Raw genomic sequence first — 57,671 nt, forward strand, 5'->3', positions numbered from 1 at the left:
AAAAGTAAAAATGGGTCAAGAAATTTTCATTTTAGCTACTTTGCCTGAGCAGTCTCAAAAAATTCCTCTTACGGGTAAGGTGATTTGGATATCGCACAAGCAGAGTGGATTTAAACCTCAAGGTTTTGCTATTCAATTAAGTGGAGATAAGGGAGTTTACTATAAAGCTGAGGCAGAAAGAGTTTTGGCTGGTAGTATGTCTCTAGATCGTCCAAGTTATACCATGTAATCAAATAGGATAGAAAAGTGTTTGTTGATACGCATTGCCATTTAACGATGTTAGATTTAACGCCTTATAACGGCGATCTGGACCTTGCGCTCGCAGCAGCGCGAGCAGAAGGTGTGTCTAAATTTATGGCAATATCCGTTGATCTTGATGACCACATTGCACTAGCAGAGATTGCAAAGAGACATGAAGACGTTGGTTATACAGTAGGTGTTCATCCTTGTGAAGATGCCGATACAATGGCTCGTGCCACGACCGAATACTTGATTGAATTGGCTCAGTCGAAAAAAGTATGGGCTCTGGGTGAAACTGGACTGGACTATTATCACAGTACAGATTTTGTTGAAGAGCAAAAGGCATGTTTTGCAAGACATATCCAAGCTTCGAAAATTGTAAAAAAACCAGTCGTCGTTCATACGCGTTCAGCAAAGCATGATACGGTAGATATTATTCGTGCTGAAAACTCCACTCATGGAATTTTGCATTGTTTTACCGAAGATTGGGAAACAGCAAAGGCTGTTCTGGATTGTGGTTATTACATTTCTTTTTCAGGTATTGTGTCATTTAAAAATGCACAAGACTTGCGTGATGTAGCCAAACAAGTGCCATTAGATCGGCTTTTAATTGAAACAGATAGCCCTTATTTAGCACCTGTTCCATACCGTGGAAAAACAAATGAACCAAAATATGTACCTTATGTAGCCAAAGCGCTCAGCGATGTATATGATAAATCGGTTGAGGAAATTGCAATGATCACCTCACAAAATTTTGAGAACTTGCTAAAAGCGATTTAAGTTATAGAAACTATATAAGAGAGTAATTGCGTGAAGATGGATCGTCAGGCTCAGTTCCGAGCAAGAGAAGTATTAATATTTCAGGTTGCGGAACAATTATTGCTAGAAAATGGCGAAGCCGGAATGACACTTGATGTCTTGGCTGCTGAGCTTGATTTAGCAAAAGGAACTTTGTACAAACACTTTCAAAGTAAAGATGAATTGTACATGCTGTTGATTATTCGTAATGAACGTATGTTACTCGAAATGATTCAAGATACTGAAAAGGCTTTTCCAGAACATTTGGCCTTTTTTATGCTGCATCATTTACACCACCCTGAACGGACAGTTTTATTTCATCAAATTGAGGAAAAACTTTCGATTACAGCTCAAGGTGTGCATCACCTTTTTAATGAGCTTTATCAAGTGCGTAAACAACGATTACGAATTATCATTCGCATGACAGATCACTATTTAGAATCGATTCAAAGCAATATGACAACTCGAGATTATCTGGCTTCTATTTGGTCGTTAACTCATGGTGCAGCAGCTATTCTCAACTCAAGTTTTTACCAACGCTATTTAGGTTCACGGGACACTTTAAGAGTGGCTTATATTGATCAGGCATTAGCCTTACCTAAACAAACTGTTGAACAATATGCTTAATAGGTCGATATGAAATCTCAATCACCGCCTAAATCACAAAAAGGTTTTACCCTCATTGAAGTGATGGTGGTGATTGTTATTATGACGATTATGACTTCTCTTGTTGTACTTAATATAGGTGGGGTTGACCAAAAGAAAGCGATGCAAGCAAGAGAGTTATTTTTGCTTGATGCACATAAAATTGGTAAAGAGTCACTTGATCAGTCTCGTGTTTTAGCTCTATCTACTATGAGTGAAACGGACGTTTCTCCATTTTCTTATGAGCTGTATGAATACCACGATCAGAGTAAATTACAGGTACAAGATTTAAAAAATCGTTGGCAGAAATACCCAGAATTTACTATGCGCCAATTGCCTAAACATGTATCGTTTACAGTACAACCTCTAGATGGTAAAACCTATTCAAAAGCTACCAATACAGATTTAATTGGCGGGCAGTCTCCGCAATTAATCTGGTTTGGAAATGGTGAAGCTAAAACAGTTAAAATACAGTTTTACTTTGAACAAAAACCAATTGGTTCAGAAATACAGATTGATCATTTGGGTAAAATAAATGAAATCTAAAGGCTTTACTCTATTAGAGGTAATGGTAGCTTTAGCAATTTTTGCGGTAGCTGCCGTCGCGTTAACTAAAGTGGCCATGCAATATACCCAATCTACCTCAAATGCAATTCTTAGAACAAAAGCTCAGTTCGTAGCAATGAATGAAGTTGCCTTAATGGAGATAAATCAAGAATGGCTTCAAGGTACTCAAAGTAAGCAAGTTACTTCTCAAGGTGAAACCTGGCAGATTGATAAATCTGCTGAATCTACAGTCAGCCCGAATGTTCAGAAAGTAGATTTGCAAATTAGCTTATATGATTCTGATAAAGGGAAAGTTCAAAATGGTATTACCCACTTGGTATTTTTTAATTATCCAATGAAAGCAAAATAATGATAAAAAATAAATATCTTCGCTCAATAAGTCCAGCTTGTCGTCTTGCTGCACGATCGGAGCAGACGATGAAGGGTTACTCCGAGCAAAGTTCTTCGTCTTGCGCTCAGACAAACCGTTGCTTTAAAGACTCTCACATTCGAAACACAGTTTCTCGTCTTGCTGTACGATCGAACAGTGCTCGATTAACTCGTGCCGCAGGATTTACTTTAGTTGAGCTTTTAGTCGCAATTGCAATTTTTGCTGTTCTATCTTTGTTGGGTTGGAAGATTTTTGATTATTTATTAAAAGTCCGTGATCGTAATGCACAACACGAAGTGCAGTTATTTGAATTACAAGATGCTTATCAACAAGTGTTACGTGATACGTTGCAAATTATACCTTTATCAGCTAATCAAGGCGGCCAATTACGTCCAGCCTTAGAACTTGATAATCAAGTTCTTCACTTTAGCAAGGCAGGTGTTACTGATCCTTTAAAACAAGGGTTATCACCTTTTGAGCGTATTGAATATCGATATGATCCTGATCAAAAAAAGCTTTATCGTCTTAAATATAGTAATTTAAATACTTCAAACAGAGAGCAACCATTATCAAGTACGCTGTTAAGCCAAGTTGAACAATTTCAAATTATGGTACTCACGCCTCAAGAAGTGACAAAGTGGCCAGAAATTAATATTGATCCCACAAAACCTGAAGAATTTAGAAAGTTGCCGAAAGGAATAAAAATACAACTCACAGTTGCCGGTGTAAGTTATGAGTGGATTTATAGCTTAAATCAAGGTGATTTATCGCTCTCCAATAAAGGAGTGGGATAGTGTTGCATTATAAAAAAAGCCAGCAAGGTGTTGCTTTGCTCACCATTCTAATTATGGTTGCTTTGGCTACAATTTTAGCTGCCTCTATTGCAAAGCATCAAACCAATACCATGGAAAATACTGGCTATTTGATACGTCAAAATCAGTCATTACTCTATGCAAAAAGTGCAGAGGCTTTTTTTTCTGAATTATTAATTCAGGATGCAAACAATGCTGGTGGCGTTGATCATTTAAAAGAAACATGGGCACAGCCGATGCCACCTTTTCCAATAGACGATGGAACAGTATCAGGGCGTTTACTGGATGAGTCAGGCAAATTTAACCTAAACAATTTGACGACGAATGAAGGTAAGGTAAACGAAGCTGCTAAAAATTGGTTTGAGCGACTACTTTTACGTGTAGGCTTGCCAGCAGAATTAAGTCAAGCAGTCATCGATTGGCAAGATCTAGATGACGAACCATCTGGGCCTATGGGTGCTGAAAGCAGTTATTATGAAGGTCTTGATCCTAGCTATTTAGCTTCAAATGCTAAATTTCATCGTATTGAAGAGCTAAAATTAGTAAGAGGGTTTGACGGTAAGAAATATGATTTAATTGCTCCTTATATTTCTGCATTACCTGAGAATACAAAAGTAAATATTAATACCGTCTCGCCATTAGTTTTGGCGAGTATTGATCCAAAATTAGATTTAGGGGCGGTAGAAAAAGAGCTTCAGATGCGCCAACAAAATTTAAAATTCTTTCAAAATGTTGATGAATTATGGCAATTGAATGCTTTTTCAACAGTCGATACTCAAAAGAGAACTGAAGTGAATAGCTTATTAGATGTAAAGTCGAGTTTTTTTCAAGCACAAATTGAGGTCGTGCTAAATAATCGGAAAAGACAATTTACAAGTGCACTAATGCGTAATGATAAGCAGGTTTATGTTTATTCTAGAAACATGTCACCATTTAACTGATTGAAAAATTTTAGTTTATTTGTTTTTATCATGTTGTTAAAAAGTCATATTTAGAAACTTCTCTGATGACTAAATAAAAAGAAGATAAATTTTCTATATATTTATCTTCAATATTTCTTCACAAGTCTTATCATACTTTTCGCTAATTGTTTCTAATTGAAAAGTGGTGCGAAGTTTTCGTCTTTTGCTTTATAATAATGTTCCTAGAAGGAATGATCGATTTGGCACATGTTAATTCGTAAGTTATTTAAGTTTGAAAATGCACATGTTGTACGAAACTGTACATCAGATCGTTGTAAGCGATCAATTCATGGACATAGCTATAAAGTCGAATTATTGCTTAAAGCTTCGAAATTAGATCATGGACAAATGGTTTATGATTTTGGGCTTCTAAAAGGGGTAATAAAAGATCTTATTGACAGCTTTGATCATGCAATCTGTTTTTGGGAAAAAGATGATTCTCAATACATTGATGCTTGTCAGACTTTTAGTGCTCGTTGGATTTCTTTACCTGTTTCACCTTCGGCTGAACAGTTTTCACGTATTTTCTTTTATCTAGCTCAGCAAGTTTTACAATCAACCATCACTCAAAATGGGGAAGGTGATGTTGAGGTTTATTCAGTTATTGTTCATGAGACTGATACTGGATATGCACAAAGCTTTATTGAAGATATTCAAAATGAACAAATGGGAATTTTAAGTCTCGATGGAATTGTTTTTTCAGAACAAATTCAGATAGAGTGGGCAAATCCTCAAATGTATGAAGACTTGAAAAATGGGATTAAATTTAATAATCCTCAAGTTGATTTACAAGTCGAAGTATAAGTCGAATTACTTACAGTATTTGTAGAATTGAAAATTGATCTAGGATGACATTAATGCAATTAACTGAGCAACAGCAAGATAAACTCAGTAAAGTTCAATTAGAAGAAAGCTGGAAAATATCTTTAGCACCTTTTTTGTTAAGCCCTCAAATGGATAATTTGCGCGATTTCTTATTTCAAGAGAAACAAGCACAAAAAATAATATATCCGCCGAGTAAGCAAATCTTTAGTGCTCTAAATACGACACCATTGGCTGATGTGAAGGTCGTTATTCTTGGACAAGATCCATATCATGGACCGAACCAAGCAAATGGATTAAGTTTCTCTGTTCAAAAAGGTATTGCATTACCACCATCTTTACGTAATATTTTTCATGAATTACATACAGATTTGGGTATTCCAGCTCCTCGTCATGGCGACTTAACGAAATGGGCTACACAAGGCGTGCTTTTACTGAACAGCGTGCTTACTGTCGAAGCTGGACAGCCAACCTCACATCAAAAGCAAGGTTGGGAAGCATTTACTGATGAAGTTATTGATGTCCTGAATGAGCAAAGAGAATATATAGTATTTATTTTGTGGGGTGCTTATGCACAGCGCAAAGGACAACGTATAAATAGAGATAAACACTTGGTTTTAACCGCCGCACATCCATCGCCCCTTGCTGCAAACAGAGGTGGTTTTTTTGGATGCAAAGTGTTCTCAAAAACAAATCAATATTTGAAACAACATGGCATTGAGCCCATAGACTGGCAATTGGACGCATGATGAACTCTCCCAATCTAAATAACTATCACCCGGACTTGGTGGTCGAAGAAGCAAAAAACGGCTGGCGTATAGTACGTTTGAATCGTCCTAAATCATTGCATGCTTTAGATGAATCAATCGTAACGGCATTATTACGGGTATTTGAAGATTTCCGTGATGATGAGAACGTTAAAGCAATTTGGTTAGATTCAACAACACCAAAAGCTTTTTGTGCAGGTGGTGATGTTAGAAAATTACGTCAACTTGTTATCAATCAAGAAGTAGACACAGCGAATAAGTTTTTCCAGCAAGAATATGCTTTAGATTTACTCTTACATAATTATGCTAAGCCTGTAGTTGTTTGGGGCGAAGGCTATGTTATGGGTGGGGGATTGGGCCTGTTTATGGCAGCTCCATTCCGTCTAGTAACTCCATATTCTCGTTTAGCAATGCCTGAAATTAATATTGGTTTATATCCAGATGTGGGGGCGAGCCGCTTCTTAGCAGATCGCGGCCCAATAGGCTTGTTTACTGGTTTAACTGGTTCAATCATGACAGCTGCTGGAGCATATAGCATTGGTTGGGCAACACATATTTGTGAAGCACAGCGTGATAATGTTTTGCAAAAAGTTTTAAATATTAATTGGGCTCATTATCCTGCTGGGGATTTCCGCGCAATTGATGATACTTTAAATAGTTTGCATCGTCCGGTTGCGGCAGGTCCATTACAAAACTCACTTGATGTGATTCATAGTGTTTGCCGTGGTTTTAATTTTGAACAAGATTATCAAGCTATTGTGAGCTTGCGTGATGCGAGCAGTGATTGGTTACGCCAAGCGAGTGAGAACTTACAGAAAGGATCTCCTAGTACTGCGGCAATCACTTGGTTGCTGTGGCAATGGGGTAAACAGATACATTCTTGGGATGAGGTTTTTGATCTTGAAGCTCAGATTTCTGAGTGGAAAATTCGTCATCCTGACTTTGTTGAAGGGGTTCGTGCACGGTTGGTTGATAAAGATTTATCACCAGAATGGAAACCATGTGAAGACTTAAGCTTAAGAGGCATATTAGCTGATTGTCCGCCAGTGACTTCAATAGATAGCTGGAATGCGTTACTTAGACAACACGGTGTGATCACCTAAATACATGACTGAATATAGTGATGAATATTGGATGCAGCTTGCTTACGAGCAAGCTGAATTAGCTGCACAACAGGGTGAAATTCCTGTCGGTGCGATTGTAGTAAGCCAAAATCGAGTGATTGGATCTGGCTATAATGCTCCAATTAGCTTGTTAGACCCAACTGCACATGCAGAAATTCAAGCTATACGTGCAGCATGCTTATCATTAAATAATTATCGATTACCTGACGATGCGACTTTATATGTCACTCTTGAGCCATGCACAATGTGTGTAGGTGCATTAGTACATGCAAGAATCAAACATGTGGTTTTTGGTACAACAGAACCTAAAGCAGGTTCATTGGTAAGTGCTCGTCAGTTACTACAAGATGGTTATTACAATCATCGATTTACCTTTCAACAAGGTTGTTTACAAGAAAAATGTGCCCAACAACTCAGTCATTTTTTTAAACAAAGACGCGAGCAAAAGAAACAAGAAAAACAACAGAAAACGTCCTTAAATGATTAAAAAGTAACACGAGCTTATGGCAAACTAACGCGATTTTACTGCCATGTTTTTTTTAATAAGGAATATTCAATGCGTAATGTAATTACCGTAAAAAAAGAATTTAATGCTCCTCTTAGTGATGTATTTAATTTGCTTTCTAAACACGCAACTTACAATACCGCTTTTGCACCATTACAAGTCGTACGTGTGAAAGACTCAGCAGATTCTAAAAGACCTGATGGTTTAGGTTCAGTTCGTCGTATGGGGTTTGGTCCAATCAAGCCAATTAAAGAAGAAATTACCTTGCTTGAAGAAAATAAAAGCATTGAATATAAATTAATAGACAATCCTTTGATTAAACACCATTTAGGTCGAATCGAGTTTTCTGAAATCACCCCATACATAACTTTAGTTACATATCGCATCGAGTTAACGGCAAAAGCTCCAGTGGTAAGTAAATTAATCCTTGCACAGCTAAAACTAGCCATTACACTAGGCTTTTCGAGATTAGCTAAAGCAGTTGCTTCTTAGTGAGAGTTCAATGACAGTTCAAATTATTACTATTGATGGTCCGAGTGGTTCGGGTAAAGGGACATTGGCGGCAAAACTTGCAGCATATTATCAATATCACTTACTCGATTCTGGTGCCTTATATCGTTTATTGGGGTTGTCATTACATAAACACGATTTATTAGAGAAATTAGACAGTCAACTCGACGAATGTATTCAATATGCACGTCAACTAGATATTAAATTTGAAACTTCCGCAGCAGGTATTCTAGTTTTTCTAGATGGCGAAGATGTATCTCAAACAATTCGTACAGAACGTGTGGGTGAATATGCATCGAAAGTTGCGGCAATTCCTGAACTTAGACAGGCATTATTTGAGAGACAAAGAGCTTTTGCACAAAAACCTGGCTTAGTTGCAGATGGCCGTGATATGGCTACAGCTATTTTTCCAGAAGCAAACGCAAAAATTTATCTGACTGCTTCGGCTGAGTCGCGTGCTGAGAGAAGAGTAAAACAGTTGCAGGGCATGGGCCTAGATGCTAAAATAAACGACATTTTAGCTAATATACAGGCGCGTGACAAAAGAGATATGGAGCGAGAAGTTGCTCCGCTCAAGCCAGCCAAAGACGCTTATATCATTGATAGTTCGGAATTAACGATCGATCAGGTATTTAAGTTGATGGTTGATTATGTCGATAGCCGTACCATTTAGCAAATAGAATTATCAGTTGAAGCATAGCTTGATCAGTCTATAAAGACTATGTTGATACTTAACTAAACCGGCCTTGTCTGATCCAAGACCGCTGAATTTATCAGGTATATCATGACCGAATCTTTTGCAGCCCTCTTTGAAGAAAGTGAATTAAACCTCAACGTTGAAAAGGGTGCAGTCATCCAAGGTGTTGTTGTAAACATCGATAGCGACTGGGTAACTGTTGACACTGGCCTAAAGTCTGAAGGCATTGTTGACCGTGCTGAATTTTTAAATGAACAACGTGAACTTGAAGTTCAGGTTGGTGATACTGTTGACGTAGTTGTTGAAGCTCTTGACAACGGTATGGGTCAAACAGTTTTATCACGTGAAAAAGCTAAGCGTGCTGAAACTTGGACTAAACTTGAAAAAATCTTTGAAGATGGCGAAATCGTTACTGGTGTTATCTCTGGTAAAGTTAAAGGCGGTTTCACTGTTGACATCGGTCCTGTTCGTGCATTCTTACCAGGTTCATTAGTTGACACTCGTCCTATCCGTGACACTACTCACCTTGAAGGTAAAGAGTTAGAGTTTAAAGTAATCAAACTTGATGCTAAACGTAATAACGTTGTTGTATCTCGTCGTGCTGTTATGGAAGCAGAATCTTCTGCTGACCGTGAAGCATTACTTGCTCAACTTGAAGAAGGTCAAACAGTTACAGGTACAATCAAAAACCTTACTGATTACGGCGCATTCGTTGATCTTGGCGGTATTGATGGTCTTCTCCATATCACAGATATGGCTTGGAAACGTATCAAGCACCCTTCAGAAGTTGTTGAAGTTGGTCAAGAAGTTACTGTTAAAGTACTTAAATTTGACCGTGAGCGTAACCGCGTATCTTTAGGCCTTAAACAATTAGGTGAAGATCCATGGTTAGCGATCATGAGCCGTTACCCTAAAGGTTCTATCGTTAAAGCTCGTGTAACTAACTTAACTGACTACGGTTGTTTCGCTGAAATCGCTGAAGGCGTTGAAGGTTTAGTTCACGTTTCTGAAATGGACCACACTAACAAAAACATCCACCCATCTAAAGTTGTTCAGATTGGTGATGAAGTTGATGTTATGGTTCTTGAAGTTGACGAAGAACGTCGTCGTATCAGCCTTGGTATCAAACAAACTCGTGCTAACCCATGGGAAGAGTTTGCTAAAGCTCATGAGAAAGGCGAAAAAGTATCTGGTACTATCAAGTCTATCACTGACTTTGGTATCTTCATTGGCTTGAACGGCGGTATCGACGGTTTAGTACACTTGTCTGATATTTCTTGGAACGAGCAAGGTGAAGAAGCTATTCGTCGTTACAAGAAAGGTGACACTGTTGAAGCTGTTATCTTGTCTGTAGACGCTGAAGGTAACCGTATCAGCCTTGGTATCAAGCAATTGAACAGCGATCCGTTCAATGATTTCTTAGCTGCTAACGAACGCGGTGCTTTAGTTAAAGGTACTGTAACTGCAGTTGATGCTCGTGGCGCAACTGTTAAGTTAGCTGACGAAGTAGAAGCTACTCTTAAAGCTTCTGAAATCAACCGTGACCGCGTTGAAGATGCAACTAAATTCTTAGAAGTTGGTCAAGAAGTTGAAGCGAAAATCATCAACGTTGATCGTAAATCTCGCTCTATCAACTTGTCTGTTAAAGCAAAAGACGAAGCTGAAGAGAAAGAAGCAGTTGCTAGCTTGCGTACAGCAACAACAAATCAAGAAAATGGTCCTAAGACTATTGGTGATTTGATTAAAGCACAAATGAAGTAATAGGTTAACAAAGTACAGTTTCATGTAACGGAATTGTACTTTTTATACAAATTACTGTAAACGGTAGCCTAGTATTCAACATACTGCGCTACCGTTTTGTATTTAAACAGGTTATTATCAGACGACATAGAGTAGCAATAAATAACGAGGTCGTAGATGACTACTGAAGCTCTTAATAAGTCTGATTTGATTGAACGCATTGCGCTGAAAAACCCACACTTAGCTGAACCTTTGGTGGAAGAGGCGGTTAAAATTATGATTGATCAAATGATAGAGGCCCTATCAACTGATAATCGAATTGAAATCCGTGGTTTCGGTAGCTTTGCTTTACACCACCGTGATCCAAGAGTTGGTCGTAATCCTAAAACAGGAAGATCAGTAGAAGTGGCAGCTAAAGCTGTTCCACATTTCAAACCGGGTAAAGCACTGCGTGATGCAGTCAACGAATCCGGGAAATAAATAAAAATTTATAAGCGGGGTGCCTATGCGTTATATTTTAATTGCATTGCTTATTGTTGTATTTGGTTATTCTTTAGCACTTGTATTGCAAAATCCAACAGAGCTGTCTGTTGATTTGTTATTTACCCAAGTTCCAGCTATGCGTTTAGGCTTATTATTGCTACTCACATTGGTGCTTGGAACAGTGGTTGGTCTTTTGTTAGGCGTGCAAGTTTTCAGAGTATTTCAAAAAGGCTGGGAAATTAAACGTCTTCGCAAAGATATTGACCATTTGAGAAAAGAACAGATTCAAAGTGCTCAATTAGCAGCAGCAGAAGCCGCTGCGAATGTAAGACATGAAAAAACCGTTTTAGATGTTTATCCCCAAGATAAAAACTCTACTCCGTTATAATTTGAACACTACTCTTTATTTACGGGTAAAGAGTAGTAAATTCCTTAATTTATTCGCCTGTTCTTCTTTGTATTTTTCTAAAAATAAGTCCCCATAACATTATTGTCTCTAAATTTGAAAGCCTTCCTTATACATTTCTTTATTACTTGATCACTTGTCTATTATAATGATGCTGATTTTATATGATGGAAGAAAGTCTCTTGAGTATCATTGTTGCGTTAGATGCAAAAAGCCAATATGACGCTTTAAAAATTGTTGAACAACTTGATCCTACTTTATGTCGTGTAAAAGTGGGTAAAGAGCTTTTTACTCATGAAGGCCCATCTGTTGTAAAAAAACTTCAAGAACAAAACTTTGAAGTTTTTCTTGATCTTAAATTTCATGATATTCCGAATACTACCGCTCAGGCTGTTTGTGCAGCAGCTGATTTGGGAGTGTGGATGGTCAACGTCCATGCTTCAGGTGGCCGTAAAATGATGGAAACTTGTGTAGAACGCTTAAAAGCAGGTAACTATCAAACTCAATTAATTGCAGTTACTGTGTTAACTTCAATGGGACGTGAAGATTTAAAAGATATTGGTTTAGATGTTGAGCCAGTAGAGCAAGTAAAACGCTTAGCTAAACTCACTAAAGAAAGTGGATTAGATGGTGTGGTTTGTTCTGCACAAGAAGCTAAAATTCTTCGCGACTTGATTGGACAAGACTTCTCGTTAGTAACACCTGGTATTCGTCCGGAAGGTTCAAATGCGGACGACCAAAAACGTATTGTGACTCCGAAGCAGGCTATGCTTGATGGTTCTACACACTTGGTTATTGGTCGACCGATTACTAAAGCAGAAAATCCAACAGAAATGTTGAAGTCTATTCTTACTTCAATTGCTTAAAAATTTAGGAATAAGCTAATTAATAGCGGGGCGAGTAGACTTAATAATAAGCCGCTCATCATGGCATGTGGTACATAATGTGTACCACATGACTGTTTTACCATGGCTAAGGTAACATCCATTGATGTCGCGCCAGCACTTGAGATAGCAGGGCGTGGAAAACGCCATCCCATTGTATACATTAAAAATATAGCTAAAATTTCTCTAAATAAATCAGTTAATAATGCAATACCACCTAGTTCTGCCGAGTGTAATTGCGTAAACAAGATCCCTGACATTGAATACCAGCCATAACCTTGTGCTAATGCTAACGTCTCATTCAGTGCAAAATGCTTGCTAAGCAAAAAGTAGTTAAAGAAGCCCGCTATACATGAGCCGATAAATGCAGCCAAAGGTACAATTAAAATCTTCCAGCTTAACCACGTACGGTTGAAATGAGTGAAGGCAAGTTCAATACCAATTAAGAAAATAAATAGTAATAATAAATACCAACTATTAAAGGCCATATGTGAATTGAATTGAGTGGCAATAGCTCCTAATAGAACACCGACGCCTAAAGCAAGAAAGGCCTTTGCAATATTTTTTAAAGCATTTACAAAAAGTTGAAGTGAAATTTTACCTTTGACACTTTGTTTATCAAAAATTGTATAAGCCAATAAACAGGTAAAGAAAGAACCAAAAGATGTGGTAAGTGCAATAATAATAGCGGGTGGAAGTATGGCAGAAGGATTCTCAATTTGATCAAGTGCTAGTGTTAATTCTAAAGCTACACTTGCTAAGAGAATATAAGAAAAATAGGGCAGTATTTTAAAAATAAATTTTTGGATATTTAAAGATAGTTTTGGTGCTAGAAAATAGCCGGAAGCGAGTGCTAAAAATATTTGAATGATGAGATTAAAAGATTGCATATAATAGGTGGATTGTTTTTAACCCACCTATTATGTATTGAACATTTTAAGCTGCATAGCTCTGTGAGCTTTTATTTAAGAATAAATAATCTTTAGGATTAACTTTGCGCGTTTCTAACCAGTACTTCCATGTATAGGTGGGCCATAGTGAAAAGTTTTTTCCATCGGCAGATTGATACCAGCTACTACAACCTCCAGCTTGCCACACAGTTCCTTGAAGCTGAGTTTGAAGCCGCTCGTTAAAAGCATCTTGAACTTCTGGTTTAATCTCAACAGCTTTTTTACCTGTTTTTTCTACAAGTTGGATGAGTTGTAAAATGTAATTTACTTGAGATTCAATCATAAAAATAATCGAATTATGACCTAATACTGTATTAGGCCCGACTAATTGGAACAGATTCGGAAAGTTTTTAGTCATAATGCCATAATAACTTTCTGCACCATTTTTCCAAGCCTGTTTTAACTCAACTTGATTGCGTCCAATACAAGTGAAATGTTTCAAGTAAATACGTGGGTCAGTAATAAAACCAGTACCATAAATTAAACAATCAATAGGTCGTTCTTTACCATCTTTAGTGACAATGCTATTTTCTTTAATTTCTTGAATACTATCCGTTACTAGCTCAACATTTTTACGGTTAAATGTAGGGAAATATTTATTTGAAATAAGAATACGTTTACATCCCATCACAAAGTCAGGTGTAAGTTTCTTGGCGACTTCTTTATCTTTCACTTGGAAGCGAATGAAAGCTTCTGCCAACTTTTGACCATATTTCATAATTTGGGGTTGAACAATGGGTACAACGCGTGACTCATTACTCCAATAAAGACGACTACGATGAATTTGACGATAAAGATTAGAAGATTTGAATAATACTTTACTCAAACGAGAGTATTTGCGTTCATCTCGTGGTATTACCCAAGCTGCTGTTCTTTGGAATACATAGAGCTGTTTAACATCTCCAGCTATTTCTGGAATATATTGAATCGCGCTACCACCTGTACCAATAGATGCGACTGATTTACCATTTAGGTTATAGTCATGTTCCCACTGTGAGGAATGAAAAACTTTTCCTTTGAATTTTTCGATGCCTTGAATATGGGGGATTTGTGGGATGTGTAGGGGGCCTGATGCAAAAACAACAAATTGAGCTTCAATGGAAGGCTGATTTTTAAAATCAAGAGTCCACACATGACGCATTTCATCATATTGGACATGAGTTACATCGTGGTTAAACTTACAGTAATTTTTAATCTTATATTTTTCTGTAATATTTTGAATATATTCAAATATCTCTGGTCCCTCAGCGTAACGTTTCGACCAGTCTGTTTTAGGGGCAAACGAGAGAGAATACATATGAGATTGAACATCACATGCCGCACCAGGGTAACGATTTTCGCGCCAGGTTCCGCCGACATCGTTTGATTTTTCTAAAATAACAAAGTCTTGCTGTTGATTTTGCAGTAAGCGAATTGCCATTGCTAGGCCACCAAATCCAGCACCAATAATAGCGATTTTAGTTTTTTGAATAGCATCTTGCTTTGTGTTTAGCATTGGAAACCCTGCATAAGCTGAAAAGAGGATTGCAGGCAAGACTAACGTTTTTTGATCAGTTTAAACATGATTGTATCGACGTGAAAATTGATAGATTCGGCAATTAATTTTCTTTCTTCTTTATAGTAAAACATTTGAGTCTAGGGAAATTGATAGAAGAATGAAACGGTCGATACTTGGTTTAATGTATTTAATTCAAGGAATGCGTAATGCGGGCATTGATGTCGACTCACGTTTGGCTGGTATAGGAATTAAGGTTGATGCTTTAGATCCGAGTTCTACAATTCATGATCGCCTAGAATGGGATATACAACAAATTATTAGCGAAAATGTTGAGCCTGAAAAGGGTCTATTCATTGGACAGCATTATGCTTTGGCCGGTTACGGACCACTACTTATGTTGCTTGTAACAAGTAATGATGTTCAAACTGCATTAAGTAAAGGAATAAAATATCAAAGACTTACTCATTTGTTTGGTGCTTTAGGGCTTTATGAAACGGATGAGCGAACCATCTTAAATTATTTGCCTGTTGATTTGAAAACCCAAGTGGGACAGTTGCGGGCACAATGTGAAGTTTCAGGAACTTATAAATTTATTCAAGATATTTATATGATGATGGGGTTAGAAATGCCCGCTATGCGTATAGAACTTCCATTTGAAAAACCAACGGATTCAGAGACCTTATCTCGCTATTTTGCATACTATGGCGATGATGTGCACTTTAATGGTAAATATGCAGCATTTAGCCTAAGCAGGGATGTGCTTGAAATCAAAATCCCTTCTGCGGACATCATTACACATCGTATTTATGAATCAAAATGCATTACAGAAATAACAAGATTAAATCAACAAGATCACCAAACTCCACATATCATACAATGTGTGCAAGATTATCTTGAGTTGCAACAAGGAATTATCCCGAGCATGGCGGAAACAGCTTTTGCATTGAAAATGCCTGAAAGGACATTAAGGCATCAATTGCAACAGTTAAATACGAGTTATAAGCAAATTCGTGAACAAATTATCAAGAATAAGGCATTAAAGCTTATGGAATATAGAGAATACTCAATAGAAGTTATTGCCGACTTACTCGGTTATTCTGAACCAGCGGCATTTAATCATGCATTTAAACGATGGTTTGGGCAGAGTCCTCGACAATATGGCAAAGAGTCATCGTCGTAATTCTTGATGCTAAAAGCTAATGTGGTTGAACAAAATGTTCGCTATACTCCTATCAGTTAAAATTGAAATAAAACGATATGTTAAATTTAAAATCTTCTCATAGTACTGCATTCTCACCTTCTTCCCCAGCAGAACGCTATGCTGAGGCTTTAGCTTCAGGCCAGTTTATGGCAGATGAAGCGCAAGCACAGGCAGTGCAAGAATTAGACCGTGTATGGAAAGAACTTTTAAACCGTTATAAAGCCTCTAAAAAAGCTTTCCGTCGTTTTCGCCGCCAAACCTCACCTAAAGGTGTCTATATGTGGGGTGGAGTAGGTCGTGGAAAAACTTGGCTTATGGATCAATTTTATGAGTCAGTGCCATTTCGTCGTAAAACACGTATGCATTTTCACCATTTTATGCAACATGTTCATAAAGAATTAAACAAGCTTTCTGGTCAACGTAATCCACTTGAAATTGTGGCTGACCAAATTTATAAAGATGCAGTCGTTATTTGTTTTGATGAGTTCTTTGTATCAAACGTAACTGATGCAATGATCTTAAGTGATTTATTCCAAAAATTGTTTGTTCGTGGCGTGACATTGATTGCTACATCAAACATTGCACCAGACGGTTTATATAAAAACGGTATTCATCGTGACCGTTTCTTGCCAACAATTGAAATGGTTAAAAAGAACTGTACTGTTTTAAACGTAGATGCAGGTGTGGATTATCGTTTACGTGTCTTAAAACAAGCTCAATTATTTAAATCACCATTAAGTAATGAAGTCCAAAGTTGGATGGCGGAACGTTTTAGCGCTTTAACTCACACACAAGCTCATTCTCAAGAGCCGATTGTGATTAATAATCGTGTGGTCGAGACTCTAGGACATACAGAAGATGTGTTGTGGTGTGAGTTTTCTGAACTTTGCTTTAAACCACGCAGCCCAGCAGATTTTATTGAAATTGCAAATATCTATAATACGGTTCTGGTAAGTAATGTTCCGCATTTAACAGATTTCTTATCTGAAGGTACACGTCGTTTTATCTACTTAGTCGATGAGTTTTATGATCGTGGAGTAAAACTACTTTTAACTTCGCAAGATAGTATTATTGATATTTATCAAGGTGAAAAATTAGCCTTTGAAATTGAGCGTACTCGTTCGCGTTTATTGGAAATGCAATCGGATGAATATTTGCATTCAGAACATCGCCATATTGATGAAACTAAAAACGCATAAAAATAGATATGAAAAGCGCTCTTTATAGGGCGCTTTTTTTACAACAAAAATAGATAAATTTGGTTAAATAATGCTTTTTCAGACTGCAAAGTTTGATATAACTAAATACGCTTTAGAAAAATAAGATAGTGAAATTTTTTGTCTGTTAACAAAAAGTCTAGTTTCAGTATCTTTAAATATTGAATAAATTGTTGGGAATCCTAGTTAGAATTTTAATATTTTCTATATAGAAAAATTTATCTTTGTCAATAGTTTTACAAGGGAAAATGCTTACTATTTAGGAATGTGATATTAGTATTCAGCTTAATTTAAATCGGTATACTAGGATTCTCTTGGTATAAAAAGTAGCAACTTCAGGAAAGACAATGACTGCACGTATTCAAAAAGGCAAGTTAGCGATTGCTAAAGAACTTTACGATTTTATCGAAAATGAAGCTTTACCAGGTTCTGGTTTAGATAGTGAAACTTACTGGAAGAACTTTGAGCAAGTTGTTGTCGATCTTAGTCCAAAAAATAAAGCATTATTGGCTAAGCGTGATGAATTACAAGCAAAAATTGATGAATGGCACCGTAACAATAAATTTGAATTAGGTGCTTATAAGGCGTTCTTAACTGAAATTGGTTATTTATTGCCAGAAGTTGAAGATTTTCAAATTACAACTGAAAACGTTGATGAAGAAATCGCATTATTGGCAGGGCCGCAGTTAGTTGTACCTGTACGTAATGCACGTTATAGCTTAAATGCAGCAAATGCTCGTTGGGGCTCTTTATATGATGCACTTTACGGCTTCGATGTAATTTCTGAAGAAGGCGGAGCTGAAAAAGGTAAAGGATATAACCCTGTACGTGGTGCAAAAGTGATTGAGTTCGCTAAAAACTTCTTAAATGAAGTTTTCACACTTGCACAAGGTTCACATGCAGATGCGACAAAATATGCGATTGAGCAAAACAAACTTGTTGTGACTTTGAAAGATGGTTCAAAAACAGGTTTAGCTCATGAAGCTCAGTTCGTTGGTTTCAACGGTGAAGAAGCGAACCCTACAGAAGTTGTTCTTTTAAGTAATGGCCTTCATGTCATTATCGAAATCGATGCATCTAGCCCAATTGGTCAAACTGATTTAGCGGGTGTTAAAGACTTAACTTTCGAAGCGGCTGTAACTACTATTCAGGATTTAGAAGATTCTGTTGCGGCAGTAGACGCTGAAGAAAAAGTTGAAGGTTACCGTAACTGGTTAGGTTTAATGAAGGGTACGCTTCAAGAATCTATCGAGAAAAATGGTAAAACGATTGTTCGTGATTTAAATAAAGACCGCGAAATTAAAAACTTAATTGGTGGTACAACGAAACTTCATGGTCGTTCACTTATGTTACTTCGTAATGTAGGTCATTTAATGACTAACCCAGCGATTTTAGTAGATGGGGAAGAGATTTTCGAAGGTATTATGGATGCCTTGGTAACACCATTGTTGTCAGTTGCGGACATTCGTAGTGAAAACGAAAATAAGAACTCTCGTAAAGGTTCTATGTATATTGTTAAACCAAAAATGCATGGTCCAGAAGAAGTTGCGTTTGCTGTAGAGTTATTTGAACGTGCTGAACAAGCGATTGGCTTACCACCTAAATCGTTAAAAATCGGTATTATGGATGAAGAGCGCCGTACATCTGTAAACTTGAAAAACTGTATTGCTGCTGCAAAAGACCGCACGATCTTTATTAATACTGGTTTCATGGACCGTACTGGTGATGAAATTCATACTTCAATGGAAGCTGCACCAGTTGTTCGTAAAGAAGCCGTAAAAACACAAAAATGGATTGCTGCTTACGAAAACCGTAACGTTGCAATTGGTTTGAAGACTGGTTTACAAGGTAAAGCACAAATTGGTAAAGGCATGTGGCCAAAACCAGATAGCATGAAAGATATGTTGGCAACTAAAGCTGCACATCCAAATGCGGGTGCTTCATGTGCCTGGGTTCCATCTCCAGCAGGTGCAGTACTTCATGCGATGCATTACCATCAAGTGAATGTTAAAGCACGTCAAGATCAGTTGAAAGCTGAAGAAATGTTGTCATTAGATGACTTGTTAACTCCTCCGTTTGCACCAGAAACAAACTGGTCAGCAGAAGAGATCAACAACGAACTTGAAAATAACTGCCAAGGTATTTTGGGTTATGTTGTACGTTGGGTTGACTTAGGTGTGGGTTGTTCGAAAGTTCCTGACATTAACAACGTTGGCTTAATGGAAGACCGTGCAACATTACGTATTTCTTCTCAACACGTTGCAAACTGGTTACGTCACGGTATTGTTACTCGTGAACAAGTTGAAGAAGTGCTTAAACGCATGGCAAAAATTGTTGATGAGCAAAATGCGAATGACCCATTGTATAAACCAATGGCTGCTAACTTTGAAACTAACATTGCTTTCCAAGCTGCTTCTGACCTCATCTTTAAAGGTTGTGAACAGCCTTCAGGTTATACTGAGCCGTTACTTCATGCCGCTCGTTTAAAGTTAAAAGGTTATACAGGTGACTAATTTTAACCTTTCATAAAAAAAAGCCTCTTCGGAGGCTTTTTTGTTTTCGGTATATTTTTTGCTTAAACTAAGAAAATGTATCTCTAAAGGATTTTTGAATTTGATTAATTTGAAAAGTCTAGATTGTAAGAATTGGATTCAATGTGCAAGATTATCATTGGATGAATCTCAAAAAGACTATGTTGCACCAAATGTATATTCTATTGCCGAGTCTAAAGTGGAAGAACATTACTGTCCAAGAGTGATCTGTTTCAATAATGACGTCATTGGGTTCTTAATGTATTGCGTCGAAATTGATCCACCTGATGAGACATTATTCTGGTTATTTCGTTTTATGATTGATAAAAATAATCAAGCTAAAGGTTATGGTGCCGCAGCGTTGCAAATCGCAATTGATGAAATATTTGCAAAAGGAGCTAAACGCATTCGAACTATGTATAAATCATCTAATCATTGTGCGGGAAAACTTTATAAAAAAATGGGTTTTATAGAAACTGGAGAATATGATGAATGTGGAGATATTATTTTAGAGTTGAATATTTCCCTTCAAAAAAAACGCTAACTGAAAATTCCAGTTAGCGTATGAAGTAATAGAATAGATTTAAAAGCAATATTAGTTACTGCTTACAATTCCAATTTTGGTGACACCTAAACGCTGTGCTGTAGCCATGACCATCGCTACATTTTTATATTCAGCCATTTGATCTGGTTTTAGTTTGATTTGGTCTTGATCTTTTTTGGCAACCACACTTTGAAATAAAGTCTCTAGTGCAGTGCGGTCTGAAACTTGCTGGTTATTCCAAAACACTTTACCTGCTGCGTCAATTCTTACATCAATCACTTCAGGTGGCTTTTCATTTGTTGGAGGCGGTGTGCCGTTTGGCAAATTAATATTAATCGCGTTGTTTGGTGCAGGGATGGTAATAATGAACATAATGATAAGTACCAACATGACATCAATAAGAGGCGTCATGTTAACTTCTAACATCACATCGTCATCATTATTTGAACCGACATTCATACCCATAAAATTCTCCTTAAAATAATTACTGGGAGGCTGGTGGGGTAGTAACAAATGCAATTTTGCCAATACCAGCTTGTTTGGTCGTGCTAATGACCTGATCTATCGCCTCAAAATGAGTAAGCTGATCTCCACGAATATGAACTTCTGGCTGAGGCCTTTTTTGTGCAACGGCTTGAAGCTTTGATAGCAATATTTCTTTATTAGGCACATAGCTTTCATTCCAGAAAATATCTCCTTTCTTGTTCAAAGAAAGTTGAATATTTTCAGGTGTGGTGGCATATGGCGTATTTTTTTCTTCTGGTAGTTTAACTGGAACCGTATGTGTAACTACCGGAATCGTAATTAGAAAAATAATAAGTAAAACCAACATGACATCAACCAGAGGCGTCGTATTAATTGCGCCAATCATTTCATCGTCATCTTCAGAACCCACACTCATACCCATAACGTTTGCTCCTCGTTATTTAATGCTGCGGTTAACCGAATTATTGGTACTAATTTCTCCGCTTAATAAAACTGCGTGTAAATCTGAACCAAACGAACGGACGTTTTCCATTACTGCTTTATTGCGACGAGTCAACCAGTTGTAACCAAGTACAGCGGGTACTGCGACTGCAAGACCAATAGCTGTCATGATTAAAGCTTCACCGACAGGACCAGCAACTTTATCAATAGATGCCTGACCTGAAATCCCGATGGCTGTTAATGCGTGATAAATTCCCCAAACCGTACCAAAAAGACCAACAAACGGTGCCGTTGATCCAACTGTTGCCAAGAAAGCTAAACCACCACCTAAGTGATTTTGTATTTTTTCAATTGCACGTTGAATTGATATGCTCACCCATGTATTAAAATCGATTCGCTCAAGTAAAGAGCCGCCGTGTGATTTAGTTGAGTTAATGCCTTTTTCTGCAATAAAGCGATATGCGCTACTTTGTTCTAAATTATCAGCTGCATTATCTAGTGAAGTTGCTTCCCAAAAACTTTTCTCAGCTTCTTTACCTTGACGTTTTACTTTAGCTTGCTGTAAGAATTTTGAAATAATGATGTACCACGTGCCAATAGACATCAGTACTAATATAAATAAGGTAGATTTAGCGACTAAGTCTCCTTCGCGCCAAAGCGCTTCTAGGCCATAAGGGTTTTTAACAGTTTCGCTTGTTGCTGGTTTCGGTGGTGGAGTTGGAGTATTTACATTTGAAGTAGCTTCAGTAGTTGCTGTTGCCACAGGAGCATTACTCGTTTCTTCTGCAAATACCGAGTTTAATGGAAGTAATGAGCAAGCTGCGATTAAACTTGCAGAAGCGAAACGTACTAGCGGTTGAGTTGATTTTTTCATCATATTATCTCCAATATTTTTTAATTTCTTACTAATTCAATTGTTTATTCAATTACGAATGGATATTCAATTTCATACCAGTCTTGCTGAGGCACGCCATCTTTCATTGCTGGTTTGAATGTACATAAGCTGTAAGCTTTAGTTGCTGCTTTATCTAAAGTTTTGCTGCCACTTGATTTTTTTACTTTGGCATCAATGACTTTGCCTGAAGTATCAACCAAAACACGTATACGCACCGTACCTTGTTCTTCATTCATCAGTGCTTCACGAGGATATTCCGGTTTTTCACATCCAGCAGAACCTTCCGAAACACCGCGAGTTACGCCAGCTGGTTTAGGAGCTGGGGCCGCTGCCACTGGAGCTGGTGCGGCAATAGGACTTGGTGATGGGGTGCCAGGTGCAGCAGGAGCCGGGGTAGTAACTTTAGTTGGTTGAGCTACTGGTGTCGTTTTTTGTACCGGTGTCGCTACTTTCTCTACTTGTTTAGGCGGCTCAGGAACTTTGGCAACTTTTTCTACCATTTTAGGTGGCTCAGGCGGTTTTTCCTTAGGTTTTGGCTCCTCCAGTTTAGGTGGAGGAGGTGGTTTAATATCTTGAATAATTTGTAATTCCACAGGTTTTTCTGCTGGTTTTTGAATATTGTTTGCTAAACCTGACATCAGAATATAGGCAACAATAAGATGCAGAAAAAGTACTGCGGCAATACCAATAAGGCGCTTTGCAGATTTATTTTCTATGTCTGTAAAAGTCATGCCCATAGTTACTCCTGAAACTTGAGACAAACAATTCTTAAATTAATGTTTGACTAAGGGTGAGTATTCGGTCTGCAAACACGATGTTTAAAGTCATGTTTGCAGAACAACCATTTAGAACTTATATGTACCTCGTACAAAGTACGTACGCCCTAAAGGATCTGCATAACGTGGGTCATATCCCATTTGGAAGTTGTCACCAACATTTGAAGCAGGAGGGTCTTCATCAAAAATATTTTTAATTCCTGCGGTGACTTCTAGATTTTTAAAGCCTTTGTATGTGCCTGAAATGTTGTATGTTGTATAGTCACTTACCTTGTGATTTCTATAACCAGGCTTTACAGAAGAAGTTGAATTTTGATCTTCATAACCGCGTGAAAAATTTTGTTGTAGGTTTAAAGCCCAGTTTTCATAATTCCAATTTAGGTTTGCAGTATGTTTCCAGCGAAGAATAATAGCTTGGTAGTCTAGACCACTATAAGTGCCGGCAACACTTTTCCAGTCCCCATCTGGTTCGGCTTGATATTTGTAGTCTGTTATATATGTACCATCAATGTTGAAACCGAATCGACCTGTAGCAGTCATTGGAGAAACCCAACTTAAGCCGACATCAAAACCTGAGGTTTTAATTCCACCTAAATTTTGTTGTGTTGTAATAATATAATCTAATGAGCCATCAGGATTACGTACAAATTTGTCTGCATATTTCACTGGATCGTCAAAAATAGCAGTTTCTGAAAGTGTAGCAATTTGCTTGTCGACTTCGATATTGAAGTAATCAAGAGTGAAAGCTAAATTTTTAATTGGTTCAAATACTAAGCCTGCAGTAAAAGACTTTGATTCTTCCGGATCAAGATTTTTATTACCTCCATTTTGTCTGTCGAATTGCATATTACAATCACGCTCTTTTACACCACCTGTTTTTAAGTCGCCTCCTGGGCAGAGTACTGGATCATAATAGTATCCACCTGTATTGGTTACTGAATTTGGTCCATTCACTTCCCAAAGTGTTGGAGCTCTGAAACCAGTACTATAAGTTGTACGGAACATTAACTGTTTAATAGGTTCCCAACGAAGTGCAAATTTTGGATTAAACGTATCACCAAAATCATTGTAGTCATCATAACGAGCAGCAATTTGAGCTTCTAAAGTTTTATGAAGAGGAATGTGAAATTCGGTAAATACCGATTTAATATTACGATCGCCAGTATTTACTGGTTCATCAGGATCGACCCCTGTACTAGGCGCCACTCGTGCAACATCATCAATAACTTTTGTGGTCCAATCTTCATAGCGATAGCTTGCTCCAATTGCAAAACCTACGTCTCCAGCTGGTAATTTAAATATAGGTCGACTTGCAGTGAAATCAACGGTAGTTGTATCTAAGTTGGCTTTTAAGTATTTACCTTCAACTCCTAACTCATTCCATACATTAGCATCTTCAGGGTTTTGCGGTCCGAATGGATTTAAAATACCATTGTTTAAAGCTTCTTGTGTTTTATCAAAGTTTAAATAACCACTTACGGTAGCATCCGATGCACTACTATGCGCATAGGTAACGCCTGAATTAATATCCCAACCATGAGTTTCACCCTCAATACCAGCAAACAATCTATGTGATTGGTTAATACTGTTACTTATACGGTTACCTGATTGTGAACGCAGATATAGTGGGATAGTTCCAGTAGCGCCTGCTAAAGCTGGAGTTATGCCATTTCCTGGATAATATTTACTGCTAGGGTCAAGCGTCAGATCAAAAAATACATCGGGCGCAACTGAAGTAGTGACTTCACTTCTTGCATATAAATATTCTGCAATCGCGTTAAAATTATCATTCAGTTTAAAAGTGGCATGTCCCATTACAGATATATCTTCTGTTTTTGGAACAATTCCAATCACAGCTTGGCTGTTATATAGACAACTTTCCCCATCCTGACTCGTCGTAACAAGAGGATTATCACCGCAACCTGTAGATGCATATGGGTTACTCAAGCCTGGAACATTGGCGGGAAATGAGCCACTACTGGCTTTTTCTATACCTAGTTCAGGTAATTTGCCTCCACGCCGACTGACTTTGCGGTCTTTGGCCATGACATCATCGCCTTTTCGATAGTCGACAACACCAAAAACGTTATAGCCATTTTCATCTAAATCACCGAAGCCGCCAAAGATGCTGTAATCTTGCTGTTCTCCGCCTTTTTCTTCTGGTTTTTGATAACCTGCGGTTAGATTAAGGCCCGTAAACTGTTTTTTAGTAATAAAGTTAATTACTCCACCAATTGCATCTGTTCCATAAATGGAAGAAGCACCATCACGTAAAACCTCAATTCGGTCTAACATTGCGAGTGGAATAATATTTAAGTTTGTGACGCCGCTATCATATGCATTTGCAGCCAACCGACGACCATTCAGTAAAACAAGTGTTTTATTGGCACCTAAGGCTCTAAGGTTCGCTGCTGAACCTGTCGTCCTACTTGCACCAACATTACTTGCAGTCACAAAGTTCGATTGGTTTGCACTAATCTTTGCTAAAGCCTCTTCAGTTGTGGTTACCCCTTGTTTTAAGATTTCATCAACTTTTACGATAGTAATGGGTGAGGCACTTTGAGCTGCAACTCCCTTGATTGAAGAGCCAGTCACAGCAACTTTTACAACTTTGACTGGTTTATCATCATTGCTTGATTGTTCTGTTTCTGCTGCTTGTGCCATGGTAAGACACATCATGCTTAAACTAAGGGTACTTAATTTAAGTATTGTTTTGCCAATCTTGGGGGTTACCTGAGATCGAACATTGTATTTTTTTTTCATCGTGGATTTGATCCCTTTTTGTTGTAGTTAGCGATATTGCTGGAAAGTTTTTAAGCAAAGCAAGTGCCAACTATATATTTTTCTTTTTTTAGTTTATGCAAAATATTGATATATATTGATTTTATTATGTTTGTGGTGAGGGCTTAGTGTTTTATCCCCACCTAAAAAATTTTCCATTTGGTAAGTTTTTATACGGTGGCCAAAAGTTCCAAAATTATTTGTACAAAAAGTAATCATTATTGGATTGTTCATGTATCGATTCGTATCTTTTGTATCTTTTTAGAACTTTTTTAAATGTAATTGTATAATGTAACATTTCTTTTATTTTTTCATTTTTTAATATAAATTAATATTTTATGTTGATGTTTCTTGTTTGATCTATAAAAAAATTATGAACTAGAATGAAACATTCATGACTTTTAATTGTGCATTATGGGCTAATAATGAATAAGTTATATAAATATAATATTTGGCAAAAACTTACTTTTATTTATATAGTCCCAGAAGTTTTAAGTGCCTAATTAAAATGTAAATTTTAAATATTTCTATATGAATTATTCTTGATCATAAAATATGGCATGAAATTCGCTTTATATTAGATAGTTACAGCTTTCTAATTTCATTATGATGTTTTCCATTCGATCAAATAAAAGATTGAATAGAAAGGTTAATAATTTACAAAGAAGAAAGTAGTCCATTGAGAAAGAACTTTTCTTATTCGGATTTAGATGTTACTCAAAAGGATAATATCTTTAAAAAATTAATTAAGTAGGTAGGAACTTGAAATTAAAAATTTTTAAGCTCGCCATTTTAAGTCTGGCTATTACATCAGTTTCTTGTGCTTTCGCCCAAACGCCTGCGCAACCAAACAAAATATTACACGTTGCCTATGAAGCCCCCGATGATGGTTTTGACATGGTTAAAACCACCAATTTTTATAGTGCTAGTATTGCGGAAACCATATTTGAGCCTTTACTCAAATATGATTATTTAGCTCGTCCCGTACAGTTAGTTCCATATACGGCTGAAAGCATGCCTAAGGTGGAACAAGACGGTAAAGTTTATACATTTAAAATTAGGCCTGGTATTTATTTTACCAATGACCCTGCTTTTAAAGGTAAACGACGTGAGCTGGTAGCTGAAGACTACGTCTATGCAGTTAAACGCATTTTAGATCCTGAAAATAGGGCACCTTCAGTTTCTTTTATTGAGGGTAAATTGTTAGGTGCCGATGCAGTTGTAGCTCAAGCAAAGAAAACGGGAAAGTTTAATTATGCTACCCCAATTGCTGGGGTCAAAGCACTTGATCGATATACTCTACAATTTACTTTGACTCGCCAAGATTTTAATTTTCCTTATATTCTTGCCTATATTACCTTTGGCGGAGTTGCTAAAGAGGTTGTTGACTATTACGGTGATCGTATCGGCATGCATCCAGTTGGTACTGGCCCTTATATGTTAAGTAAGTATGTACCAAGAAGTAAGGTCGAATTAGTTGCCAATCCTGATTATCGAGGTTTTATCTGGAATTTCAAATCAACAGGAACACCTTGGGATAACCAGCTTATTAAAGAAATGAGCGGTAAGAAAATGCCCCAAATTGGTAAGGTTGTAGTCAGTATTATTGAAGAACAACAGTCACGATGGTTAGCTTTTCAGTCTGGTCAATTAGATTTTGACAGACTTACAGCAGATGCTGTTCCTCAAGCTTTAGATGGAAATCAACTTAAAACTTCTTTTCAGAAACGGGGAATTAAGCACTTCCCATATAAGGAACCTGAAATCACGTATACGATGATGAACATGCGTGATCCGGTGATTGGCAGTTTTAGTCCAGAAAAGATAGCTCTTCGTAGAGCAATTACTTTGTCGTATAACCAAAAAGAAAGTATAAAACAGGCTTATAAAGGGCAAGCTGTTCGGGCTGAAATGTTTATACCAGAAGGTGTGAATGGCTATAACCCCAAGTACAGAAGTAGCGTAGGATATAACCCGCTGCTAGCAAATAAATTACTTGATTATTATGGTTATAAAAAAGATGCTGATGGTTATAGAACCCAGCCAAACGGGAAACCTTTGATTTTAAAAATCAATACAGAAAATAGCTCGGCCTCAGTTATTCACTCTGAACTCTGGAAAAAGAATCTGGATGCAATTGGCATTCGAGCTGACTTTAAGGTAAGTAATTTTGCAGATAACTTAAAAGCCGCAACTCAATGTAAATATATGATTTGGAGTGGGGCATGGATTGCTGACTATCCTGAAGGAGATAATTTTGCACAATTACTGTATGGACCAAATGCTGGGCAGGGGAACCATGCTTGTTATCAGTCCAAAACGTATGATGCCCTTTATACTCAGGCCACTCATTTACCACCCCAACAACGTCTACCATATTACGAAAAGCTTAATCGCCAGATTGAAGCTGATAATCCTTGGATTATTCATGTAACGCGAATTCGTAATTGGTTGATACGGCCACAAGTTCAGGGTTTTAAACCCCACCCAATGATGAATACGAACTGGCAATATCTTGATATTACCCCTGTTAAAAAATAATTTTAGATAAAGATAAATATGACTGAAAATTTGATAAAACAGCTCAAGCATTGTGGTGTCGGTTTTTTACTTGCTAGCATGGCATTAACTGGTTCTACAGCTCTATGTGCTAAAAGCCCAGCCGATCCCAATAAAGTTCTACGTTACGTATTCCCGACAGCAGAAACAGGTTTCGACCCAGCTTATATCCATGATCTATATTCGGCACATGTAACCACTTCAATATTTGAAACTTTATATACCTATGACTACTTAGCAAGGCCAGCAAAACTCGTTCCGAAGATAGCCACAGCGATGCCAGAAGTCAGTGCCGATGGTCTGACCTATACCATTCACATAAAAAAGGGTATTTATTTTACACAGGACCCTGTTTTCAAAGGTAAACCACGAGAATTAACAGCCAATGATTATGCTTATTCTTTTAAGCGTTTATTGGACCCGAATTTACGTTCTCCAAATAGCTGGTTGCTAGAGAACAAAATTGAAGGTATGGATGCATTAATAAACGCAGCCAATAAAACTGGAAAATTTAACTATGACCAAAAAGTAATTGGTTTACAAACACCAGATAGATACACCTTGGTGATTCGTTTAGTTAAGCCAGATTATAACTTTCCTTTGTTACTGGCACATGACCCTACAGGTGCAGTGGCACGTGAAGTCATCGAAAAATATAAAGATAAAGCAGGTTATGTAATGGGCCATCCTGTAGGGACTGGACCTTATGTACTCAGTAAATGGGTACCAGCATCACGTATTGTTTTAAAAGCGAATCCTGATTTCCGTGGTTTTACTTGGAACTTTAGTGCAAGTAGCTCTGAGGATGAGGCAATTGTAAAACGCCTTAAAGGTAAAAAAATGCCTCAAATAGGCACAATTGATATTCAGGTTATGGAAGAAAATCAATCACGATGGCTGGCATTTCAGCGTGGTGAAATTGATATATTTCAGCTTGAAGGTCAACTGGTCGCAAAAGCAATTAAAGACGGTAAATTAAGACCTGAACTTGCTAAAGAAGGTGTGCGGCTATCTCGTATTGTTGATCCTGAAATTAGCTATATCTATTGGAATCTTAAGAATCCGGTGGTAGGCGGAATGAGTAAAGAAAAGATTGCTTTACGCCGCGCAATAGCAATGTCTCGTTCAATAGATCAAGAAATTAAATTAGTAAGAAATGATGATGCTCAGCGTTTAGATTTTCCAGTTCCACCAGGGGTAGTGGGTAACGATCCACAGTATAGAACCAGTACGCCATATTCCGTGAAAGCAGCAAATTTACTATTAGATCGATATCACTATAAAAAAGATGCTTCAGGTTGGCGTACACAACCAGATGGTAAGCCTCTCGTCATTGAATATATGGCGCGCAGTGACAGTATTGGTCAGCAAAGCGCTGAGCTTTGGAAAAAGAACTTTGATAGTTTAAATATTCACATGGTCTTTAAACCCATGCTTTTTGCAGACCTCATTCGAGCGCAAAAACAATGTGAAGGTATGTTTGGTTCTTCTGCATGGATAGCAGATTATCCAGATGGGGATAATTTTATGCAGAATTTTTATGGACCCAATACGCATATGACGAACTGGTCTTGTGGTTCGACACCAGCGTTTGATCAGTTATATCGTCAGACACAACAAATGCAAGCAGGTCCTGAGAGAGATGCGCTTTATCGAAAAATGACACGTTTATTAGAAGTGTATATGCCTGTTCAGGTCTCTTATGCACGCTACCGCAATATGCTGGCTCAACCACAAATCATTGGATATAAAAAGCATCCAATTTTACATGCTGAGTGGATGTATTTTGATATCGATACACATACTAAATCTAATCATTAAATGAAAAAAATTGGAGATATGATGAAAAATAATGCACTGAAAATGATAACTTTGTGTATGTTGACCATAGGTATAAGTCAGTTTGCAACGGCAGAGACAATACGCCCTACTTTGCCATTACTTAAAGCACAACAACTCCCAGCATGGTGTGATGCTAATTTAAAAAAGATTCAACAACAGATTACTATTTTTGAAAAAACGCCTGTTAAAGATAATGCAGCAGCGGCACCTATATTGGCAAAATGGGATAAAATTTTTGCGCATTTTGAAGATTTCTCAGGTCCGATAAGCCTATATAGTAACGTAGACCCAGATGCAAAATTACGTAAGGCATCTGAAGACTGTGAAATCAAAATTAATCAGTTTCACACTGATATATTTCAGAACCCGAAGCTATATAACTTAATTAAAAATACACAAGCAACAGACCCAATTGACCAAAAATACCGCCAAGATATTCTAGATCAGTTTGAAGACACAGGTGTTCAACTTGAACCAGTAAAGCGTGCACGAATGAAGGCTATTCTGGATGAGTTGACCAAACTCGAACAAGAATATGCGCGTAATGTCCGCGATAATCCGGAGAAACTTGAGTTTACTCCTGAAGAGATGAAAGGCTTACCTCAAAGTTATATTTCAGCATTAAAGAAAAATGCTAAAGGCAATTATTTATTAGGTTTTGAATATCCAGAATATCGTCCTTTTATGGAGTTGGCAGATAATGATGATGCCCGAAAAAGATATCAAATTGCCTTTACTCGACGTGGTACTGAGCAAAATTTAAAACTACTTAAACAAGCAATTGATTTGCGTTATGAGCTTGCTCAGTTATTTGGAAAAGCAAGTTATGCAGATTGGGTTTTAAAAGATCGTATGGCTAAAACGCCTGAGGCTGTAAATCAATTTTTAGCAGAAGTCCAAAAAACAGTAGCACCACTTGAACGTAAAGAAGTCGAAGAACTCCGTGAATTTAAAGCACAAACCTTAAAAACCCCATTAGAAAAAACCGAGATCACACGTTGGAGTGAAGCTTACTGGAGCGAAAAACTTCGTAAGAATAAATATCAGATTGATCAGGAAAAACTTCGTGATTATTTCCCAACTTTAGCTTCTCAAAAATGGTTATTTGCCATTTCATCTGACCTTTATGGCATTGATTTTAAACCTGTCAAAGTTAAAGCATGGCAGGATGAAGTTGAATATTACGATGTAGTTGACAAAAAAACAGGAAAGCTTCTTGGCGGCTTATATATGGATAAATTTCCTCGTGAAGGGAAATATGGCCATGCTGCCGTTTGGGGAGTATATGGTGGCAGTACTTTAACCAATCGATTACCAGTTTCAGCATTAGTCACCAATTTTAACCGTAAAGGTTTAAATAGTGACGAGCTAGAAACTTTTGTTCATGAATTTGGTCATGCTTTACATGGCATTTTATCTAATACACGTTATGCCAGTCAGTCAGGAACATCCGTAGAGCGTGATTTTGTAGAAGCGCCGTCTCAAATGTATGAAGAGTGGGCACGCCGTAAAGAGACTTTATCTAAAGTGGCTGATTACTGTGATCCAGCATGTCCACGTGTTGATGACGAACTAATTGCCCGTTTAAAAGCTGTACATAACTATGGTCGTGGCTTGCGTTATGCGCGTCAGACTCTTTATGCACAGTACGATATGTCATTGCATACTGCCGATGCATTAAAAGTAAAACCTTTAGAAAATTGGCAAAAAATGGAAGCTGCTACAGCCTTAGGTTATGTACCAACAACAGAATTTCCTGGGCAGTTTGGGCATTTGATGGGCGGTTATCAAGCAGGTTATTACGGCTATATGTGGTCTGAGGTTTTAGCTTTAGACATGCTTTCTGCCTATGGGGACAACCTTAATAACTCGCAAGTTGGACAGCGTTACCGCCAAACTATTTTGTCGCAAGGTAGCCAAAAGCCGGCAGCTGAATTAGTTAAAGATTTCCTTGGCCGTGAACCTGATAACAAAGCGTTCTTTAATGAAATTACCGGACAACGGGTTAAATAAGGAATTATCACTATGCTGGCATATGTTATTCGGCGTTTATGGCAGATGATTCCAACTATGTTGGGGGTAGTCTTACTTATTTTTATTCTTTTTAACTGGGTAGGTGGTGATCCTGCTTATATTTTAGCGGGTAAGATGTCTAATCCTGAGCAAATTGAAAACATTCGTAAGCAGCTAGGTGTCGATCAGCCTTATTACGTTCAGCTCTGGATTTTCATTAAGCAGATTCTCACTTTTGACTATGGTGCAAGTTGGAGTACTGGCGAACCTGTTTCTCAAATTATTTTAACTCGATTAGGACCCTCGCTAACGCTTTTAATTCCACTGACTATTTTACAGACGGTTATTTCAATTATTTTGGCATTGGCAGTTGCAGCTGTACGTGGTTCTCTAACCGACCGTATGGTTATGATGTTATGTACCATCGGCATGTCGATCAGCATCTTAGTTTACATTATCGTTTTTCAATATGTTTTGGCGTATCAGCTAAGTTGGTTTCCTGTACAAGGCTGGAGCGATAGCTTTACTGATAATTTATTTAAGTTTGCCTTACTACCGATTCTAATCATGCTGGTGGTAAGTATTGCACCGACTTTACGTTTATATCGTAGCTTTGTGCTTGATGAAATTAATCAGGACTATGTTCGAACAGCACGTGCTAAAGGTGTAGGTGAAAGCCGAATTTTAGGTGTACATGTACTGCGGAACGCTTCAATTCCTATTATTACCGATGTGATGTCAACTTTACCTGCATTGCTCATAGGCGCATTTTTAATTGAACGTTTTTTTGGTATTCCCGGGATTGGTCGAGAGGTGATTATTGCAGTTGAGCGGAGTGATTTTCCTGTTATTAAAGCAATTACAGTTTACATTGCAGCTGCAACTATGATTTTTAACCTGATTGCCGATTTGGTCTACAAAGTGGTTGATCCACGTGTACAGTTGAAGTAGGTGGACTATGCTGAGCGTTTTATCAAAAAGAAAACAACAAACAAAAGCCGAAGCTCATTCATCTGGCCTGTGGAAACTTGCCATGCGTCGTCTTCGGGCCGACAAGATCGCAATGTCATCGCTAGTGATTGTATTGCTTTATTTTATTATCTTGGTTCTATCAATGACGGGTGTGATTGCATCCGACTGGAATAAAGAGGTTGCAGTAAGTTATGCACCACCTACATTTATAGGCGCAGATAAGACAACCGGTGCAGGGCAAAATGCAGCAGCGAGTGAAGAAGAGTTACCGATAAATCCAGTTGATCCTTTAAAAGATGTAATTCACCAACTCAAGGCTGAAATTAAACAAGAAAAGAGTGCTGGACGTGCAATTGATTATTATGGTGTAGTTGACCCTTTAGCTGATGATATGAAAGCAATTGATCGGCAGCTGGGAGGACATTTACTTGATCAGCAAAGTGAACTTAAAAGCACACTTATATTTGGAGCTGACAAATGGGGACAAGACGTCCTTAAAAAGACTATTAAAGGTGCTGAAACATCAATTATTGTTGGGGTGATATCCGCTTTACTTGCGGTAGGCATCGGTACACTTTTAGGCGCAATTTCTGGATATTTTGGTGGTTGGGTTGATGACATTCTCAACTGGTTTTATAACATTTTTACTTCAATCCCATATTTATTATTAGTGCTTGCTATTGCTGCCGTACTTCAACAAAAAGGCATTTTATCCATTGTTCTGATTTTAGGTTTAACGGGCTGGACGGGTGTTTATCGTTTAATTCGTGCCGAATATATGAAGCATACCGCACGTGAGTATGTTCTTGCTGCTAAAGCAATTGGCGTTGGACACTTCCGTCGTATGTTCATTCATATTTTCCCTAATGTCAGCCATATCGCTTTGGTCCAAATGTCAATTTTGGTGGTGTCTTTCATTAAATCTGAGGTCATCTTGAGTTTCTTGGGCTTTGGTGTACCAGTAGGCGTAGTGTCTTGGGGGAGCATGTTAAATGAAGCACAAAGTGAACTTCTTTTAGGTAAGTGGTGGCAGCTTGTCGCAGCCTCTGTCGCGATGGCTGTTTTGGTAACGGCATTTTCAATGTTTACTGATGCACTTCGTGATGCATTAGATCCAAAACTAAAATAAGAGGAAGATCCAAATGATCGAACAAGAAAATAAGAATGCGCCGTTATTGCACGTTAAAAATCTACGAGTAAGTTTTAAAGGTGAAGATAAACAATATATTGAAACCGTAAAAGGAATTAGCTTTGACATTCCAGAAAACACCACGGTTGCTTTAGTAGGTGAGTCGGGTAGCGGAAAATCGGTTACTTCTTTGGCAACTATGGGATTACTGCCTGTAGGTCAGAGTAAAATTGATGAGCAAAGTAAAATTATATTTGAAGGCAAAGATTTACTGAGCTTATCTCGTACAGAGATGCGTAAAATTTGTGGCAAAGATATTGCGATGATTTTTCAGGAGCCGATGTCATCATTAAATCCTGTTTTTACGGTTGGCAATCAAATTGCAGAAGTGTTGTGTTTGCATATGGGATTGAGCCGTAAACAGGCCCGACAACGCGTTTTAGAGTTGCTTAAAGAAGTCGGTATTCCTTCACCTGAAACTAAAATTGATGCCTATCCAAACCAACTTTCGGGTGGTCAACAACAACGTGTCATGATTGCTATGGCGATTGCGTGTGAGCCTAAACTGCTCATTGCCGATGAGCCGACTACGGCACTTGATGTCACGATCCAAAAACAGATTATTGACTTACTTGAGTCATTGCGTAAGCGCCGTCAAATGTCGATGCTTTTTATTACTCACGATTTAGCGTTGGTTGGTGAAATTGCAGATAAAGTCATTGTGATGCGTCATGGCGAGATTAGAGAGCAAGGCATTGCTGAAGAGGTTCTTGAGCAGCCTAAAGATGTATATACGAGAGCTTTGCTCTATTGCCGCCCGCAAATGTCACAACGACCTTATCGTTTACCAGTGACCAGCGATTTTATGCGTCAAGAAGACAATATATTGGTCGAACAAAGTTTTGATGCTTCAGAAATTCCCGAGCGCAAACGTGGCTTAAATGGTGATGAGCAAATCATTTTAGAAGTAAAAGACCTGAAAAAAAGCTTTTATAGCCGTAAAGGTCTATTTGGCAAAGAAGAGTTTCAGGCCGTTAAAGGAGTTTCTTTTAAACTCGCTAAAGGAAAAACCTTAGGTTTAGTCGGTGAGTCAGGTTCAGGTAAAACGACTGTTGGGCTATTACTCATGCGCTTACATCAGGCATCTGGTGGGCAGGCTTTCATCGAAGGTAAAGATATTCTTTCATTAACTGAAAAAGAGTTTGCAAAATATCAGCGAAAGATTCAGATCATTTTTCAAAACCCCTATGCCTCTCTTAATCCACGTTTTACCATTGGACAGATATTATTAGAGCCTATGCAAATTCATGGTATTGGTAAAGATGATGCTGAGCGCAAACAAATTGCGCTTGGTTTACTTGATAGAGTGAATTTACCTGAACAAGCTTATTATCGATACCCGCATGAGTTTTCAGGTGGACAACGCCAACGTATTGCGATTGCACGCTGTTTAACGCTAAAGCCTGAAATTTTGATTTGTGATGAATCTGTTTCAGCGCTTGATGTTTCAGTCCAAGCGCAGGTACTTAACTTATTACAAGATTTACAAGATGAGTTTGGGCTGAGTTATATCTTTATTTCACATGACTTATCGGTTGTGAAGTATATCTCTGATCAGGTGATGGTCATGAATCATGGTGAAGTTGTGGAAATTGCCAATTCAGATGAGCTCTATGCACATCCTCAACATGATTACACTAAACGTCTATTGCAGGCGATTCCTCAAGGGATTCAACACATTTCATAAGCGTAAAGTTATGTCGTTAAGGGCACTTTCGAGTGCCTTTTTATTTGGTTTATTGCCTAAATGCTTATAAAATAACAGAAGTAAATATAGAGTATTTTATTCTTGCTATGTGTGCCAACTTTAAACCTTTAACTCTTGCTCAATTACAGCAACTTCAGTTGCCTGTGGTTGGCTTTAGCTATGCCGAAGAGGTTTATCCTGCGGGAACAATGCCACTATTATTCAAATCACCACAAGGTCTTGAATGGCGTGAAGTCATGTTCGGCTTGGTTCCAAAGTGGGCTGAAGATACCAACATAGCGAAACATACTTACAATGCCCGTCATGAAACGATTTTCCAAAAACCGAGTTTTCAAGAAGCTGCTCTTAAATGTAAGTTTGGGGTAATTCCAGTGACCGAGTTTTATGAAAGTAAATATATAAATGATAAGCCGGAACGATGGGGTGTGCGCCGTAAAGATGGGCAAGCTTTTTTCATTGCAGCGATTTATGAAATTTGCAAAATTAATGAGACGGTTATTCGTTCTGCAAGCATGTTAACTATGGATGCCATCGACCATCCCATGATGAAAGACTTTCACGAACCAGGCGATGTCAAAAGATCAGTGATTGTGATTCCACATGATCGACTAGAAGAGTGGTTAAGTTTAGAATCACCTGATATTTCCAGCTTTATCGAAGGCTTTCCGGTTGAAGAATTTGAATGCTCTCATGTGCCAAAAGAAAAAGTTATAAAACCGACACCACAGTTAAGCATGTTTGACTAATCTATCTAAAATAAGATGAGGTTATTGATATCAACTCTGAATCAATAACCTATACTGTTTATTCAATATTCTTACTTAATGTTTGTACTTCAGAATCCTGAGCTAGATAACTCAATTCAATGGGTGAAATAACAAAAGTTGTATTATCTGAGGTCTGTTTAAATACAAAACCATATTCAAAAGACTGGCTACTTTTGTTTGGTAACCAGAATAGATAAGGACATCCTGTATAACTACCATCCCAACCCATTTCTCTTGCTAAAGCTAAAGCTGTATCTGATTTTGCAATAATTTCTTTAAGAGATTCTTTATCTCTTGTTGAAACATCACCATCATCATCTGCAAATGTTTGTAGGAACTCATTTAAGGGCGTAAGTTCTTCCCAGTTACGTTCTATTGTTGAGAAATGATATCCATATAGCATCATGTGCGCTTTCTTCCATCTTGTTATTGTGTGATTGAACATAACAAGAAATACATGAAAAGGAAATGGATGAAACTGATTTAAGTTGTTTATTTTTCATAACTTATAGATTGTTTTTTGTACATAATAATGGTTTTTTTAACATCATCATTTTTCATACTAACTATATAGTGTGCACACAAAGCATCGTTCATCTAATCATTAAGATAAATTACTTTTTTAGTAAATCAAACTGTTGGCGAATATTGAATTGTTCATAATTCACCTATAATAGAAATGAAACTATGTAGAGCATATTTATGTTTATAACAACTACGCGCCCACAAGATACTTTGATTAATCAGCTTCTTCCAGTCTTGGAACAAGCGAGCCAGATTCTATTACAAGAATATCAAAATTATTCTGCGGGTTATGAGTTTACTATTCATGAAAAACAAGATGATTCACCTGTAACTCAAGCAGATTTAAAAGTGAATCTTTTCTTATTAAAGCACTTGGCAGAGATTACCCCAGACTTGCCTGTTTTGTCTGAAGAAAGCGATTATAGTGCTCGCCATGACTGGTCTACGTGTTGGATGTTAGATCCGCTTGATGGAACTAAAGAGTTTATTCATGAGCGTGATGAATTCACGATTAACCTAAGCTTGATTAAGGGTAAAGAGACAATCTTTTCAGTTATTGCTGTGCCATGTGAACAAGTCGTGTATTTAGGATATCTGCAAGATTTACCTTTTAAATATAGTTTTAGTCAAAAGCAGTGGTATCAATATCAGATAACTTCGCCTTCGCCAGATACACCTATACAAATAGGACTTAGTCACGGCAGTAAAAATCCGAAATATCAAAAATTTATTCAACCTATCGAAAAAGAACATAACATTATTCGAAGAGAAGCTGGGAGTGCCTATAAATTTTGCATGATGCTGGAAGGTGAAATAGATATTTACCCGCGATTCCATCCAACTTCTGAATGGGACACAAGTTCTGGTCAAGGGTTGTTGGAAAGTATAGGTGGTGGTTTACTTACACTTGATGGAAAACCTTTTGAATATAACCAGAGACACACGGTTTTAAATAAGGGCTTTATCGCATTTCGTGATCAGGAAAGCAAAAAAATAGCATTTGAAGCATTAGCCCAATCAGGTGTTATAGATTGAGAGTTATGCCAGACATGTTATAGTGGCAAAGTATTGAAAAAAGATGACAAGATAACAATGGCACTCGATTTATTGCCTAAAAGTATGTTTGAAGCAATTGATTTATTGCCCGATGCTTCAACTCCCGTGACCTTATTTACGCGCCATTCTCTAAGAGAACTTGTGGATGGGCAGGGTTTAGCAGGATATGACCTCCAACTTACTCCTCAAGGGCGTGAGCTTGCGCAGGCATGGGGTAATTATTTAATTAAAAATACAGATCGTGTTATCCAGCATTGTATTTCAAGTCCAATACAACGTTGTGTCGATACGGCTGCGCTCATGATTGAAGGGGCTGATGATGTAAGTCCCGAATCTAATACGCATACCATTGAAATTATTGAGCAGGGACTACTGGTTGAACCCGGTAGCTTTGTACTAGATATACAGCAAGCTGCTCCTTATTTTAAAAAACAAGGCGCTTTGGGTTTTATTAATAGTTTTGTTAATAATGCATTACCTGGCATGAAACACCCCATTACTGGTGTTTTAGACGTGCTAGAGCTTATTTACCGTACTCATCCCAAAACTCAAGGTGGACTTAGTTTAGCTGTCAGTCATGACACTATTATTGCTGCGATTGTTGCTGTAATTTCTGGTGAAAATAAAATTAAAAAAGAAGATTGGCCTGAAATGATGGAAGGTTTATTTGTATGGTTTGAAGGCGAAGAGTTTCCAAATTGCAAATTAAAATGGATTTGGAGAGGTAAGGCCTATGAGCTGAATGTAGCCAAATTTAACACAGGGCTATAAGCTCAAAAACGATAGGTAATAAAAAAAGCCCAATAGGGCTTTTTTTACATGCTTCAATTAGTTAGCTAACGCTTTAACTTGAGCATTTAAACGGCTCTTATGACGAGCAGCTTTATTTTTGTGGATGATGCCTTTATCAGCCATACGGTCGATTACAGGAACAGCTTTTTTGTAAGCTTCTGTAGCAACAGCATGATCACCACCAGCAATTGCACTTAAAGTACGTTTGATGTATGTACGAACCATAGAACGCAAGCTTGCGTTGTGTTTACGTGCAGTAACGTTTTGACGCGCACGTTTTTTAGCTTGAGCAGAGTTTGCCACTCTTGCACTCCTTGAAAATAAGTTGGTCTGGGCGGGCTGTGGTCAATCCAGTAAACTGGTGCAACCATCACCAGCCCGTAAACAAGTGCCATATTGTGATGAATAGACACCGTGAAGTCAAGCCTTGAGAGCATTTTAAGCGGTTTTAGGGGCTGCTAAAACCGTAAGAAAAGGTTAAATTTGATACAAACTTAAATAGGGTTGGATAAAAAATGACTATAAGTACGAAAAAAGCAATTGTGATAGGTGCTACAGGACTTGTGGGTTTAGCTCTTGTCGAACAGCTTGAGCAAACACCAGAATTTGAAGAGATTACTGTTGTGGTAAGAAAAGAATCACAACTACTTAATACATATAAAAAAGTTAATCAGCTGGTTATAGAAGATTTCTTAATGTTGAATGATGAAGATGTGAACGGTCATACCCATGCATTTAGCTGTTTGGGAACAACATTAAAAAATGCAGGCTCAAAACAAGCCTTTTACGCTGTGGATTATGAAATCAATGCTCATTTGGCAGATTTGGTACAAGATAAACATATTCATTTATTGTTAGTGAGTGCACTTGGTGCAAATGCCAATTCACCGATTTTTTATAATAAAGTGAAAGGACAACTAGAAGATTATATTGAAAGCCTACAACTCGAGAAATTATCTATCTTTAGACCATCTTTACTTATTGGTAAACGTAGTGACGTACGGTTTATTGAAGATTTAGGGCAAAGTTTATTTAAATTTATTGAGAATAAATTACAAAAACCATTCAAATATAAACCTGTAACTGCGGAGCAATTGGCTCATACGATGGTCGTAGCGGCGCTAACGCAAATTGAAGCCTTTAAACCATATGATAATCTGAGCATACAGAAAACTCGATAAGGGAGAATAAAAGTGTCGACAGTACCATTTGTAACATGTGATTTATTAGATGATAACCCTGAAAAAGACTTACAGGTTGTAATCCCATCAATGGATAGCAAGTTCTTTCAAAGTTATGGAGCACGTAAAACTTTTGGGGGGCAGGTTGTAACAGTAAAGTGCTTTGAAGATAACTCACGTGTAAAAGAGTTATTGGCAACAGATGGTACAGGTAAAGTATTAGTTGTGGATGGTGGTGCATCTATGCGCTGTGCACTCATGGGGGACTTAATTGCTGAGTCAGCAGTTAAAAATAACTGGAATGGTGTAGTGATTTACGGTTGTGTACGAGATGTAGATGCGCTTGCAACTTTGGATTTAGGCGTACATGCATTGGCTGCAATTCCGCAAAAAAGTAATCGTAAAGGCATTGGTGAAGTAGATATTAATTTGTATTTTGGTGGTGTCACAATTCAATCAGGTGATTTTATCTATGCTGATAATAATGGAATTGTGATTGCAAAAGAAAAATTAGTCTAATTCTCTAATATTAAGGAACGCATGATGGTGATTCATCAAATTAAAGTACTTCAAGCGGTTGTATCTGCAATTGCTGAAGGCGGTAGGGGCGTAACAGGCACTGCTTTTCCTCAGCAACCTGTAAAAGCTTTGAAACTATATGAATTTGAAGGTTCACCATTTTGCCGCCGCGTTCGTGAAGTGATTACACTTTTGAATCTGGATGTCGAAATTTATCCATGTCCTAAAGGTGGAACAAAGTATCGTTCAGTTGTAAAAGAAAAAGGCGGGAAATTACAATTTCCTTTTTTAATTGATGAAAATACTGGTGATGAGCTATATGAATCACAAGATATTATTCATCATTTATTTAAACACTACGGTAAGACTGGAAAGACACCTCAGAAATTTTCGAGTTACCCGAACATGCCGTATGTGGCATTTGCAGGGACCATATTAAATGGTGCTCGTGGAGTTTGGATAAATAAAAAAATTGTTGATAGAGCAGCGCCTGAGCAAAAACTTGAGTTATGGAGCTTTGAGGCAAGTCCTTATTCAAGAGTCGTAAGAGGTTTACTCTGTGAACTTGAGCTTCCATATATTTTGCATAATGTGGCAAAAGAAAGATGGCAAGATATGGGACCTGCCATACTTCGTTTAAAGCCAGGTAAATATATACCTTTAAAAGATGGCAAAAGAGAAAAAATATTGCCTATTATGCAAGGTAAAATGCAGGTGCCGTATTTGGTAGATCCGAATACAGGAGTAAAGATGTTTGAGTCTGCTCAAATCGTAAAATATTTAAAGAAGCAGTATGGGCGTTAATTAATATCTATTTTAGTAAGAGTTTAAGGCGCTTTACTTAAACTCATTATAACCTCAGATTTCATTACAAGATGTATGAAAAGAAAATGAGTATGCTAAATTAATAAGGTTAAATACCTAAAAGGCATATTTTATGGAATGTATGAGAATTCAGCCTGTAACGAGCGCTCCTGGTGAAAATGCATTATTTATTGTATTGGGACTGGCTCAAGGTGATTCTGTAATAGAAAAAGTAAAAGATTTTGCTGCTAATTTTTCAGCACTAACCAGAAGTCTGTCTAATCGTTACCCAGAAAGTAAATTTAATGCGACGTTGGGTTTTAGTTCAAATGCATGGGATATTTTATTCCCAGAGCAAGCGAAGCCTCAAGAATTACAACCATTTCAAGAAATTAGAGGCCCAAAATATACGGCTGTCTCCACTCCGGGTGATTTATTTTTTCATATTCGTGCTGATCGTCAGGCTTTATGTTACGAGCTGGGCAATATAATTAATCAACAGCTTGGTAAAGTAACGTATCCAATTGATGAAGTTCATGGTTTTCGTTATTTTGACGGACGTGCAATTATTGGTTTTGTTGATGGGACTGAGAATCCAGAACCCGTTATTGCAGCGCAGTGGGCATTAGTGGGTAATGAAGATCCTGATTTTATCGGGGGAAGTTATGCTTTTATTCAAAAATATACACATGACATGGAGAAATGGCGTTCATTAACCGATGAAGAGCAAGAAAAAGTAATTGGGCGCAAAAAGTTTAATGATGTTGAACTCGGTGATGATGAAAAGCCTTTAACTGCTCATAATGTTGTAAGTAAAGCTCATGATGCAGAAGGCAATGAGCTTAAAATTATGCGAGCTAATATGCCTTTTTCAAATCCTTCTAGAAATGAATATGGCACATTCTTTATTGGTTACTCGCGTAAATTTAGTACAACCCGACAAATGCTTGAAAACATGTTTTTAGGTAATGAGGATGGTAATCTTGATCGGTTGCTTGACTTTAGTACTGCTCAGACTGGTACCTTGTTTTTTGTACCAACTGTCGATTTTCTCGATGATTTAGGCGATGAATATGCGTTAAATTAGAAGGATTAAGTCATGGAAGTAGTTAGATTGCTTCCATGACATAAATTTAAAATTAATATGATGTGATGAAATGTTTAAGAAGATAACTCAGCTTTTTCAAGGCTCAAAAGAAACGCCAGAACAACTTTACTTGCAAGAGAATCAATTAAAATTTGATTCTGAACGAGGACCTATCATTAACGATGTTGTAATTAATGAGAAATGGTCAGAACATCTTGAGTATTTCTCAAATCGTAAATTACAAAATTTTGATAATCTTCAGAAGTTATTCCTCATCACTCCACAAATTAATGAAAAAATTGATCTGGAAATAGCAACACAACGTTATGTAGAAAGATTAGGAAATACACAAGAAAAGCTACTTGAGCTTAAAGCGATTATACAAATATTAAATCAATATTACGTTTTGTTTTTGCGTGATAAATAATCATAGTTGATTGATTAAAAAATATAAAAAGTAGACCTAACTAGTAGTTTGATTTTCAAAAAAATAACTCAATTCACTAAAAACATCATGCTACTATTAGGCCTATATCTTCTTAGCTGATAAAAGCCATATACATGTTTCAACAAGAAATCTCTCAATTGAATTTACAACAGCTCAAAGCCGGTGAAAAGCGTTGGGTGGGGTCGTTATTAGGTTCATCTGCTGCATTATTATTTAAGGAAATTGCTGTTCAGCATTCGTCTTTACTTGTTGTGGTTGCCAGAAATAACCAGCATGTAGCTCAATTAGAAAGTGAACTTGAATTTTATGGCATAAAACCAACAATTTTCCCTGATTGGGAAATCTTACCGTATGATCGTTTGTCACCTCATCAAGATATTGTTTCAGAACGCCTCGCAATTTTATCTAATATGCCTCAGAAGGGTGTGTTGCTCCTTTCAGCAAGCACTTTAGCCCAAAGAGTTGCACCATATTCATGGGTTTTAGGTGAGCATTTTGATATTCATGTAGGTCAAAAATTTGATTTAGAGCAACAGAAATTACGTTTGGTACAAGCTGGTTATCATTTGGTAGATACTGTTTATGACCACGGTGAGTTTGCTGTCCGTGGCAGTATTATGGATATTTTTGCGTCAGGACAAGAAGCACCTATCCGTATTGATCTGTTTGATGATGAAATTGATACGTTAAAATTCTTTGATCCAGAAACTCAAAGAACGACTACAGCTTTAAAAAGTTTTACAGTTTTACCTGCAAAAGAATTCCCATTAAAAGAAGCTCGCTCAATTTTTAGAGATCGATATTCTGAACTTTTTCCTACTGCTAATCCTAAGAAAAACCCGATTTATCAAGATGTCTTAGAAGGAATTGCTTCACCAGGAATTGAGTTTTATTTACCATTATTTTTTGATAAAGCACAAATGCAATCGCAAAGTACACTTACAACGTACTTCCCAAAGAATTGCATTGTAATTACAACCAATGATATAGACACTGATTTAACTAATTTTTGGAAAGAAGTTTTCCGTCGTTACGAAGATAGACGTCATAACGTAGATCAGCCAATTCTTCCTCCTGAAGAATTATTTATTGCTCCAAACCATTTACTCAGTGCTTTAAACCAATTTCCGCGTATGCTTGTAAGTGCCGAATTGGTTGAAGAAAAAGCTGGCGCATTAAATCTTAAGGCTGAGCAGCCGCCAAAGTTAGCAGTCGATCCGAAAAAGGAAAAACCGTTTACCGTCGTCAAAAAATATATTGATGAAGCAAATCATCCCGTTTTATTGGTTGCAGAAAGTGCAGGCCGACGTGAAAGCTTAAGAGATGGTTTACGTGCTAGTCTGGGAGATATCCCTAGTGTAGACAGTTTTGAACAATTTCAAACGAGTCAGTTTGCGATTGCTATTACAAATGCACCGCTCGACCGTGGCTTACTTTTAACAGACCAATTAACGGTTATTTCAGAAAATCAGTTATATGAACATCGGGTAGTTCAGCGTCGTCGTAAACGTCAGCAAGAAGTTTCAGAAGAGTTCTTAATTCGCAGTTTGACTGAACTCAGTATTGATGCTCCAGTTGTTCATATTGATCATGGCGTGGGACGTTATGCAGGATTAGTTACTTTAGCAATTGAAGGGCAAGATTATGAATTCTTGCAACTCAATTATGCTGAAGGGGCAAAAGTTTATGTTCCTGTGACTAATTTACATCTGATCAGTCGCTATAGTGGTGGAGATCCAGATTTAGCGCCACTTCATAAAATTGGTAGTGATGCATGGAGTAAAGCTAAACGCAAAGCTTTAGAGCAAATTCATGATGTTGCAGCCGAACTATTACATATACAAGCACGTCGTCAGTCAAAACCTGGTTTTGGTTTCGAACTCGATCAATCGCTTTATATGCAATTTGCCAGTGGATTTGCCTATGAGGAAACACTCGATCAGGCGAATGCTATTGAAGCGACGCTTCACGATATGCAGCAAGCCAGACCTATGGATCGACTTGTTTGTGGTGATGTAGGTTTCGGTAAAACAGAAGTGGCAATGCGAGCCGCGTTTGTTGCTGTGCAAAATGGCAAGCAAGTTGCTGTTTTAGTGCCTACGACTTTACTTGCACAACAACATTATGAGTCTTTTAAGGATCGTTTTGCTGATTGGCCTGTGCGTATAGAAGTGCTATCACGCTTTGGCTCAAGTAAAACCCATACAAAAAATATTGAAGATTTAATTGCTGGTAAAGTTGATATTGTGGTGGGAACACATAAACTTTTACAAGAAAATGTGCAATTTAAAGATTTGGGCCTAATGGTAGTCGATGAAGAACATCGATTTGGTGTACGTGATAAAGAGCGTATCAAAGCGTTACGAGCAGATGTAGATATGCTGACGCTTACAGCAACGCCTATTCCACGAACTTTAAATATGGCTTTTTCGGGAATGCGTGATCTATCTATCATTGCTACACCGCCAGCCCGTCGTTTAGCTGTTAAAACCTTTGTGCAAGAGCATACAGAAGCCTCTGTGAAAGAGGCGATTTTGCGTGAGTTACTACGTGGTGGACAAGTATATTTCTTACACAATGAAGTCGATACGATTGAACGGGCTGCTGAAAACATCCGTGTTCTTGTGCCTGAAGCTCGTGTGGCAGTTGCACATGGGCAAATGAGAGAAAGAGAGCTCGAACAAGTGATGCAGCAGTTCTATCACAAAGAGTTTAACGTATTGGTATGTTCAACCATTATTGAAACCGGAATTGATGTTCCAAATGCCAATACAATTTTGATAGAAAGGGCGGATAAACTTGGTTTGGCTCAATTACATCAATTACGTGGTCGTGTAGGGCGCTCCCATCATCAAGCCTATGCTTATTTGTTAGTTCCTTCTATAAAACACTTAAAAGGCGATGCAGAAAAACGTTTGGATGCAATCCAGCGAGCTTCTACACTCGGTGCTGGCTTTATGTTAGCTACAGAGGATTTAGAAATTCGCGGTGCTGGTGAGCTTTTAGGTGAACAACAAAGCGGTTCAATGCAGGCAATTGGATATAGCTTGTATATGGAAATGCTTGAAAAAGCCACTAAGGCAATTCAGCAAGGTAAAACACCGAATTTTGATGCACCTTTATCGCTGACTGCGGAAATTAATTTACATATTCCGGCATTGATTCCAGATGAATATTTAGGAGATGTGCATCAGCGTTTATTGTTCTATAAACGTATTAGTAATACAGACACACAAGAAAAACTCGATAATATCCGTATGGAACTTATTGATCGTTTTGGGGTTCCTCCGCAATCGGTTAAACATTTGTTTACTGTCCATCAGATTCGCTTGAAAGCCGAGCAACTGGGTATCACAAAAATCGATATTAATACTCAAGGTGGTAATATTGAATTTTCACCTGATACACCTGTTCAAGCGATTAGCATTATTCAGCTGATGCAGAAGCATCCGACCTATTATCGTATGGAAGGCGGACAGCGTTTAAAAGTTATGGTTCAGTTAGAAGAACAGGAAAAACGCATTCAATTTATTAATGATTTATTAGCTAAATTATTAAATGAATTACATGCTTAAATAGTGTTTCAAAGTGATTTTAATCTCATACAAATTTTTTAAAAGCTGATATCAGAATTTTATGCACGATTTCTCGGATCACAGGAGGAATAAGTGCATAAAATCATTGTTATTTGTAATCAAACCAGCCACTAGCAATACTCACATCAAAACTGATGTGATAGTATTAGCCATTATTGTTTATTGTCATTTATAAAAGATATGTTTAGTTTGCATCCACAACTTGCTCAAGATACTTTTTTTGTCGGCGATTTTCCGCTTTCAACATGTCGTTTAATGAATGATATGCAATTCCCGTGGTTGATTTTAATCCCTCGTGTACCGGGAATCACAGAATTATATGAATTGAGCCAAGCTGATCAAGAACAGTTTTTACGTGAATCAAGTTGGTTATCTAGCCAGCTAGCTCGAGTATTCCGTGCTGATAAAATGAATGTTGCAGCTTTAGGTAACATGGTACCTCAGTTGCATTTCCATCATGTTGTACGTTATCAAAATGATGTTGCATGGCCTAAGCCAGTTTGGGGAACACCTGCAGTTCCATATACAAATGATGTACTGGCTCATATGCGTCAAACCCTTATGCTTGCTTTACGTGGTCAAGGTGATATGCCTTTTGATTGGCGCATGGATTAAATCAATGCAATGCCACATTTATACGAATGTGGCTACATTGAGGTATGGAGGACAGGGTGCAATTAGAGAGGTTTATCGATAGAGAGCCTAAGCAGTTTGCATATTTTCATCGTTTGATGGGATATTCAATTCTGTCCTTAATTTTAGTGATCTATGCTTTTACCTCACCTAATACAAATTATCAGATCTACGTTCCTCCTTTTTTTCTCTTTTTACTTTTTATTAGTTCGAAGTTAGAACATTGGCTTCAATACCAATTCGATAAGAAAACTCAAAAAAGTGTCTTTTTTGCAATTGATGCAATTGTTGTAGCAGTTACCTTAGCGGGTCTGCATCTTAATTTAGTCCCTACATTTATTGCAGTATTTGCATTATTTTATTCTGCAATTAATAGTCGTATTTCTTTCGCAGTTATTTGTTTGACGAGCCTGCTAGGCGCGATTATTTTTTATTTAAGTACTTTTTTCCTATTTGGTTTTTATACATATTTTGAACCTACTAGCCAAGAGTTAACTGTAATTACACTCTTGGGTTTAGTGATGTTTATTACCATTGGAAATTACTACCAACATCGTTGGGTTAAAAAAATCAGTCAGCAGCGTCAACATTACTATGATCAAATGACCCGTTATATTGCTTTTGCTAATCAGTTAAGCCGTTATGCGCCACTACAGTTGTGGCAATCTATTATGCGCGGTGAGGCAGAAGCAAAAATTGAATATAAACGAAAAAAAATGACTGTATTTTTTTCGGATATTCAAGGTTTTACAGAGTTATCAGAAACTTTAATCCCTGATGATTTGGCATTTTTGCTTAATGACTATCTAAGCCATATGACGGAAATTGCCAAGCAGTATGAAGCTACCGTCGACAAATTTATGGGGGATGCCATCCTCATATTTTTTGGTGATCCGAATTCTCAGGGTGTCGAGCAAGATGCAAAAGCCTGCGTAGAAATGGCAATCGCTATGCGTCAGCAAATGAAATTACTGCGTGAGCGTTGGAAAAAAATGGGCTATTCAGCCTTGCATATTCGCATGGGAATTAGTACTGGTTACTGCCACGTAGGGAATTATGGGGCAACACATCGTATGGCTTATACCATTGTAGGTCGTGATGTGAATTTAGCAGCTCGTTTACAATATGCTGCTGAAATAGATGAAATTTTAATTTCAGATGATACTTATCAATTAATCAAAAGTGATTTTCTTTGTGCTCCAAAAACACCAATTTACTTAAAAGGTATTCAAGGTGCTGTGAAGACATGGCAAGTAATGGAGAAATATACAGGGAATAAGTCAGATCATCAGCAATGGTTCGACTATGAATATAAAGGCTTCCATTTAGTCCTTAATTTAGAAGAAGTACAAAACTATGAGTACCCTGAATTAGTAGAAGTACTCGAGAAAATGATTCAACGACTTAAAGTTCAACAAACTTTAATTAATACTCAAGGTATTGCACGTTTGAGACTTGAAGATGAAGTTAAGCCTATTGAAATTGATCAACAAGATCAGGTTTAAAGCTTAAAACATGAAGTAAAAAAAAGCTGCTTTTAAAAGCAGCTTTTTTATTTTTAATGACTTTCGGAAGCGTGATTGATTGTATATTTAGGAATCTCAATTTCTAAATCTTCATCAACAATCTTCACTTGGCAAGAGAGACGAGAATCTGGTTCAAGACCCCAAGCGCGATCTAAAAGATCTGCTTCAACATCATCCATTTCTTCTAGGCTGTCAAAACCCTTGCGAACGACTACGTGACAAGTTGTACATGCACACGACATGTCACAAGCGTGTTCAATTTTAATTCCTCGATCAAGCAAACTTTGACAAAGATTTGCATTTTGTTCAACTTCAAATTCTGCACCTTCAGGACAGAACTGAGCATGAGGAAGTACTTTAATACGGGGCATATTGATCACCTATACCTTTAGTTTGAATTTGACCAATCTTCAAGTTTTGTACCTTTTAAGGCGTGGTCAATATGTCGATTCATACGTAGTGCGGCAAAAGCATCACTATGTACTTTAAGTTGTTCTACAGCTTTTTCAATTGCTTGAATATCATTGCCTTCAAGCTGAACTTTTAGCAAATTTTCAGCAGTTTTAAGTGCTTCAAGCTGCTCATCATTAAGCAAATCAGCATCAACTTTGAGAGCTTGTTCTAATGCTTCAAGTTCACGTTGGGCTTCAACTTTGGTTTCTTTTAAATGGCGTAGATTTTTATCTTCTTCCGCGTGTTGGAAACCTTCAATTAATAAGCGCTCAGTATCAGATTCTGATAAGCCATAAGATGGTTTAATATCAATTTGAGCCTGTACACCCGAAGTTGTTTCACGAGCTGAAACAGTGAGTAGACCATCTGCATCCACCTGGAAGGTAACTTCAATACGTGCTTGACCAGCAGTCATTGGTGGAATGCCGTGAAGGACAAATTTTCCTAATGAACGACAATGTTCTACCAAATCTCGTTCACCTTGAACCACATGAATAAGCATGGCAGTTTGGCCATCTTGATAAGTTGTGAATTCTTGACGACGAGCAACTGGAATAGCAGTATTACGTGAAATAAGGCGCTCTACTAATCCCCCCATGGTTTCTAAACCAAGTGAAAGAGGAGTTACATCTAAAAGTAATGAACCGTCTTGACTGTTTCCAATTAATTGGTTGGCAGTAATCGAAGCACCAATTGCAACCACTTCATCAGGGTTGATCGTGCAAAGTGGTTCTTGATTAAATACATTCCGAACTGCTTGCTGAACAGCATACGAACGGGTAGAGCCACCCACTAAAACAACATTTTGAATATCTGATAATTCAAGTTTTGCATCACGCAAAACACGCTTACAAACACTGATTGTTTTATCTAAAGCAACTTGAATAATACTTTCAAAAGTTGGACGATCAAGTGTTAATACATTTTCAAGTAGTTTTAACTGAACTGATTCTTGAGTAGATAATTGTTCTTTAGCTTGACGGGCAGCAACCATAAATACTGCATATGCTTCATCGCTCAAAGTATCAATATCTAACTGCTTTTTAGCCCATTTAACAATGAGACGGTCTAAATCGTCACCACCTAGAGCAGTGTGGCCACCAGTAGCTAATACTTCAAAGACACCTTGTGAGAAACGCAAGATTGATACGTCAAAAGTACCACCACCTAAATCATAAATTACGTAGTTATGATCTGTAGCTAAATTAGTTTCTTGGTCTAAACCATAAGCCACAGCAGCAGCAGTCGGCTCATTTAATAAACGTAATACATTCAAACCAGCAAGTTGTGCTGCATCACGAGTTGCTTGTCGCTGAGCTTCATCAAAATAGGCAGGAACAGTAATAACTGCACCATTTACTGGATTTTGTAGGCTAGTTTCAGCACGATCTTTTAATTGTTTTAAAATTTCTGCAGAAATTTCAACAGGGGTTTTACGACCAGCACGTGTTTCAAAAGCTGGCATCTCATTTTCAGAACCCATTAATTCATATGGATGCTGAAATTTGATATCTGCTTTTGAACGACCCATAAAGCGTTTTACAGAAACAATTGTATTTTTCGGGTCGGCAATAAGGAAAGGTTTTGCTTCTTCACCGTAGTGAGTTGCATCATTTCCATAGTGCACAATAGAAGGAAGGAGTCTTCTTTCTTTTTCATCATTGAGTACTTTAGGCTTGCCTGATAACACTGTCGCAACTAAGGAGTGTGTTGTTCCTAGGTCGATACCAATCGCAATGCGGTGTTGGTGTGGGGCATTGGATTGACCCGGTTCAGCAATTTGCAAAAGTGCCATGAGTTAAATCCCTTGAATATAAATTGGAAAAAGCAAAAATTAAAAATCGTCGTCTAAATCAAAGTTGTCTTCGTCATCCAACATTTGATCTTCTGCTTTTTCAATATCATTAAGAACGCGTTGAAAGAACCGTAATTTACGTACAGTATCGCGAGCTTCACCCCAGTCTTCATCTGAGTAATCAATTTTAAATTCGCGAACTAAACTTTCTATCCATTGAAACACTTCTTGTTTAAGAGTGCTTAGATGTTCAGGGGAGGTTGCTTCATCCAGTTGCTCACGAAGTTCCAAAGCTGATTGTAAGAACTCAAAATCGCTAATAGATTGATCAAGGTGATGATCTTGCTTTTTTAATGCTAAAAGATAAGCTGCGCGGCTATCTACTTGCGATAATGTTTTAAAAGCTTGATTGATTTCACTTGATTTGATCAATGCCTGATTTTTATCTTCTGCTTTATCTGGATGATATTGCTGCTGCAAATTCAAGAAACTAGATTTTAAGCTCGCCAAATCGATATCGAGTTCTACGGGTAAATTGAACAACTCAAAATGATTCATTAGAAAGGAGGTCCACGTTAATTAAATACATTAAAACAGTGCTAAAAAGACACTGTTTTAATGAGAGATAGAAGGAGAAGGGTTATACAGTGAAAGACTCACCACAACCACATTCGCCTTTTTTATTGGGGTTGTTAAATTCGAACCCTTCATTAAGGCCATTTTTGACGTAGTCCATTTCTAAGCCTTCTAAATAGACATGACTTTTTGGATCTACAAATACCTTAACGCCAAATTGTTCGAAAACTTCGTCATGTTCATCGACAGAATCAACAAATTCAAGAACGTAAGCCAACCCAGAACAGCCAGAAGTTTTCACACCCACGCGAATGCCTTCACCCTTACCTCTGTTTTTGAGGTAATTGCTAATATGAGTCGCAGCATTTTCAGTTAAATGAATCATGAAAACTCCAACGTTTACAGTAATAACAAATTAAGCTTTTGATTTTTTAGTGCGGTAATCTTCAATCGCAGCTTTAATCGCATCTTCAGCTAGTACAGAGCAGTGAACTTTTACTGGTGGAAGAGCAAGCTCGGTTGCGATATCAATATTCTTGATTGCTTGAGCTTCATCAAGAGTTTTGCCTTTTAACCACTCAGTTACAAGTGAGCTAGAAGCAATTGCTGAACCACAGCCATAAGTTTTAAAGCGTGCTTCTTCAATCACACCGCTATCATTTACTTGAATTTGTAAACGCATCACGTCGCCACATGCTGGTGCACCCACCATGCCTGTACCTACATTTTCAGAGTTTTTATCTAAAACACCAACATTACGAGGGTTTTCGTAATGATCAATTACCTTTTCGCTATAAGCCATTTCGCTTCTCCAAACCTCGGGGTCAGCCTAATATTAATATGAGGGTAAAAACACTAATTTCAATGAATTAGTGTTCAGCCCATTCAACTGTAGAAAGATCGATACCTTCTTTGTACATATCCCAAAGCGGAGAAAGTTCACGTAATTTCTCAACAGCGGCTTTGGTAATTGTAAGCACATGGTCAATATCTTCTTCAGTTGTGTATTTACCAAAACTGAAGCGGATAGAGCTGTGTGCTAGCTCATCAGATAAACCTAATGCGCGAAGAACGTATGAAGGCTCTAAAGTTGCAGAAGTACAAGCAGAACCACTTGATACAGCAGCATCTTTGAGCGACATCATTAAAGATTCACCTTCAACAAAGTTAAAGCTGACATTTAAATAGTTAGCAACGTTTTGAGTTGGATGGCCATTTAAGAAAACTTGTTCAAGATCTTGTAAACCATTCCAAAGCTTGTCGCGAAGCTTGCGAATACGCTCTTGTTCTGCTTGCATTCTTTTGCCAGCAATCTCAAAAGCTTCACCCATACCTACAATTTGATGGGTCGCTAAAGTACCAGAACGCATACCACGCTCATGACCACCGCCATGAATTTGTGCTTTTAAACGAACACGTGGGCTACGACGTACATATAATGCACCAATACCTTTTGGACCATAAATTTTATGAGCTGAGAAACTCATTAGGTCAATTTTCATAGTAGATAAGTCAATTTCAACTTTACCAGCAGCTTGAGCAGCATCTACATGAAAGAAGGTTTTATTGGCACGTGTTAATTCACCAATTGCTGCTACATCTGTAACTGTACCGATTTCGTTGTTTACCATCATAAGAGAAACAAGAACAGTATCTGGACGAAGGGCAGCTTTTACCATTTCAGGGGTAATTAAACCAGTTTGTGGTTCTGGTTCTAAATAAGTAATTTCAAAACCTTGGTCTTCTAATTCACGACAAGGATCTAGAACAGCTTTATGTTCAATTTTACTTGTAATGATATGCTTGCCTTTAGATGCATAAAATTGCGCTACACCTTTTAGAGCAAGGTTATCTGATTCAGTTGCACCAGAAGTCCAAACGATTTCACGTGGATCAGCTTTAATTAAATTTGCAACTTGCTCACGTGCATATTCAACTTTCTCTTCTGCCTGCCAGCCATAAGCGTGGGAACGAGATGCAGCATTACCAAAGGTACCGTCGAAAGTTAAACACTCCATCATACGTTCTGCAACTTGCGGATCTACTGGAGTGGTTGCTGCGTAATCAAGATAAATTGGACGTTTCATATCAAATACCTGTACCCGATAAAAGAGCTGAATCTATGCCAGTCACATTTTGGCGTAATGCAACAGTTTGAACGTTGTCTCGGCTAATGAGGTCGGCAAGAGAGATTTTTGCTAAATAGTCGGCAATATGATGAGAGAGTTCTTGCCATAAATCGTGTGTGAGACACATTGCACCATTTTGGCAGTTACCTTTATGGTCACAACGAGTTGCATCAACAGTTTCATTTACAGCTTCAATAATTTCTAACACAGTAATTTCATCAGCATTTCGAGCCAAATGATAACCACCATTTGCACCACGAACACTAGAAACTAACCCATGACGCTTAAGTTTTGCGAATAACTGTTCTAAATAAGCAACTGAAATGGATTGGCGAGCTGCAATTTCGGCGAGCGTGATCGTTTGTTCAGTTGGCTGCAAAGCTAAATCAAGTAGAGCAGTCACTGCGTAGCGACCGCGAGTTGTAAGGCGCATGATTCGATACACATGTTAAGACTAGATAATAGGATTTTATGAATCCCGACTAAAATAGTCAAGTTTTTTTATTTTTAATTCAAGTGCAGGAACAAAATGGAAAAATAATTTAAGCAACCCACAAATTATATATGAAATAAACAATAAATATCAGGCTAATTATACCAAAGGAGAAGTTAATATTACGTTGACGCTGTTGTAAGCGAGTAATTCGATTTTGATATTGTTTAATTTCCACATGAAGTGAATTGATTTCTGATCGTTGTTGATCAATTTTTTCAAGTAATGGAGCAATTCTTTTGCGTGAAGCAAGGGCTTCAGCTTCATCATCAGGTGCATTAAACCATTGCTTCCAGTCTGCTAAAAGTTTAGGCAGAGTAAGGTGTGAAATTAAGTCTAATAACTCTTTTTTAGTTTCTTCATCACCATCCATACGCATATTCTTAAGACTGCGCTGGTTTGAAAAAGCGAAAATCTTAATTAAGTCGATAAGAGTACTATTGATTTCAAGATCAATACGTCGGTCAAAAGAATGGATATCGAACAACAAACCCTTTTCTGTAAATTGAACATAAAAGTCAAAAAAAGGTAGATAGCTATTGATACGAATAGTCGTTTTGTTTGAAATAAACTTTTTCGCTTGCAAGCGAAGAACACCATCGTGGGTGAGAATAAATGAAAAGAAAGTTTCTAAAATAATTAGAACGATATTCAGCAACAGACGGGGATGTTTTTGTCTTTGTTGCGTTTCACTCATAAAAGTTTATCCTTACAAATAGCAGTTAACCGAAGAATGGGACATCCTATCCCAAACTTAACACAATGTCGTGTTAAATATATTTACATGACTTAATTGCTTTGTAGAACAGTTTTGTAAATGGATCAAGTCTTTACTTTGATATTATAGAAATATTTTGTGGTCAAATCAGTCATCATCTCTCTCATCTGATTAGGAGTTTAGATTAATGGATAATGCAAATATAGATACGCAGGCAGAAGAGTCGGAAGAAAAAAATAAATTAAAATCAAGAAGTTCAAGAAAATCAGCTCTGGATTTTAGAAAGTATACCAAGCAAATTTGGCTAGCTGGACTAGGAGCTTTTTCTCGCGCAGAAGAAGAGGGCAACAAACTCTTTGATTCCTTAGTCAAAGTTGGTGAAGAACTAGAGTCAAAAACTGGAGACTTAGCAGATAACACTGTAGGCAAAGTCACAGAAAAAGCAAAAGAATCTGTATCTGAAACAAAAGATAAAGTAGAGAAAATTCTTGATACCAGTGTGAACCACTCTTTAAACCGGATTGGATTGGTTACTCCGAAGGATTTACAGCACATTGAACAGCTCTTAGTACAGCTTCATATTAAGGTGGATGCTTTAATAGAAGAAAACCAGCAATTGAAAGAAAAATTGAATAAAAAGTAAAAAATGTTGGGATTTAGCAAATATATAACAGTTTTTTAGCATTTATTTTCGCTAAAAGCCCTGCTCTAGTATTGCGTTTTCCCCCAAAGCATTGCTATAAAGGCGTCATGGCCTTTTAAACTATAGCCTTGGACCTTAAACAAACGATATTAAGAGGATGTTTTATTCATGAATAAATCAGAATTAATCGATGCAATTGCTGAAAAAGGGGGAGTATCTAAGACTGATGCAGGCAAGGCACTCGATGCGACAATTGCGTCAATTACTGAAGCACTTAAAAAAGGTGACACAGTAACTTTAGTTGGTTTTGGTACTTTCAGTGTTAAAGAACGTGCTGCACGTACTGGTCGTAACCCTAAAACTGGTGAAGAGCTTCAAATTAAAGCAACAAAAGTACCTAGCTTCAAAGCTGGTAAAGGTCTTAAAGATTCAGTAGCTTAATCTTTTAAGATGATTAAACGCGCCAATATAGGCGCGTTTTTTATTAAAAATCTGAATTGACCAATATTGCTCATTCATTGATTGTGGTTTTTCAGTTAAAATTCTCCTCGAAATAAAATATTGGAATACTTATGGAATCGTTTCGTACAGTCATTAAGGGTTGGCTCGGCAAAGTCCTTCTAATTTTGTTTTTGACCCCTTTAGCACTTGTAGGTATTGAAGGATATTTTAATAGGGGAAACAAGGCTGATGTTGCAAAAACAGTAAATGGTCAAGAAATATCTAAAAAAGACCTTGAAACTTTAACTCAGTCTTACAAAGAACAATATTTAGCTGCTGTTAAAGGCGATGAGAGTTTACTTAATTTGCCTGTTATTCAGGCTAAGGCACTCGATATTTTAGTGTCGCGTAATTTACTAATTCAACAAGCTGAAAAATTAGGTATCTCACTTAGTGATACTCAAATTGAGCAAATGTTAGCTCAACAACCTAGTTTGCAAGAGAATGGACAGTTCTCTCAAAAACTCTATGAAAATTACTTACGTTCTATTGGTATGACAAGTCAGGGCTTAATTGCTAGTCTTCGTCAAGATCATGCTTTAAAAATGCTAACGTCAACTTTTTCTGATTACTCTTTAGTAAGTAAAGTTGATTTAATGCAAATTGCGAATTTGCAAACTGAACAACGTACATTACATTTGGCTAGTATTAAATTAGATGGTTATAAAACTGGTTTAACTGCCTCTAATCAAGAAGCTACTGATTATTACAACAAACACCAAAATGAGTTTAAACAACAATCTTCTGTTGATGTGGATTATGTGGTTGTGTCGCCATCACTAATGGCTAAACCAGCTCCGGCAACTGAAGCTGAACTTCAACAAGCGTATAGCAAGTTTGTTGAAACTCAGAAAAAAGATGCTAAACGTACTGTGAAGCATATTTTAATTACTACTGATGCTCGTGATGATGCCGCAGCTCAAAAACTTGCTAAAGAAGTATATGCGAAAATTCAAGGCGGTCTGACATTTGCACAAGCTGCATCTCAGTTCTCTGAAGATCCAAGTTCGAAAGCAAAAGGTGGTTTAGTTGAAGCATATGCACCAGGTGTTTTTTCCGATGCATTTGATAAAACTGTAGTGAGCTTGAAAAATGGACAGATTTCTCAACCAGTAAAAACTCAATATGGTTATCATATTATTGAGGCAGAAACTCAAGCTAATCAAATCCCTTCATTTGAAGCTGAAAAGGCGCGTTTAACTGCTGAGGTTGAAAAGAATAAAGTTGCGACTGTTTATTCAGATACTGTAAACAGTTTAAATGAAACGATTGTTGGTAATGACTCTTTAGAAGCTGTTGTACAAGAAGTAAAAGGTACAAAAGTTGAATCATTAAATGGCGTAACTTTAGCTACACAAAATCCATATTTAAGCGATCCAAACGTTAAAATTAAATTATTTAATGATGACGTGAAAAATGGTGACCGTAATGCATCATCTAATATTCAGTTAGCGAATGGTGATACGGTATGGGTTAAAGTACGTGATTATCATG

58 protein-coding genes (2 of these 58 cut by a window edge) are annotated in these 57,671 nt (G+C 37.5%); 41 read left to right on the forward strand and 17 right to left on the reverse strand.

The features are described 5' to 3' along the window. The 17 genes from ODQ17_RS00560 to pyrF form a co-directional block, all read left to right on the forward strand. Nucleotides 1-229, forward strand: partial view of a PilZ domain-containing protein gene (locus tag ODQ17_RS00560; protein ID WP_009387057.1) — the 3' portion only. It extends 113 nt beyond the left edge of the window; 229 of the gene's 342 nt are visible here — the last part of the coding sequence; the start codon falls outside the window, past its left edge; its stop codon occupies nt 227-229. Between the two features lie 17 nt (nt 230-246). Next, the gene (locus ODQ17_RS00565) at nt 247-1,020 is read left to right on the forward strand and encodes a TatD family hydrolase (RefSeq protein ID WP_013198083.1); all 774 of its coding nucleotides are present in this window, start codon (nt 247-249) and stop codon (nt 1,018-1,020) included. 36 nt (nt 1,021-1,056) lie between these two features. Next, complete coding sequence (locus ODQ17_RS00570; protein ID WP_322901477.1) at nt 1,057-1,665, forward strand: TetR/AcrR family transcriptional regulator; 609 nt, start codon at nt 1,057-1,059, stop codon at nt 1,663-1,665. Between the two features lie 9 nt (nt 1,666-1,674). Then, on the forward strand, nt 1,675-2,229 hold the full coding sequence (locus ODQ17_RS00575) for a type II secretion system protein (protein ID WP_322901026.1): 555 nt from the start codon (nt 1,675-1,677) through the stop codon (nt 2,227-2,229). Further along, on the forward strand, nt 2,219-2,599 hold the full coding sequence (gspI, locus tag ODQ17_RS00580; RefSeq protein ID WP_004792732.1) for a type II secretion system minor pseudopilin GspI: 381 nt from the start codon (nt 2,219-2,221) through the stop codon (nt 2,597-2,599). The genes ODQ17_RS00575 and gspI overlap by 11 nt, the downstream gene beginning before the upstream one ends. Beyond that, complete coding sequence (gene gspJ, locus ODQ17_RS00585) at nt 2,599-3,414, forward strand: type II secretion system minor pseudopilin GspJ (RefSeq protein ID WP_322901028.1); 816 nt, start codon at nt 2,599-2,601, stop codon at nt 3,412-3,414. The genes gspI and gspJ overlap by 1 nt, the downstream gene beginning before the upstream one ends. Further along, on the forward strand, nt 3,414-4,373 hold the full coding sequence (gspK, locus tag ODQ17_RS00590; RefSeq protein WP_322901030.1) for a type II secretion system minor pseudopilin GspK: 960 nt from the start codon (nt 3,414-3,416) through the stop codon (nt 4,371-4,373). Before gspJ ends, gspK begins: the two co-directional genes overlap by 1 nt. A gap of 228 nt (nt 4,374-4,601) precedes the next feature. Continuing rightward, the gene (locus tag ODQ17_RS00595) at nt 4,602-5,198 is read left to right on the forward strand and encodes a 6-pyruvoyl trahydropterin synthase family protein (RefSeq protein WP_004792725.1); all 597 of its coding nucleotides are present in this window, start codon (nt 4,602-4,604) and stop codon (nt 5,196-5,198) included. Between the two features lie 53 nt (nt 5,199-5,251). Beyond that, nucleotides 5,252-5,965 (forward strand): uracil-DNA glycosylase, encoded by a 714-nt coding sequence (gene ung, locus ODQ17_RS00600; protein WP_322901032.1) that lies wholly within the window; start codon nt 5,252-5,254, stop codon nt 5,963-5,965. Continuing rightward, the gene (locus ODQ17_RS00605; protein WP_013198077.1) at nt 5,962-7,086 is read left to right on the forward strand and encodes an enoyl-CoA hydratase/isomerase family protein; all 1,125 of its coding nucleotides are present in this window, start codon (nt 5,962-5,964) and stop codon (nt 7,084-7,086) included. The genes ung and ODQ17_RS00605 overlap by 4 nt, the downstream gene beginning before the upstream one ends. A gap of 4 nt (nt 7,087-7,090) precedes the next feature. Then, on the forward strand, nt 7,091-7,594 hold the full coding sequence (tadA, locus tag ODQ17_RS00610) for a tRNA adenosine(34) deaminase TadA (protein WP_004792719.1): 504 nt from the start codon (nt 7,091-7,093) through the stop codon (nt 7,592-7,594). A 69-nt stretch (nt 7,595-7,663) separates the two neighbouring features. Continuing rightward, the gene (locus ODQ17_RS00615; RefSeq protein WP_013198075.1) at nt 7,664-8,104 is read left to right on the forward strand and encodes an SRPBCC family protein; all 441 of its coding nucleotides are present in this window, start codon (nt 7,664-7,666) and stop codon (nt 8,102-8,104) included. A 10-nt stretch (nt 8,105-8,114) separates the two neighbouring features. Then, complete coding sequence (gene cmk / locus ODQ17_RS00620; protein WP_151821667.1) at nt 8,115-8,795, forward strand: (d)CMP kinase; 681 nt, start codon at nt 8,115-8,117, stop codon at nt 8,793-8,795. Nucleotides 8,796-8,906: 111 nt separating this feature from the next. Beyond that, on the forward strand, nt 8,907-10,580 hold the full coding sequence (rpsA, locus tag ODQ17_RS00625; RefSeq protein ID WP_004792715.1) for a 30S ribosomal protein S1: 1,674 nt from the start codon (nt 8,907-8,909) through the stop codon (nt 10,578-10,580). 156 nt (nt 10,581-10,736) lie between these two features. Next, the gene (locus ODQ17_RS00630; protein ID WP_003651488.1) at nt 10,737-11,039 is read left to right on the forward strand and encodes an integration host factor subunit beta; all 303 of its coding nucleotides are present in this window, start codon (nt 10,737-10,739) and stop codon (nt 11,037-11,039) included. Nucleotides 11,040-11,064: 25 nt separating this feature from the next. Further along, nucleotides 11,065-11,430 carry a lipopolysaccharide assembly protein LapA domain-containing protein gene (locus ODQ17_RS00635; RefSeq protein ID WP_004792713.1) on the forward strand — a complete coding sequence of 122 codons (366 nt, stop codon included), beginning with the start codon at nt 11,065-11,067 and terminating at the stop codon, nt 11,428-11,430. Between the two features lie 185 nt (nt 11,431-11,615). Next, nucleotides 11,616-12,314, forward strand: a complete 699-nt coding sequence (pyrF, locus tag ODQ17_RS00640; protein WP_151826729.1) for an orotidine-5'-phosphate decarboxylase — start codon at nt 11,616-11,618, stop codon at nt 12,312-12,314. Here the strand turns inward: pyrF and ODQ17_RS00645 are convergent. Together ODQ17_RS00645 and ODQ17_RS00650 are read right to left on the reverse strand one after the other, a co-directional pair. Further along, nucleotides 12,311-13,222, reverse strand: a complete 912-nt coding sequence (locus tag ODQ17_RS00645; RefSeq protein WP_322901036.1) for a lysine exporter LysO family protein — start codon at nt 13,220-13,222, stop codon at nt 12,311-12,313. The genes pyrF and ODQ17_RS00645 overlap by 4 nt on opposite strands. Before the next feature lie 46 nt (nt 13,223-13,268). Then, nucleotides 13,269-14,816 (reverse strand): flavin-containing monooxygenase, encoded by a 1,548-nt coding sequence (locus ODQ17_RS00650; RefSeq protein WP_151821669.1) that lies wholly within the window; start codon nt 14,814-14,816, stop codon nt 13,269-13,271. Between the two features lie 121 nt (nt 14,817-14,937). Here ODQ17_RS00650 and ODQ17_RS00655 point away from each other — a divergent pair, with 121 nt between their 5' ends. The 4 genes from ODQ17_RS00655 (at nt 14,938) to ODQ17_RS00670 (ending at nt 20,273) form a co-directional block, all read left to right on the forward strand. After that, on the forward strand, nt 14,938-15,960 hold the full coding sequence (locus tag ODQ17_RS00655; protein ID WP_322901039.1) for an AraC family transcriptional regulator: 1,023 nt from the start codon (nt 14,938-14,940) through the stop codon (nt 15,958-15,960). 77 nt (nt 15,961-16,037) lie between these two features. Then, nucleotides 16,038-17,180, forward strand: coding sequence for a cell division protein ZapE (gene zapE / locus ODQ17_RS00660; RefSeq protein ID WP_005304748.1), 1,143 nt, complete (start codon nt 16,038-16,040; stop codon nt 17,178-17,180). A 365-nt stretch (nt 17,181-17,545) separates the two neighbouring features. Continuing rightward, the gene (locus ODQ17_RS00665; RefSeq protein ID WP_322901042.1) at nt 17,546-19,711 is read left to right on the forward strand and encodes a malate synthase G; all 2,166 of its coding nucleotides are present in this window, start codon (nt 17,546-17,548) and stop codon (nt 19,709-19,711) included. A gap of 100 nt (nt 19,712-19,811) precedes the next feature. Further along, nucleotides 19,812-20,273 carry a GNAT family N-acetyltransferase gene (locus ODQ17_RS00670; RefSeq protein ID WP_322901044.1) on the forward strand — a complete coding sequence of 154 codons (462 nt, stop codon included), beginning with the start codon at nt 19,812-19,814 and terminating at the stop codon, nt 20,271-20,273. A 51-nt stretch (nt 20,274-20,324) separates the two neighbouring features. On the opposite strand, the gene ODQ17_RS00675 is transcribed toward ODQ17_RS00670, so the two are convergent. The 5 genes from ODQ17_RS00675 to ODQ17_RS00695 all read right to left on the reverse strand — a co-directional run bounded on the left by ODQ17_RS00675 (nt 20,325) and on the right by ODQ17_RS00695 (nt 25,634). Then, nucleotides 20,325-20,738: an ExbD/TolR family protein gene (locus ODQ17_RS00675; protein ID WP_013198067.1), complete on the reverse strand. Its 414-nt coding sequence runs from the start codon at nt 20,736-20,738 to the stop codon at nt 20,325-20,327. A 19-nt stretch (nt 20,739-20,757) separates the two neighbouring features. Further along, entirely contained in the window at nt 20,758-21,180 is a 423-nt protein-coding gene (locus ODQ17_RS00680; protein ID WP_322901047.1) for an ExbD/TolR family protein, read from the reverse strand. Nucleotides 21,181-21,195: 15 nt separating this feature from the next. Next, entirely contained in the window at nt 21,196-22,077 is an 882-nt protein-coding gene (locus ODQ17_RS00685) for a MotA/TolQ/ExbB proton channel family protein (RefSeq protein WP_322901049.1), read from the reverse strand. A gap of 41 nt (nt 22,078-22,118) precedes the next feature. Next, nucleotides 22,119-22,832 carry an energy transducer TonB gene (locus tag ODQ17_RS00690; protein WP_322901051.1) on the reverse strand — a complete coding sequence of 238 codons (714 nt, stop codon included), beginning with the start codon at nt 22,830-22,832 and terminating at the stop codon, nt 22,119-22,121. A gap of 108 nt (nt 22,833-22,940) precedes the next feature. After that, nucleotides 22,941-25,634, reverse strand: a complete 2,694-nt coding sequence (locus tag ODQ17_RS00695; RefSeq protein WP_322901052.1) for a TonB-dependent receptor — start codon at nt 25,632-25,634, stop codon at nt 22,941-22,943. Between the two features lie 780 nt (nt 25,635-26,414). On the opposite strand from ODQ17_RS00695, the gene ODQ17_RS00700 reads away from it, so the two are divergent. The 7 genes from ODQ17_RS00700 (at nt 26,415) to ODQ17_RS00730 (ending at nt 36,681) form a co-directional block, all read left to right on the forward strand. Beyond that, nucleotides 26,415-28,193: an ABC transporter substrate-binding protein gene (locus tag ODQ17_RS00700; protein WP_322901054.1), complete on the forward strand. Its 1,779-nt coding sequence runs from the start codon at nt 26,415-26,417 to the stop codon at nt 28,191-28,193. 18 nt (nt 28,194-28,211) lie between these two features. Further along, nucleotides 28,212-30,032: an ABC transporter substrate-binding protein gene (locus ODQ17_RS00705; RefSeq protein WP_322901056.1), complete on the forward strand. Its 1,821-nt coding sequence runs from the start codon at nt 28,212-28,214 to the stop codon at nt 30,030-30,032. Continuing rightward, entirely contained in the window at nt 30,033-32,066 is a 2,034-nt protein-coding gene (locus tag ODQ17_RS00710; RefSeq protein WP_322901058.1) for a M3 family metallopeptidase, read from the forward strand. It begins immediately after the preceding gene. 12 nt (nt 32,067-32,078) lie between these two features. Continuing rightward, entirely contained in the window at nt 32,079-33,017 is a 939-nt protein-coding gene (locus tag ODQ17_RS00715; protein WP_005304778.1) for an ABC transporter permease, read from the forward strand. A gap of 7 nt (nt 33,018-33,024) precedes the next feature. Further along, nucleotides 33,025-34,167, forward strand: a complete 1,143-nt coding sequence (locus tag ODQ17_RS00720) for an ABC transporter permease (protein ID WP_322901060.1) — start codon at nt 33,025-33,027, stop codon at nt 34,165-34,167. Between the two features lie 13 nt (nt 34,168-34,180). Next, entirely contained in the window at nt 34,181-35,914 is a 1,734-nt protein-coding gene (locus ODQ17_RS00725) for an ABC transporter ATP-binding protein (RefSeq protein WP_322901063.1), read from the forward strand. A gap of 107 nt (nt 35,915-36,021) precedes the next feature. Then, nucleotides 36,022-36,681 carry an SOS response-associated peptidase family protein gene (locus ODQ17_RS00730; RefSeq protein WP_174729914.1) on the forward strand — a complete coding sequence of 220 codons (660 nt, stop codon included), beginning with the start codon at nt 36,022-36,024 and terminating at the stop codon, nt 36,679-36,681. Between the two features lie 58 nt (nt 36,682-36,739). Here the strand turns inward: ODQ17_RS00730 and ODQ17_RS00735 are convergent, their stop codons facing one another. Beyond that, nucleotides 36,740-37,108, reverse strand: coding sequence for a hypothetical protein (locus tag ODQ17_RS00735; protein ID WP_004792677.1), 369 nt, complete (start codon nt 37,106-37,108; stop codon nt 36,740-36,742). A gap of 296 nt (nt 37,109-37,404) precedes the next feature. On the opposite strand from ODQ17_RS00735, the gene ODQ17_RS00740 reads away from it, so the two are divergent. Then, nucleotides 37,405-38,262, forward strand: coding sequence for a 3'(2'),5'-bisphosphate nucleotidase CysQ family protein (locus ODQ17_RS00740; RefSeq protein WP_322901065.1), 858 nt, complete (start codon nt 37,405-37,407; stop codon nt 38,260-38,262). 57 nt (nt 38,263-38,319) lie between these two features. Beyond that, nucleotides 38,320-39,054: a histidine phosphatase family protein gene (locus tag ODQ17_RS00745; protein ID WP_004792672.1), complete on the forward strand. Its 735-nt coding sequence runs from the start codon at nt 38,320-38,322 to the stop codon at nt 39,052-39,054. A gap of 57 nt (nt 39,055-39,111) precedes the next feature. Here ODQ17_RS00745 and rpsT read toward each other — a convergent pair whose 3' ends face one another. After that, a complete protein-coding gene (gene rpsT, locus ODQ17_RS00750) occupies nt 39,112-39,378 on the reverse strand; it encodes a 30S ribosomal protein S20 (RefSeq protein WP_004792670.1) in 267 nt (88 codons plus the stop codon). A 212-nt stretch (nt 39,379-39,590) separates the two neighbouring features. Between rpsT and ODQ17_RS00755 the strand changes: the two genes are divergently transcribed. From ODQ17_RS00755 to ODQ17_RS00790, 8 genes are all read left to right on the forward strand, one after another. After that, nucleotides 39,591-40,256, forward strand: coding sequence for an NAD(P)H-binding protein (locus tag ODQ17_RS00755; protein ID WP_322901068.1), 666 nt, complete (start codon nt 39,591-39,593; stop codon nt 40,254-40,256). Nucleotides 40,257-40,268: 12 nt separating this feature from the next. Beyond that, nucleotides 40,269-40,775 (forward strand): ribonuclease E activity regulator RraA, encoded by a 507-nt coding sequence (gene rraA / locus ODQ17_RS00760; RefSeq protein WP_322901070.1) that lies wholly within the window; start codon nt 40,269-40,271, stop codon nt 40,773-40,775. A gap of 21 nt (nt 40,776-40,796) precedes the next feature. Next, nucleotides 40,797-41,579, forward strand: coding sequence for a glutathione S-transferase N-terminal domain-containing protein (locus ODQ17_RS00765; RefSeq protein WP_322901074.1), 783 nt, complete (start codon nt 40,797-40,799; stop codon nt 41,577-41,579). Between the two features lie 142 nt (nt 41,580-41,721). Next, a complete protein-coding gene (locus ODQ17_RS00770) occupies nt 41,722-42,666 on the forward strand; it encodes a Dyp-type peroxidase (protein ID WP_322901076.1) in 945 nt (314 codons plus the stop codon). Between the two features lie 70 nt (nt 42,667-42,736). Further along, nucleotides 42,737-43,093, forward strand: coding sequence for a hypothetical protein (locus ODQ17_RS00775; RefSeq protein WP_322901077.1), 357 nt, complete (start codon nt 42,737-42,739; stop codon nt 43,091-43,093). A 134-nt stretch (nt 43,094-43,227) separates the two neighbouring features. Further along, entirely contained in the window at nt 43,228-46,689 is a 3,462-nt protein-coding gene (gene mfd / locus ODQ17_RS00780; RefSeq protein WP_322901079.1) for a transcription-repair coupling factor, read from the forward strand. Between the two features lie 201 nt (nt 46,690-46,890). Continuing rightward, the gene (locus tag ODQ17_RS00785) at nt 46,891-47,325 is read left to right on the forward strand and encodes an HIT domain-containing protein (RefSeq protein ID WP_004792657.1); all 435 of its coding nucleotides are present in this window, start codon (nt 46,891-46,893) and stop codon (nt 47,323-47,325) included. Nucleotides 47,326-47,381: 56 nt separating this feature from the next. After that, nucleotides 47,382-48,848, forward strand: a complete 1,467-nt coding sequence (locus tag ODQ17_RS00790; protein ID WP_023274248.1) for an adenylate/guanylate cyclase domain-containing protein — start codon at nt 47,382-47,384, stop codon at nt 48,846-48,848. Between the two features lie 53 nt (nt 48,849-48,901). Here ODQ17_RS00790 and fdx read toward each other — a convergent pair whose 3' ends face one another. The 8 genes from fdx to ODQ17_RS00830 all read right to left on the reverse strand — a co-directional run bounded on the left by fdx (nt 48,902) and on the right by ODQ17_RS00830 (nt 55,012). Then, on the reverse strand, nt 48,902-49,240 hold the full coding sequence (gene fdx / locus ODQ17_RS00795; RefSeq protein ID WP_004792653.1) for an ISC system 2Fe-2S type ferredoxin: 339 nt from the start codon (nt 49,238-49,240) through the stop codon (nt 48,902-48,904). 17 nt (nt 49,241-49,257) lie between these two features. Next, nucleotides 49,258-51,117, reverse strand: a complete 1,860-nt coding sequence (gene hscA / locus ODQ17_RS00800; protein ID WP_322901083.1) for a Fe-S protein assembly chaperone HscA — start codon at nt 51,115-51,117, stop codon at nt 49,258-49,260. Nucleotides 51,118-51,156: 39 nt separating this feature from the next. Continuing rightward, nucleotides 51,157-51,675 (reverse strand): Fe-S protein assembly co-chaperone HscB, encoded by a 519-nt coding sequence (hscB, locus tag ODQ17_RS00805; RefSeq protein WP_005304822.1) that lies wholly within the window; start codon nt 51,673-51,675, stop codon nt 51,157-51,159. Nucleotides 51,676-51,757: 82 nt separating this feature from the next. Further along, a complete protein-coding gene (gene iscA / locus ODQ17_RS00810) occupies nt 51,758-52,078 on the reverse strand; it encodes an iron-sulfur cluster assembly protein IscA (protein ID WP_004792648.1) in 321 nt (106 codons plus the stop codon). Between the two features lie 30 nt (nt 52,079-52,108). Continuing rightward, a complete protein-coding gene (iscU, locus tag ODQ17_RS00815; protein ID WP_004792646.1) occupies nt 52,109-52,495 on the reverse strand; it encodes a Fe-S cluster assembly scaffold IscU in 387 nt (128 codons plus the stop codon). Between the two features lie 67 nt (nt 52,496-52,562). Beyond that, nucleotides 52,563-53,780: an IscS subfamily cysteine desulfurase gene (locus ODQ17_RS00820; RefSeq protein ID WP_005304823.1), complete on the reverse strand. Its 1,218-nt coding sequence runs from the start codon at nt 53,778-53,780 to the stop codon at nt 52,563-52,565. 1 nt (nt 53,781) lies between these two features. After that, nucleotides 53,782-54,255 carry an Rrf2 family transcriptional regulator gene (locus ODQ17_RS00825; protein WP_004792640.1) on the reverse strand — a complete coding sequence of 158 codons (474 nt, stop codon included), beginning with the start codon at nt 54,253-54,255 and terminating at the stop codon, nt 53,782-53,784. Between the two features lie 109 nt (nt 54,256-54,364). Then, nucleotides 54,365-55,012, reverse strand: coding sequence for a hypothetical protein (locus tag ODQ17_RS00830; RefSeq protein WP_322901088.1), 648 nt, complete (start codon nt 55,010-55,012; stop codon nt 54,365-54,367). Nucleotides 55,013-55,220: 208 nt separating this feature from the next. Here ODQ17_RS00830 and ODQ17_RS00835 point away from each other — a divergent pair, with 208 nt between their 5' ends. From ODQ17_RS00835 to ODQ17_RS00845, 3 genes are all read left to right on the forward strand, one after another. Next, nucleotides 55,221-55,676: a phasin family protein gene (locus ODQ17_RS00835; RefSeq protein WP_005304825.1), complete on the forward strand. Its 456-nt coding sequence runs from the start codon at nt 55,221-55,223 to the stop codon at nt 55,674-55,676. Nucleotides 55,677-55,844: 168 nt separating this feature from the next. After that, nucleotides 55,845-56,117, forward strand: coding sequence for an HU family DNA-binding protein (locus ODQ17_RS00840; protein ID WP_001043034.1), 273 nt, complete (start codon nt 55,845-55,847; stop codon nt 56,115-56,117). 131 nt (nt 56,118-56,248) lie between these two features. Further along, nucleotides 56,249-57,671, forward strand: partial view of a SurA N-terminal domain-containing protein gene (locus tag ODQ17_RS00845; RefSeq protein WP_107880057.1) — the 5' portion only. The gene runs 443 nt beyond the window's last position; the window shows 1,423 of its 1,866 coding nt (coding positions 1-1,423); it begins with the start codon at nt 56,249-56,251; the stop codon falls past the right edge of the window.

Origin of the sequence: Acinetobacter sp. IRS14 (assembly GCF_034650275.1) — a bacterium.
In the GTDB taxonomy this organism is placed as follows: Bacteria; Pseudomonadota; Gammaproteobacteria; order Pseudomonadales; family Moraxellaceae; genus Acinetobacter; species Acinetobacter oleivorans.

Bases quoted from the DNA above. Each gene is read 5' to 3' on its own strand.
- ODQ17_RS00595 (WP_004792725.1), top strand. From the start codon at position 4,602: ATGTTAATTCGTAAGTTATTTAAGTTTGAAAATGCACATGTTGTACGA.
- ODQ17_RS00570 (WP_322901477.1), top strand. From the start codon at position 1,057: ATGGATCGTCAGGCTCAGTTCCGAGCAAGAGAAGTATTAATATTTCAG.
- ODQ17_RS00695 (WP_322901052.1), bottom strand. From the start codon at position 25,634: ATGAAAAAAAAATACAATGTTCGATCTCAGGTAACCCCCAAGATTGGC.
- ODQ17_RS00840 (WP_001043034.1), top strand. From the start codon at position 55,845: ATGAATAAATCAGAATTAATCGATGCAATTGCTGAAAAAGGGGGAGTA.
- ODQ17_RS00765 (WP_322901074.1), top strand. From the start codon at position 40,797: ATGATGGTGATTCATCAAATTAAAGTACTTCAAGCGGTTGTATCTGCA.
- hscB (WP_005304822.1), bottom strand. From the start codon at position 51,675: ATGAATCATTTTGAGTTGTTCAATTTACCCGTAGAACTCGATATCGAT.
- ODQ17_RS00655 (WP_322901039.1), top strand. From the start codon at position 14,938: ATGAAACGGTCGATACTTGGTTTAATGTATTTAATTCAAGGAATGCGT.
- ODQ17_RS00825 (WP_004792640.1), bottom strand. From the start codon at position 54,255: ATGCGCCTTACAACTCGCGGTCGCTACGCAGTGACTGCTCTACTTGAT.
- ODQ17_RS00745 (WP_004792672.1), top strand. From the start codon at position 38,320: ATGGCACTCGATTTATTGCCTAAAAGTATGTTTGAAGCAATTGATTTA.
- ODQ17_RS00770 (WP_322901076.1), top strand. From the start codon at position 41,722: ATGAGAATTCAGCCTGTAACGAGCGCTCCTGGTGAAAATGCATTATTT.
- ODQ17_RS00835 (WP_005304825.1), top strand. From the start codon at position 55,221: ATGGATAATGCAAATATAGATACGCAGGCAGAAGAGTCGGAAGAAAAA.
- ODQ17_RS00605 (WP_013198077.1), top strand. From the start codon at position 5,962: ATGATGAACTCTCCCAATCTAAATAACTATCACCCGGACTTGGTGGTC.
- ODQ17_RS00710 (WP_322901058.1), top strand. From the start codon at position 30,033: ATGAAAAAAATTGGAGATATGATGAAAAATAATGCACTGAAAATGATA.
- ODQ17_RS00715 (WP_005304778.1), top strand. From the start codon at position 32,079: ATGCTGGCATATGTTATTCGGCGTTTATGGCAGATGATTCCAACTATG.
- ODQ17_RS00755 (WP_322901068.1), top strand. From the start codon at position 39,591: ATGACTATAAGTACGAAAAAAGCAATTGTGATAGGTGCTACAGGACTT.
- pyrF (WP_151826729.1), top strand. From the start codon at position 11,616: ATGGAAGAAAGTCTCTTGAGTATCATTGTTGCGTTAGATGCAAAAAGC.
- ODQ17_RS00775 (WP_322901077.1), top strand. From the start codon at position 42,737: ATGTTTAAGAAGATAACTCAGCTTTTTCAAGGCTCAAAAGAAACGCCA.
- iscU (WP_004792646.1), bottom strand. From the start codon at position 52,495: ATGGCTTATAGCGAAAAGGTAATTGATCATTACGAAAACCCTCGTAAT.
- ODQ17_RS00705 (WP_322901056.1), top strand. From the start codon at position 28,212: ATGACTGAAAATTTGATAAAACAGCTCAAGCATTGTGGTGTCGGTTTT.
- ODQ17_RS00735 (WP_004792677.1), bottom strand. From the start codon at position 37,108: ATGATGCTATATGGATATCATTTCTCAACAATAGAACGTAACTGGGAA.
- mfd (WP_322901079.1), top strand. From the start codon at position 43,228: ATGTTTCAACAAGAAATCTCTCAATTGAATTTACAACAGCTCAAAGCC.
- hscA (WP_322901083.1), bottom strand. From the start codon at position 51,117: ATGGCACTTTTGCAAATTGCTGAACCGGGTCAATCCAATGCCCCACAC.
- ODQ17_RS00720 (WP_322901060.1), top strand. From the start codon at position 33,025: ATGCTGAGCGTTTTATCAAAAAGAAAACAACAAACAAAAGCCGAAGCT.
- ODQ17_RS00665 (WP_322901042.1), top strand. From the start codon at position 17,546: ATGACTGCACGTATTCAAAAAGGCAAGTTAGCGATTGCTAAAGAACTT.
- ODQ17_RS00740 (WP_322901065.1), top strand. From the start codon at position 37,405: ATGTTTATAACAACTACGCGCCCACAAGATACTTTGATTAATCAGCTT.
- iscA (WP_004792648.1), bottom strand. From the start codon at position 52,078: ATGATTCATTTAACTGAAAATGCTGCGACTCATATTAGCAATTACCTC.
- ODQ17_RS00690 (WP_322901051.1), bottom strand. From the start codon at position 22,832: ATGGGCATGACTTTTACAGACATAGAAAATAAATCTGCAAAGCGCCTT.
- ODQ17_RS00615 (WP_013198075.1), top strand. From the start codon at position 7,664: ATGCGTAATGTAATTACCGTAAAAAAAGAATTTAATGCTCCTCTTAGT.
- ODQ17_RS00830 (WP_322901088.1), bottom strand. From the start codon at position 55,012: ATGAGTGAAACGCAACAAAGACAAAAACATCCCCGTCTGTTGCTGAAT.
- ODQ17_RS00630 (WP_003651488.1), top strand. From the start codon at position 10,737: ATGACTACTGAAGCTCTTAATAAGTCTGATTTGATTGAACGCATTGCG.
- ODQ17_RS00685 (WP_322901049.1), bottom strand. From the start codon at position 22,077: ATGATGAAAAAATCAACTCAACCGCTAGTACGTTTCGCTTCTGCAAGT.
- rpsA (WP_004792715.1), top strand. From the start codon at position 8,907: ATGACCGAATCTTTTGCAGCCCTCTTTGAAGAAAGTGAATTAAACCTC.
- zapE (WP_005304748.1), top strand. From the start codon at position 16,038: ATGTTAAATTTAAAATCTTCTCATAGTACTGCATTCTCACCTTCTTCC.
- ODQ17_RS00725 (WP_322901063.1), top strand. From the start codon at position 34,181: ATGATCGAACAAGAAAATAAGAATGCGCCGTTATTGCACGTTAAAAAT.
- gspJ (WP_322901028.1), top strand. From the start codon at position 2,599: ATGATAAAAAATAAATATCTTCGCTCAATAAGTCCAGCTTGTCGTCTT.
- ODQ17_RS00730 (WP_174729914.1), top strand. From the start codon at position 36,022: ATGTGTGCCAACTTTAAACCTTTAACTCTTGCTCAATTACAGCAACTT.
- ODQ17_RS00785 (WP_004792657.1), top strand. From the start codon at position 46,891: ATGTTTAGTTTGCATCCACAACTTGCTCAAGATACTTTTTTTGTCGGC.
- ODQ17_RS00820 (WP_005304823.1), bottom strand. From the start codon at position 53,780: ATGAAACGTCCAATTTATCTTGATTACGCAGCAACCACTCCAGTAGAT.
- ODQ17_RS00575 (WP_322901026.1), top strand. From the start codon at position 1,675: ATGAAATCTCAATCACCGCCTAAATCACAAAAAGGTTTTACCCTCATT.
- ung (WP_322901032.1), top strand. From the start codon at position 5,252: ATGCAATTAACTGAGCAACAGCAAGATAAACTCAGTAAAGTTCAATTA.
- cmk (WP_151821667.1), top strand. From the start codon at position 8,115: ATGACAGTTCAAATTATTACTATTGATGGTCCGAGTGGTTCGGGTAAA.
- ODQ17_RS00645 (WP_322901036.1), bottom strand. From the start codon at position 13,222: ATGCAATCTTTTAATCTCATCATTCAAATATTTTTAGCACTCGCTTCC.
- tadA (WP_004792719.1), top strand. From the start codon at position 7,091: ATGACTGAATATAGTGATGAATATTGGATGCAGCTTGCTTACGAGCAA.
- ODQ17_RS00680 (WP_322901047.1), bottom strand. From the start codon at position 21,180: ATGGGTATGAGTGTGGGTTCTGAAGATGACGATGAAATGATTGGCGCA.
- gspI (WP_004792732.1), top strand. From the start codon at position 2,219: ATGAAATCTAAAGGCTTTACTCTATTAGAGGTAATGGTAGCTTTAGCA.
- fdx (WP_004792653.1), bottom strand. From the start codon at position 49,240: ATGCCCCGTATTAAAGTACTTCCTCATGCTCAGTTCTGTCCTGAAGGT.
- ODQ17_RS00635 (WP_004792713.1), top strand. From the start codon at position 11,065: ATGCGTTATATTTTAATTGCATTGCTTATTGTTGTATTTGGTTATTCT.
- ODQ17_RS00675 (WP_013198067.1), bottom strand. From the start codon at position 20,738: ATGGGTATGAATGTCGGTTCAAATAATGATGACGATGTGATGTTAGAA.